Genomic DNA, 55,546 nt, shown 5'->3' on the forward strand with positions numbered 1-55,546 from the left:
AGGTCGGCCTCGACCCGCGGCAGGCGGTGCTGCTCCCCGCCGGGAGCGACGTCGCGCTGGCCCGGCTGGCCGAGGGCGCGCCGCTCGAGCCCGTGCTGCTCCCGCTCGTCGACGCGGGGCTACTGGTGGAGCGGCGCACGGTGACCGCGCTGGTGCACGGCGTCGCGGAGACGAAAGCACCCGCCGTCGCTGCGCTGGTCCGCGCGCACGGTGCCGACGCGGCGACCGCGTGGGCGGGACGCTCCGCCGCGGAGGTCAGGGTGGTGGCGCACGGCGCCGGCGGGGAGGCGCTGGCGGACCGGGCGGAGCTCCTGCTGACCGAGGTCGGGCTGGCGAGCACGACCGACGTCGCCGGGCCGCCCTCGCGCGACGGGCCGGCGCTGCTGGTCGGCGTGGGGCAGCCCGACCGGGAGCTGGTCGACGACTGGATGCGTCGCGGCGTGCCGCACCTGGTGGTGCGGATGGCCGAGGGGCACGCGGTCGTCGGGCCGTTCGTCGATCCGGGCCGGTCCGCGTGCCTGCGCTGCGTGGATGCGCACCACACGGACGTCGACCCGACGTGGCCGCTGCTCGTCCGGCAGCACGCCGCCGCGACGCGACCCGGTCGGACCGGTGTCGACCCGTTGGCGCCTCCGGAGCCGGTCGACCCGCTGCTCGCCACGCTCGCGCTCGCCTGGGCGGTCCGCGACCTGACCAGCTGGGTCGAGGGCGTCGCGCCGTCGCTGCTGTCGAGCACGCTGACCCTCGACCCGGTGCTCGCCGACGTGGACGTGCGCACCTGGACCCGCCACCCGGGCTGTGGCTGCAGCTGGCAGGCGGTGAGCGCCTGACCCACCCGTCCCACCCGACTCTCCTGTCAACCTCAGGCGGACATCACCACCCATCGGGGATGATGGGCGGCATGACCGAGTTGCCCCGGAAGGCGGTCGCGCGCACCGCGCGGCTGGCCGCGTTGCCGCTCGGGTACGCCGGCCGCACCGCGATGGGCATGGGTCGCCGCATCGGGGGCGCCCCGGCCGAGGCCGTGCTGACCGAGGTGCAGCAGCGCACCGCCGAGCAGCTGTTCCGGACGCTCGGCGAGCTCAAGGGTGGCGCCATGAAGATGGGCCAGGCGCTGTCGATCCTCGAGTCGGCCTTGCCCGAGGAGGTCGCGGCGCCGTACCGGGAGCAGCTGACGCGGCTGCAGGACTCCGCTCCCCCGATGTCGGCCGCGACCGTGCGTGCGGTGCTGTCCGCCGAGCTCGGCCGGCACTGGCGCGACGAGCTGGTCGAGTTCGACGAGGACCCGGCAGCGGCGGCCTCGATCGGTCAGGTCCACCGCGGACGGTGGAAGGACGGCCGCGAGGTCGCGGTGAAGCTGCAGTACCCGGGCGCCGGCGAGGCGCTGATGTCCGACCTGCGCCAGCTCGCCCGGGTGGCCCGCACGTTCGGCAGCCTGGTGCCCGGCGTCGACGTCAAGCCGTTGATCGCCGAGATGCAGGAGCGCGTCGCCGAGGAGCTCGACTACACCCTCGAGGCCGAGGCCCAGGCGCAGTTCGCCGCGGAGTTCGAGGGCGACCCCGACGTCCTCGTGCCGCACGTGGTCACCCACACCAGCAGGGTGCTGGTCAGCGAGTGGGTGGAGAGCCCGGCGTCGCTGGCGCGGCTGATCGCGGAGGGCACGCAGGAGCAGCGCGACCACTACGGCGAGCGGTACATCCGCTTCCTGTTCGCCGGGCCCGCCCGGGTCGGGCTGCTGCACGCCGACCCGCACCCCGGAAACTTCCGGGTGCTGCCGACGGAGGACGGCTCGCTCGGTGGGCTCGGCGTCGTCGACTTCGGCGCGGTCGCACGGCTGCCCGAGCGCAGCCTCCCGCACTCGATCGGCGCGCTGCTGCGGATCGCCAGCTACGACGACTACGACGACGTGCTCACCGGCCTGCGTGACGAAGGCTTCGTGAAGCCGAACATCCGGGTCGACCCCGCCGAGCTGCGGGCCTACCTCGGGCCGTTCGTCGAGCCGGCCCGGACCGAGACGTTCCGCTTCTCGCGCGAGTGGATGCGGGCGCAGTTCCAGCGCATCCAGGACCCCAAGCAGCCCGGCTCGACCCTCGTGCTGAAGCTGAACCTGCCGCCGTCGTACCTGCTGATCCACCGGGTCTGGGTCGGCAGCATCGGCGTGCTGTCGCAGCTCGGGGCGGAGCTGCCGTTCCGGGCGATCCTCGAGGAGTCGCTGCCCGGGTTCGCCGAGCGGGCCTGACCTACCACCACTCGCTGTCGAGCTTGGACTCGATGGCGCGCAGGTGCTCCCGCGAGCACCGGTCGCAGAACGTCCGCTGCCGCCCGTTCTCCACCGCCGTCGTCCAGGTCAGCGGCAGGGTGTCGCCCTCGGCAGTCGCACCGCAGAAGTCGCAGGTGGCGGGCATGTCCCCGACCCTACGCCGGGACGTGCCGGGAAACGCCGGAGCCGGCCCCTCCCCCGACTGCGGGGGCGGGACCGGCTCCGGTCTCGGATTACCTGTGGTGACCCGTCGGGGCGGGTCGTGCTGCGATCACCGGCTCGCGCCGGCCGCGTTCGCTCCGGGTGTGTGACCTCGGATCAGAGCGAGCGGGCCAGGGCGAGGCGCGCCTGCTGGGCGGCACGCTCGGCTCGGCGGGACAGTCGGCGGTGCATCGCCATCTGGTGTCCACGTCGCAGTTCGTGCGCCTCTCCCAGGCGCGCGTGCATCTGTGCTCGCGCCAGGTCTTCGTTCATAAGCTGCATCTCGTTGCTCCGGTTCGTGAAAGTGATGGTCATCGAAGTAGTTCCGTTTCTTTCTGTTGGCTGCGTCTGCCTACGGCAGGGTCACAGCGAGCGGGCGAGGACGAGGCGGGCCTGGAGGGCGGCTCGCTCCGCGCGGCGCGACTTGCGCCGGGCGACGACGAGCTGGTGACCCCGACGGAGCTGCTCGGCCTCACTCAGGCGACGGGTGTGGTCCACCCGGGCCAGAGACTCGTTGATGTACGACATCGCTTTCTCCTTTGAAAACGATCGGTGCTGCTGATGGATGGTGGTCCTGCTGGTGCTGCGGTCCTGCTGGTGCTGCTCACTCTGCTGGATGGTGCTGGGGTACTTCTGGTGCTCCGCTGGGACGCCGCTGGGAGCGGGTCCTGCCGTGTGTGCCGGCCTGGTGTCCCCTGGGACTCAGGCAGCCACCTCGTTCTTGCGGGGACGTCCGCGGGGGCGCTTGCGCGGGATGACCACACCCTGCGCGAACAGCTCGCCGCCCCAGACTCCCCAGGGCTCACGCCGCTCGAGGGCCCCGTTCAGGCACTCGATCCGGAGCGGGCAGTCCAGGCACATGGCCTTCGCAACCTCCACGTCCTGGGGGGTCTCCGCGAAGAACAGCTCCGGGTCCTCACGTCGGCACGGCAGCTGCTCCTCGTCGACCTCGTTCGCACTGGCGAACGTGTCGAGGACGCTGATACTCATCTCTTCACCTCCTGGTGAGCTTGTCGTTCTGTGGGCCGGTCCCCGGTCGGGGAAGGGCTTGGGAAAACAAAGAGGCCGCGGATCCCGGGTTTCGGGTTCCGCGGCCTGGAGGCTGCCGATCGTGAGTGGACTCACTAGATCGGCGGACTCCAGGCGGAGGTACCCGGGAAGGCTCCCTTGACGACGGCGGCGTCATCGATGTGGGCGTAACCGCACACACGGGTGCCCTCGACGCGCTGCATGCCAGCCGCAAGAGACACCACACCCGTGGTCACCGGGAGAGCGCGCACGGACAGGACGCGGTCGCGGGAGATCGTGGGCATGCTGATGCCAGCCGGCTGGCTGATCGTCCAGGTGAACTCGTTCATGTCGTGCACCTCCTTCGGTTCCTCGGGCGCGGGCCCTGGCGGGGCCCATGGCGCTGCTGTGGTGAGTGGAAGAAACGTACCGTCCGGGGCGTGTAAGCGGCAAACTATTTTCTGGGTATTTCCGCGAAAAATTTCGGCCCGCATCAACGGGTGGCTCGAACGGGCTACGGCGAAGCGGGCATTCCGCCGCCAAACCGGCGTCCGCACGGCCCCGGCGACGCCGCGGCACGCCCCTGGGGGCGTGGCCCGGCCGTCAGTCGCCCGGCGCGGCGGCCACGACCGCGAGGACGTCGTCGGCGTACTTGCTCATCTTCGACTCCCCGACGCCGTTGATCCGCCGGAGCGCGACCGGGTCGGCGGGCTTGACCTCTGCGATGGCCTGGAGCGTGAGGTCGGTGAAGACGACGTAGGCCGGCACCTTCTCCTCCTGGGCCCGCTCGATCCGCCAGGCGCGCAGGCGCTCGAACAGCTCCTCGTCGTAGGTCGCCGGGCAGTCCTCGCACCTCCCGACCTTGCGCTCGGTGGTCGAGGCGAGCGGCTTGCCGCAGGTGCGGCACTGCGCGACACCCTTCCGCTTGCGGCTCGGGCGCTCCGGAGCGGAGTCGGAGGCGACCTGCGGGCGGAGCCCGGTGAGGAACCGGGAGGGCTTGCGGCTGGCCCGGGAGCCGGGGTTGCGGGCGAGCGCCCAGGAGACCTGCAGCCTCCGTCGGGCGCGGGTCATCCCGACGTACAGCAGGCGCCGCTCCTCCTCGACCGCAGCGGGCCCTTCGGCGTAGACGATCGGCATGGTGCCTTCCTGCATGCCGACCAGGAACACGTTGTCCCACTCCAGCCCCTTGGCGGCGTGCAGGGTGGCGAGCGTGACGCCCTCGGCGACCGGGGCGTGCTGCTCCTGGGCGCGGCGGTCGAGGTCGTCGACGAAGCCGGCGAGCGTCGCGGTCGCGCTGCCCCCGTCGGCCTGACCGGTGGTCGTGGTCGCGGCGGCCGCGAAGTCCGCGGCCTGGGACACGATCGCCTGCAGCGACTCCCACCGGTCGCGGACGTTGCCGCGGCCGGTCGGCGCCTCGGGGGTCCAGCCCATGCCGGACAGCACCGCCCGGACGTCGTCGACGAGGCCGCCGCCGCTGCCGCTGTCAGTGCCGGACTCACCGGAGCGGGCGTTGCCGCGGAGCAGGGTCACCGCCTGCTTGACCTCCGGCCGGTCGAAGAACCGGGCGGCGCCGCGGATGACGTAGGGGACGCCCCGGGCGGCCAGCGCCTCCTCGTAGGCCTCGGACTGGGCGTTGATCCGGAACAGCACGGCGATCTCTCGCGGGGGCGTCCCGCTGCGGGTCAGGTCCAGGATGTCGGCCGCCACCCGCTCGGCCTCGGCGACCTCGTCGGGGTGCTCGGCGTAGGCGACCTCGGGGCCACCGTCGCGCTGGGCCCGGAGCTGGACGCCGGCCGAGGGCGTGCCGCCGAGCAGCCGGTTGGCCGCCGCGACGACCTGGGGCGTGGAGCGGTAGTTGCGGACCAGCTCGATCGAGGTGGTGCGGGCGAAGCGGCGAGGGAAGTCGGTGAGGTACGACGCGTTGGCGCCGGCGAAGGAGTAGATCGTCTGGGCGGGGTCGCCGACCACGCACAGGTCGTCGCGCCCGCCGAGCCAGAGGTCGAGCAGCGCGGACTGGATCGGGCTGACGTCCTGGAACTCGTCGACGACGAACCACTTGTACTGCCGGCGCACCTCGGCGGCGACGCGCTCGTCCTCGGCGAGGAGGGCGGCGGCGCAGAGCAGGACGTCCTCCATGTCCATCCGGCCCTGGTCGCGCTTGACGTCCTCGTAGGTCGCGAAGACGCGCGCGACGGTGGCGGCGTCCTGACCGGTGACGGATCGGCCGCGCTGGGCGGCGACCTGGACGTAGTCGTCGGGCCGGACGTTGCTGACCTTGGCCCACTCGACCTCGCCCGCGAGGTCGCGCAGCGTGGCCTGGTCGGTCTCGACCCGGTTGCGCCGCGCGGCGTTGCCGATCAGGCCGAGCTTGGACTCGGTGAGCTGCGGGAGCTCGCCGCCGTAGACCCGCGGCCAGAAGTACCGCGCCTGCCGCAGGGCCGCCGAGTGGAACGTGCGGGCCTGGACACCGCCCGCCCCGAGCGCCCGGAGCCGGCCCCGCATCTCGCCGGCCGCCCGCGTGGTGAAGGTGACCGCGAGCACCTCCATCGGGTTGTAGACGCCGCTGGCGACGCCGTACGCGATCCGGTGGGTGATCGCCCGGGTCTTCCCGGTGCCGGCGCCGGCGAGGACGCGGACCGGCCCCTGGAGCGCGGTCGCGACCTGGCGCTGCTCGGGGTCGAGCGCGGCGAGGAGGTCGTCGGCGGACGGCGCCGCGGGGGGTGCCGAGGGCACAGGGGGCATACGGGAACAAACTCCTCGCAGACAGGCGTTGACCAGTCAACAGTAGACGTGAGGAAGGACAACGATGACCGCCGTGACGATGTACTCCACCCAGTGGTGTGGCTACTGCCACCGGCTGAAGAGCCAGCTGGACCGCGAGGGCATCAGCTACGAGGTCGTCGACATCGAGCGAGTGCCCGAGGCGGCCGGGGTCGTCGAGCAGGTGAACCACGGCAACCAGACCGTGCCCACCCTCGTGTACGCCGACGGCTCGGCGCAGACCAACCCCTCCGTCGCGCAGGTGAAGGCCAAGCTCGCCGAGCTCAACTGACCCACCTGACTCGACCGAGTCGTCACCACTGGCCGGGCAGCGGCCCGCCGTACCACGTCTCCACGAGGCTGCGGCTGATCGAGATGCCGCCGGGCAGGATCAGCGTGCCGGCCTCGGCCTCGGCCCGCATCTCCTCGCGGGTGAACCAGCGGGCGTCGCTGATCTCGGCGCCGTCGACGCTGATCTCGGTCGTGCGGGCGCGGGCGAAGAAGCCGATCATCAGGCTGGCGGGGAACGGCCAGGGCTGGTTGCCGAAGTAGGAGACCTCCCCCACCTCGACGCCGACCTCCTCCTCGACCTCACGGGCGACGGCGTGCTCGAGCGACTCCCCCGGCTCGACGAAGCCGGCGAGCGTCGAGTAGCGGCCCTCCGGCCACCGCGCCTGCCGTCCGAGCAGGCAGCGGTCCTCGTCGTCGGTGACGACCATGATCACGGCCGGGTCGGTGCGCGGGAACTGCTGCCGGCCGCAGTCGACGCACACGCGCAGGTGCCCCGACTCACGCACCTCCAGCCGGCCGCCGCAGCGCGGACAGTGCCGGTTGGCGCGGTGCCACTCCCCCAGCGCCACGGCGTGCAGCACCAGCGCCGCCTCGTCCGCGCCGAGGTCCTGCACGAACGTGCGGAGGATCTCTCCGCGCATCCCGGCCGGGACCTCGTCCACGAGAACCGCGAACCGCACGGCGTCCGTCTCCGCGTCCTCACCCAGCAGGATCCGGGTCCCCGTCGGCGCCTCCGACGGCGTGACCCAGGTGGGTGCGGGCTCACCCGCGTCTCCGTCGAATGCGTCGCCGGCACCGTTCGTCCCTCCCGCGTCGCGGACCAGCAGCCGGCCGCCGTCGAGCAGCAGCACCCGGGTCGCCGGGTCCGCCCACGCCCGGTCGAGCCAGGCCTCGTCGGTCCGGTGCAGCGCGACCCGGTTGTGCGCGTGCGGGGAGAGGGCGATCGGGGCCTGGTGGGAGTACTGGGACAGCAGGTCGGCTCGGTCGAGCCCAGGCGTTCCGGTCACGCCCCGACCCTACGGCGGCGACCCTCGCCGCCCGCCGCCTAGGGTGTCCGCCGTGAGCACCCACATCGGCGCGGCCGCCGGCCAGATCGCCCCGCACGTCCTGATGCCCGGCGACCCGCTGCGCGCCAAGTGGATTGCCGAGACGTTCCTCGACGACGTCGAGTGCTACTCGCAGGTGCGCGGCATGCTGGGCTTCACCGGCACCTACCGCGGCGAGCGCGTCTCGGTGCAGGGCTCGGGCATGGGCCTGCCGTCGCTGTCGATCTACTGCAACGAGCTCCTCCGCGAGTACGGCGTACGCACGATCGTGCGCGTTGGCTCCTGCGGCGCGCTCACCGACAAGCTCAGGCTGCGCGACATCGTCATCGCGCAGGGCGCGTGCACGGACTCGTCGATGAACCGGATCCGCTTCGAGGGCTACGACTACGCGCCGATCGCCGACTACGGGCTGCTCCGGGCCGCCCACGACGCCACGGTCGCGCGCGACCTCCCGGTCGCCACGCACGTCGGGCTGATCTTCTCGGCCGACTCCTTCTACCACCCCCGGCCGGAGCTGACCGCCCGGTTGGTCGACTACGGCGTGCTGGCCGTCGAGATGGAGGCCAGCGCGCTCTACACGCTCGCCGCCCAGCACCGCGCCCGCGCGCTCGCGATCTGCACGGTCTCCGACCACATCGTCACCGGCGAGGAGACGAGCGCCCAGGAGCGCGAGCAGACGTTCGGCCACATGGTGGAGATCGCGCTCGACGCGATGCTCGGCTGACCGACAGCTCCCGGTCGCGCGCCGCGCAGCGACAGGCCACTTCGCGCACGACACGCCGACCAAGGCGGTGGGAAAGTGGCCTGTCGCGGCTAAGGCTGGAACAGCCGCTCCAGGGCGGCGCGGTCGGGCAGGGCGTCGTCGGGCGGGGTGACGAGGCTGTCGGAGCGGACGTAGTAGAACGCGACCTTCACGTCGGCCGGGTCGACGCCGCGGAGCTCGGCCCAGGCGACGCGGTACACCGCCAGCTGGAGCGGGTCGGCGGTCTCGTGGCGGTTGGTCTTCCAGTCGACGACGAGGTAGGAGCCGTCGGGCTCGCGGTACACGGCGTCGATCCGGCCGCGCACCACCTGGCCGGCCAGCACGAGCGCGAAGGGCGGCTCGATGGCCTCGGGCACCCGGTCGGCGAACCGGCCGCCCTCGAACCTCTGGATGAGCGCGGCGAGATCGGCGTCGTCGTCGATCTCGGCGTCGCCACGGCCGGGCAGCTCGTCGGGGTCGAGCAGCAGCTGCTGGCCGAACCGAGCCTCCACCCAGGCGTGGAAGCGGGTGCCGAAGCGGGCGGCCGACGACGGCTGGCGTGGCATCGGTCGAGCGAGCGCGGCGGCGAACTGGGCGGGGTCGTCGCGCAGCCGCGCGAGCGCGGTGGCGGAGAGGCTGGACGGCAGCGGCACCTTGACGAGGTCGCTGCGGTCCCGGTGGGCCTCCTCGAGCAGCCGCGCCATCTCGGTGTCCCACTCCTGGACGCGCTGCAGCTCGAGCATGTCGAGACCCTCGTCGTCGAGCACGTCGGGGTCGGCCGGGTCGGCGCCGGCCGGCAGCGCGTCGAGCTCGGCGAGCGCGGCCTCGACACGGGTGGCGGCCTCCCGGCGGCGCGCGGCCTCGGGCGTCTGGTGGGTGATCGGCCAGGGCAGGTCGGCGACGCGCTCGGCGTAGGGGCTGAGGGTGCCCTTGGCCGGCTTCTCGGCCCACAGCTCGGGCTCGGCGTCCCAGGTGGCGAGGGCCTCGCGGGTGCGGACCTGGTACTCCGACGGCCCCGCGGGCGTCTTGTTGGTCGGCGTCCAGAGGTAGGAGGAGACCGCGAGCTCGTGGCGGGCGCGGGTCCAGGCGACGTACGCGAGCCGCCGCTCCTCGACCGCCTCGTGCGCCTTGGCGTCCTCGTTGAGACGCAGCAGGTCGGCGGGCGTGTGGCCGGCGAGCTGGGGCAGGTCGTCGCGGTCGCCGCGCAGCTCGGTCGGCAGCACGGCCGGGCTGGTGACCCACTTGGTGCGGGACTGGGTGGAGGGGAACTTCCGCTCCGCGACCCCAACGAGGAAGACCACGTCCCACTCCAGACCCTTGGCGCGGTGGACCGTCAGCAGCTTGACCGAGTCGGCCTCGGTCGGCGTCGCCACGTCCAGGCCGTTGCCGAACTCGTCCTCGGCCTCCAGCCACGCGAGCAGCGCCGGCAGCGTCACCGAGCCGTCGACGGCCTGGAACTCCGCGACGGCCTTGACGAACAGGTCGAGGTTGTCGCGCCGGGCGGCCGCCGCCGGGCTCACCGAGGAGGCCAGCTCGACGTCGATGCCGGTGGTGTCGATGATCCGGCGGACCAGGTCGAGCAGCGGCTCGCCGACCGCCCCGCGCAGCCGGCGCAGCTCGCCGGCCAGGAGGTCGAACCGCTCGCGCGCCTCGGTGGAGTAGGGCAGGTCGCCGGGGTCGTCGAGCGCGTCGGACAGCGACGCCACCTCGGTCGGGTCGGCGCCGGTGACGGCGGCCTCGAGCTCCTCGGTCAGGGTCGTCGGGCCGTCGGGACGCCCGGTGGCGCCGCCCGTCTCGGCGGCGATGTCGCGGGCGCGGCGGCCGAGCAGCGCCAGGTCGCGCGGGCCGACCGCCCAGCGCGGGCCGGTGAGCAGGGTGAGCAGCGCGGCGTTGGCGGTGACGTCCTGGAGCAGGGTGAGCATGGCGACGACCTCGGCCACCTCGGGCAGCCGGAGCAGGCCCTTGAGGCCCACGATCTCGACCGGGATCTCACGAGCGGTGAGCGCGTCGAAGACGGAGGCGGCGTGCGCGTTGTCGCGGGTGAGGACGCCGATCTCCTTCCACGCCGGCTCGGCCATCCGCGCGTGCGCGGCGAGCACCTGGTCGGCGAGCCAGGCGAGCTCCTCGTCGTAGGTCTCGTGGACCGCGAGCCGGACCGTGCCGTCGGCGGCGTCGGGCTTGGGCTCGAGCGGGTGCAGCTCGGGGTGGCTGTCGTAGAGCTCCTGGGCGAGGTGGTTGGCGACGGCGAGGATGCGGCGGTCGGAGCGCCGGTTGACGGTGAGCGGGTAGGCCGGGGCGTCGCCGTCGACGGTCGGGAACTCCGAGGCGAAGTTGAGGATGTTGGACACCGAGGCGCCACGCCAGCCGTAGATCGCCTGGTTGGGGTCGCCGACCGCGGTCACCGGGTGGCCGAGTCCGTGGTCGGGGTCGGGTCCGGAGAACAGCCGGCGCAGCATCAGGGCCTGGGCGACGGAGGTGTCCTGGTACTCGTCGAGGAGCACCACCTTGAACTTGTCGCGCTCGGCCTCCCCCACCTCGGGGCAGTCGCGGGCGAGCCGCGCAGCGAGCGCGATCTGGTCAGCGAAGTCCATCAGCCCGAGGTGGTCCTTGAGACCGCGGTAGGCCTCGATGAGCGAGAGCAGCTCGGCGCGACGGTCGATCGCGCTGATCGCCTTCTCGTTGCGCTCGCGGTAGGTCTTGCGGTGCTCGGTCGCCATCCCCTCCACGAACAGCGGCCGCTGCTTGGCGTCGTAGGCGCGGACGTCGTCGGGCGACACCAGGTGCTCGGTCATGGCCGCGTCGAGCGCGAGCAGGTTGTTGATCGCGGTCTCGGGGTGGTCGGTGAGCAGCGCGACCGGCTGGGTGAACCGGGCGATCGCGCGGGCGGCGAGCTGGAACCGCGAGGCGTCGGCGACGAGCCGGGTGTCGGGCTCGTGGCCGATGCGCAGGCCGTAGTCGGTGAGGAGGGAGGCGGCGTAGGAGTGGTACGTCGCCACGGTGGGCTCCTCGACCTCGCCCTCGTCGCCCGGCTGGGAGACGAGCCCGGCACGGCGGAGCGACTCGCGGATCCGGCCGGCGAGCTCGCTGGTGGCCTTGGTCGTGAAGGTCAGGCCGAGCACCTGGTCGGAGCGGACCTGTCCGGTGGCGACCAGCCAGACCACCCGGGCGGCCATGACGGCGGTCTTGCCCGACCCCGCGCCGGCGATGACGACGGCGGGCGAGAGCGGCGCGGTGATGGCGGCGAACTGGGCGTCGCTGTAGGTGAAGTCGAGCCGCATCACCTCGCGCAGCTGCTCGGGGGTGTCGATGCGCAGCGGGTCGCTCATGACAGGACCGTCCCGGAGGTCTTGGTCGGGCAGATCGCGTGGAACGAGCAGTAGTCGCAGTGCTTGCCGGAGCGCGCGACGAACTCCTCGGCGCGTACGGCGGCGGCGGCCTGCATGAGCTGCCGCTCGACGAGCCGGGCCGGCGGCCCGTCGCCGTCGCCTGTCGCCTCCTCGGGCGACTGCGGCGGCTGTGGCTGCACCTTGGGCATGCCCTCGCCGACGCGGAGCTGGACCAGCTCGGCGCCGCCGCTGGTGGCGGGCCGGCCGACCACCGCATCGGCGGCGCCGTGGTCGACGGCGAGCTGGTAGAGCCCGAGCTGGGCGTGCTCGGCGACCTCGGCGGCGCTCGGGGGGTACTTGCCGGTCTTGAGGTCGACGACCACGACCCGGCCGTCCTCGTCGAGCTCGAGCCGGTCGGCGTAACCGTTGAGGCGGACGACCTGCCCGTCGGGCAGCGTCACCTCGGCCTCGAGGTGCTCCTCGGTGCCGACGGTGGTGCGAGCACCGGGCCGGTTGTGCCAGGCGACGAACCGGTCGAGCGCGGCCTGCACCTGGGTGCGTTCGCGGCCCTCGGCCCACGGGGTGCGGAACACCATCTGGCCCCAGACCGTGTCGACGTAGGGCATCAGGTCGTCACCGGAGTCGAGGTCGCCGCTGGCGATCCGGTTGGCGATCGCGTGGACGACGGACCCGAAGCCCTGCTTGGCGGTGGAGACCTCGGCTCCCCCGGCCTCGCGCTGGAGGAACCAGCGGGCCGGGCAGGCGAGCAGGCCTTCGAGCGCGCTGGCCGAGAGCCGCAGCGGCGCGTCGTCGGGGCGCACCGGCGTGGCCGCGCGGCTCGGCGCCCGCAGTCCCCACCAGGTGACCGGATCGGCCTCGGGCGCGACGGGGTGGGCGGCGCCGCGGTCGGCGGCGACCAGCCGCGCGAGCCGGCGGGCGGCGGCGAGCCGCAGCGGCTCGGAGGTCGCGGGGTCGGCGACGGTGCGGCGGAGCTCGGCGACCAGGCCGGGCAGCGACAGCGGCCGGACGGGACGCCCCTGCTTCGCCTCGATCTGCACGCCGAGCTCGTCGAGGAAGCGCGAGGGCTGCTCGCCGTCGTCCTCGGGCGACTTCACCGCGGTGACCAGGAGCCGCTGGCGGGCGCGGGTGCAGGCGACGTAGAAGAGCCGCCGCTCCTCGGCGAGCAGGGTCGCGGTGGTGACGGGTGGGAGCAGCCCGTCGCGGGAGATCCGGTCGGCCTGGAGCAGCGAGCCGCGGCGGCGCAGGTCGGGCCAGCCGCCCTCCTGCACGCGGGCGACGACGACGAAGCGCCACTCGAGGCCCTTGGACCGGTGCGCCGTCAGCAGGCGTACGGCGTCCCCGCGGACGCCCCGCTCGGCGAGCGTGTCGGCGGGGATCTGCTGCGCGCGGAGCGTGGCCAGGAAGTTGCCGACGCTGGTGTGCCCACGCTGCTCCTCGGCGCGGGCGGCCACGTCGAACAGCGCGCAGATCGCGTCGAGGTCGCGGTGGGAGCGCCGGGCGGCCGCGCCCCCGGCCTCGACGCCGGCCCGCAGCCGGCGCGGCCAGTCGCTGCCGGACCACAGCACCCACAGCACCTCCTCGGCCGTGGCGCCCTCGTCGAGCGCGGTCCGGGCCGAGTCGATCAGGCGCCCGAGCCGGGCGACACGGTCGGCGGCGCGGCGCGCGGTGCCCTCGATGCCGGCGAGCCGGTCGGGCTGCAGCAGGGCGAGACGGAGCAGCTCGGGCGAGGGCAGCGGCTGGTCGGAGGTCGCCTTGTCGCGTGCCCGCAGCGCCCGGGCCAGCGCGCGGACGTCGGTGGCGTCGAGCGCGGCGAGCGGGGAGGTGAGCAGCGCCCGGGCCCGGTCGACACCGACGTGGTCGGGGTGCTCGGGGTCGTCGATGCCGGCGTGCGCGACGACGGACAGCGCGTCGACGAGCGGGAGCACGGCCGGCTCCTGCACGAGCGGGGTGTCGTCGCTGGCCACCTCGACCGGCACGCCCGCCGCCCCGAGCGAGCGCCGCAGCGGCGGGATCGACTGGCGGCCGGAGCGGACGAGCACCGCCATCTCCGACCACGGGATGCCGTCCTCGAGGTGGGCGCGGCGCAGCGCGTCGGCGACGTGCTCGGTCTCGGCGCGGGCGGTGTCGTAGGTGCGGACCTCGACCACGCCGACGCCGTGCTCGGTCGCGACGGAGGTGGGCTCGCGGAACGCCTGGAACCGCTCGACCGGGATCGACCCGGTGAGGGCGATGGAGGAGGCGATCCGGCGTGAGGCCGCGAGCAGCCGGGGTCCGAACCGCCGGGTCGTGCTGAGCGCGATGACGTCGGCCGGGGCGCCGTCGTCGCGCGGGAAGTCGCGGGGGAAGTCGAGGATGCCGCGCACCTCGGCGCCGCGGAAGCCGTAGATCGACTGGTCGGGGTCGCCGACCACGACCAGGTCGCGACCGCCCCCGGCGAGCGCCTGGAGGAGCCGGACCTGAGCGGGGTCGGTGTCCTGGTACTCGTCGACGAAGACGTGCCGGAACTGTCCGCGCAGCTCGTCGCGGTGCCGCTCGGCCTCGATCACCGCGCGGGAGATCAGGTCGGCGTAGTCGAGGGCGGACTGGTCGCCGAGGTTGGCGAGGTACTGCTCCATGAACTCGCCGGCCGCGACGTACGCCTCGATGCCCTCGGCCCGGCCGAGCGCGACGAGGTCCTGGGGGTCGAGACCGCGCTCGCGAGCACGGGAGAGCACCGCGTGCACCTCGCGGGCGAAGCCGCGGGTGCCGACGGCGGCGCGCAGGCTGTCGGGCCAGCGCACCGACTCGGGGTTGTCGGTGAGGAGCTCGGCGAGCACGACGTCCTGCTCGGGCGCGGACAGCAGGTGGAGCGGGTCGCGGTAGAGCTCGGCCGGGGCGTAGCGGCGGACCACGCCGTAGGCGAAGGAGTGGAACGTCGAGGACAGCGTGGTCGCCATGGTGCGCCCGAGCCGGGCGGTGACCCGGTCGCGGAGCTGCTCGGCGGCCTTGCGGCTGAAGGTCAGGGCGAGCACTGAGTCGGGCGCCGCGCCGCGGGTCTCGATGCGGTCGACGATCGCCTCGACGAGGGTCGTGGTCTTGCCGGTGCCGGGCCCGGCGAGCACGAGCAGCGGCCCGCCCGGGTGGTCGACGACCGACTGCTGGAACTCGTCGAGGACAGGCGCGGCGACCCGGCCGGAGGTCGGGCGGCTGAGGCGGTAGTCGACGGTCACGGGAGAAGTGGACCAGGCTCCGCCGACAGCACGTCGGGCCACCACATGGCCTGCTTCATGTCGACCTTGCCGGACGGGCGGAAGGGTGTGCCCTCGCCGAGGTGGTGCTGGCGGGCGGCGTCGTCGTCCTCCTCGTGGGCGAGCCGGCCGTCGGCGTGCACGACCCGCCACCACGGGACGGGCCCGCCGTAGGTGGCCATCACGGTGCCGACCTGGCGCGGGCCGCCGACCCCGACCGCCTCGGCGAGCGCGCCGTACGTCGTCACCCGGCCGGCCGGGATCCGCTCGACGAGGGACAGCACCCGCTCGACGTACTCCTCGCGATCCACGACGCCGACCCTAGGACACGGCTAGCGCGTCAGCAGCCGCCGGCCGAGGTACGCCGTCCACCCGAGCGCGACGGCGAGGCCGGCGACCATCGGGACGGGCCCGGCGGGCAGGTCGAGGCCGGCGAGGAGCAGCGTGCCGAGCCACACGACCGCGGTTGCCGAGGCCATCAGGAGCCCCCGCGTCGCCCACGCCGAGAGCGTCGCGCGGTCGAGCGCCAGCGCGGGCGGCCCGTACCCGCAGAGCGTGCAGGCGAGGTGGATCGCGAGCAGCAGGAGGGCGGCCACCAGCGTCCACCACGACAGCGTCTGCGGCACCTGCAACGCCCAGGTCGCGGCGAGCGTGAGCACCAGGAACAGCGGCACCGACGAGTCGGGCAGCAGCGCCGACCCGACCGCGAGCAGGACCAGGAGCGCCGTCAGCAGCGGGTGGAACGGGGAGCCGAGCACGACGGTGAGCCAGACGAACAGCGGCGTCGCCAGCGGGGGTACGGCGCGCAGCAGCACCTGCTGGCGCGAGGCCAGCGACAGGCGGTCGAGGTGGCGCGTGACGGCGAGCGTGCTCACGGAGTGGGTCATCGACGTACCGCCCGCGGCTGTCGCGCCCGGCGGCCGAGGCCGCGCAGCACCTCGTCGAGGGTGCCGGGGCCGGACCACGCGGCGACCGGGACACCCGCCCGGCGCACCCGGTCGAGCACCGCGGCGCGCTCGAGCAGCCGCATCCGCCAGGCGATCCGGTCGCGGTCGGTGGCCGCGCGGGCGACGACGTCGTCGGGCATCGTGTCGACGACGACGAGGTCGAGGCCGCGCTGGGCGAGGGTCGTGACCAGCAGGACGGACTGGTCGGACAGCAGCGGGGTCAGCACGATCACGACCGCGCCCGGCGGGACCCGGAGCCGTTGCGGGTCGAGCTCCTGGCGCTGGCCCGGCACCGTCCGGGCCAGCTCGTCGAGCACCCGGCGCAGGTGCCGACGGCCGGAGCTGAGCGGCACCACGCCCCGGCGCACGGCGCCGAGCACCCGCAGCCCGACCCGGTCGCCGCGGTGCAGGTAGTGCTCGGCCAGGGCACCGGCCGCGCGGACGGAGACGTCCAGGGACGACACCGTGCCCGCGACGGGGTCGCTGGTGCCGACCTCGGTGCCGCAGTCGACGACGAGCATGATGCTGCTGTCCTGCTCGGCGACGGTGCTGGTCACGTGCAGCTCCCCCGAGCGCAGCGAGGTCCGCCACTCGATCCGCCGGAGCCGGTCACCGGGGTGGAAGGGCCGAACCGACGCCAGCTCGGTCCCGTCACCGGTGACCCGCGCGGGGTGGGTGCCGACCAGGCCGATCGGGTGCGGCACCGGTGCCCGCGAGTCGTAGGCGCCGGGCAGCGGGAGGGTGGTCAGGGGCTGCCCGCGCACCGGGTGCGGCCCCCACACGTGCGCGGCCCAGGGACCGGTCGCCGCCACGACGCCCGCCCCGAGGATCCGGTGCCCCCAGCGCAGCGAGGACACCACGACGTCGACCCCCAGGTCCGGGCTGCCGTCGCCGGCGGCGCCGACCACCCCGGCGGCCGGGCGCGCGGCGACCGTCGGTACCCGTTCGAGCGCCACGACGGCGTGCTCGACCTGCTCCGCCCCGCCGACCCGGACGTGCAGCGTGGTCGCCTCCCGCTCCCGGACGGCGGTGTGCGCGAGCCGGGTCGTGGCGGTCGGCGTCGTGGACGGCCGGCGCAGCAGCCCGGCCGCGGCGTGCACCACGAACGGGGTCGCCAGCACGAGCAGGTCGGGCCGGCCGAATCCGACCGCCACCGCCGCGAGGCCGGCCGACACCAGTCCGGCCCGGACCAGGGCCGGGGTCGGCCGCCAGCCGGCCGAGACGGCCCGGACACCGGGAGGCAGGTCGGGAGCGCTCATCGTCGGCTGCTCAGCTGCGGACGCCCGGCGTGGGGACCTGGTTGAGCACGCTGCGCACGATGCCGGCGCCGGTGACGTCGCTCATCCACAGCTCCGGCCGGACCGTGACCCGGTGCGCGAGCACCGCCCCGGCGACGGCCTTGACGTCCTCGGGCACGACGTAGTCGCGTCCGTGGATGACGGCGTGCGACCGTGCGGTCAGCATCAGCGCGAGCGCACCGCGCGGGGACGCCCCCATCAGCACCTGCGGGTGGTCGCGCGTGCTGGCGGCGAGCGCGACGCAGTAGCGGCCGACACTCTCCTCGACCGTCACGGTCTCGATGGCCGCCTGCATCGCCCGCAGCCCGGCGCCGTCGGTCACCGGCTCGAGCACCTGCTCCTCGCGCTGCCGGGCGAGCCGGCGCTCCAGGACGCCCCACTCCTCGTCGGCGGTCGGGTAGCCGAACGTGACGCGCAGCAGGAACCGGTCGAGCTGCGCCTCGGGCAGCGGGTAGGTGCCTTCGTACTCGACCGGGTTGGCGGTCGCGACGACGTGGAACGGCGCCTCCAACGGGAAGGTCTGCCCCTCGACGGTGACCTGCCGCTCCTGCATCGCCTCCAGCAGCGCCGCCTGGGTCTTGGGCGGGGTGCGGTTGATCTCGTCGGCGAGCAGCAGGCCCGTGAACAGGGGACCGGGACGGAAGGAGAACTCGCCCTCCTTCTGGTCGTAGATGAACGAGCCGGTGAGGTCGGCGGGCAGCAGGTCGGGGGTGAACTGGGCACGGGTGAACTCCAGGCCGAGCGTCTGCGCGAACGACCGCGCCGCCAGGGTCTTGCCCAGCCCCGGCAGGTCCTCGATCAGCACGTGCCCGCCGGCCAGGATGCCGGCCAGCACGAGCTCGAGCGCGTCACGCTTGCCGACCACCGCCCGGCCGACCGCGTCGAGGACGGCGTGAGCGCGGCGGCAGACCTCGGGGAGGTCGAGGTGGTCGGGGTCGCTCATAGGTCCTCGATCCGTTGCAGGAGCTGTTCGATCCGGGCCGCGGTCAGGCGGGGGTACGGCGGACGCGACGGTAGCGCCGACGTGAGCTCGGGGCCCATCAACGCGGCGGCGCGTCCGGGATCGGCTTCGCGGGTGATGCCGTAGCGGGCGACGAGGCGCTGGTCGGCCAGCTCGCCGAGCCGTCGGTGCAGGGCGTCGCCGACCTCGCGGCCGTCGAGGTGGTGGGCGACCAGGCGGCGGAGCCGGTCGAGCCGCGGGTCCTCGCCGGGGACGCGCACCGGGTCCTCGCGCGCCATCGGCCACGACGACGGCTCGCTGTCGGCGCTGACGTCGAGGAAGAGCCAGACCACGGCGGCGCCGACCCCGACATACAGGGCGAGCAGGCCGGGCTGCGGGCGGTTGCCGAGGATCCAGGCCGCGACCGCGATGCCCAGCCAGAGCACGAAGGTGAGCGCGATCCGGCCCGGCCAGCGGCTGGTCACGGCGCCCTCATCGGACGCTCCGCGCGGCGGCGAGGTCGTCCTGCAGGCGGGTCAGCGCGTCACGGGCGGCGGTCCGGGCGTCCTCGGTGAGGGGGTGCTCGGAGAAGCGGGCCTCGCGGTAGAGCCCGGCGAGCTCACCGATCGCGTGCGGGTCGAGGTCGAGCACGTGCAGCACGCGCACGGTGAACTCCACCGACGTCTCGTGCGCCTTGCGGGGCAGGCCGGCGTCGGCGACCGACTCCTCCAGCCGCATCCAGCACCGCACGATGCCGTTGCGCGGGTCGCCCTCCTGCAGCGCTGCCATCCGCTGCTGGGCGTCCTCGACGAGGGCGGCGGCCGCCCGCACCTCCGGCAGCGGCTCGGCGTCGAACGTGAGCGGCGGTGGCGGTCGGCGCCACCGGTGCAGCACGGCGTACCGGAGACCCCAGAGCGCGAGGGCGAGCACCCCGAGCACGAGGGCCCAGGCGATCAGGTCGCCGAGCCAGCTCAGGTCGTGCGCCGGCGGGATCCCGCGGGCGAGCTCTTGCGGGCTGGTGCCGCCCATCGTGGGCTCGGACGCGGAGGTGGTGGTCGGCGCCGGCGCGAACGAGCGGGTCCGCCCGGACGGCGACATGACGGCCACGGGTCCGGTGGTGGCCGCCCAGGCGACCACGACGACGCCGGCGCAGACCGCCGACGCGACCAGCGCCGCGCGCCGCTGCTGCCCGCCGCCCGTCATGGGCTGAGCATAGGAGGACGAGCGGCCGTCGAACGGCAGGCAGCAGGCAGGTCAGAGGGCCGGGTCGAACGGCTCGGTGCCCGGGACGAGCCGCAACCCCGGGATGCCCGCGTGCTTGCGGGCGAACGCGAGCTCGCGCGGCAGGTCGCCGACGCCGTTCGACGCGGGCACCGGCGCGACGGCGAGGGTCGACAGGGTGCCGAGGGCGCGCCCCTGCGCGTCGAGGAAACCGGACCCGGAGTCGCCGGGCACGCCGGGGGTCACGGTGAGCACGTCGTGGGACCAGCCGCGCCCCTGCCGGCCGATCACCATGCCGCGCTTGGGACCGAGCGGGGCGGCGCCCGCGCGCACGCTGGAGGCGCCGTAGGAGTACACCGCGTCGTCGGTGGCCGGGGTCGTGCCGGCGAGCGCGGTGGGCCCACCCCAGAACGGCACGCTCGGGTTCACGTGCGCCACCGAGGGGCGCGCCACCCGGACCAGGGCGAAGTCGTTGTAGGCGCAGCGGGGGGCGGACCGCGTGCCGCGCTGCTGCATCGTCAGCCAGGAGCTGTACACGAGGCGCCCGCGGCCCACGGTGGTGCCGTCGGTGGCGAGGTTGCCGCCCTCGGCGAACCTCACGCGGGTGCCGAGCGGCAGCGACCCGGCCTTGCACCCGTCGGTGTCGGTGGCCTCGCCGGTGCCGGCGCAGTGGGCGGCGTACCCGACGTACACGCGGGAGCGACGGTCGGTGAACACGAAGTTGCCGGTGCACTGCGCGCCGTCGGTGTACATCTGCACGCCGGGGTGGATGGTCGCCCGGTCGGCCGGCGCCCAGCCGGCGGCGGACGAGGGCACCCCCGCCCCGGCCACCGTGAGGGTGGCCAGGACGAGGGCACAGGTCGTGCTGGGGAGCAGGCGCATCGGGCGCTGTCCTTCGCGGGTCAGAGGACCGGCGAGAACGGCTCCGTGCCCGGCTCGAGCGCCAGACCGGCGATGCCGCCGTTGGCCTGGGCATAGGCGAGCTCACGGCCGACGTCGCCGACGCCGTTGGAGCCGGCGAGCGGCGCGATCGCGAGCGTGGACAGCGTGCCGAGCGCGTTGCCCTCGGCGTCGAGGAACGCGCTGCCCGAGTCACCGGGGACACCCGGGCTCACGGTGTAGACGGGGTGGCTCCAGCCGTCGCCCTCGGCGCCCAGGCTGACACCGGTCTTGGGCGAGAGCTCCTCGACGCCGCCGCGGAGGCTGGAGTTGCCGTAGGAGTAGACCCGGTCGCCGGCGGCGCTGCCGTCGGTGTTGACCGCCACCGGGCCGCCCCAGAACGGGACGCTCGGGTTGACCTTGGAGACGTCGGCGGCGTCGACCTTGACCAGGGCGAGGTCGTTGTAGGCGCAGGTGTTCTCGTCGTTCTCGCCCCGCTTCTGCATGGTCAGCCAGGAGCTGTAGGCGAGCGTGCCGGAGCCGACCTTGGTGCCCTCGGTGACGAGCGAGCCGCCCTCGACGAAGTCGACCTTGGTGCCCAGCGGCAGGGAGGCCGCGTCGCAGCCGTTGGTGTCGGTAGCCGCGCCGGTGCCGGCGCAGTGCGCGGCGTAGCCGACGTAGGTGTTGCCGGCGCCGTCGGTGAACACGAAGTTCGCGGTGCACTGAGCGCCCTCGGTGTACATCTGCACACCGGGGTGGATGGTGGCGGTGTCGGCCGGGGCCCACGTGGGGGCGGCGGACGAGGCGCCGGCGGTGGCGGCGACGGACGCGGCGGTCAGGAGGCTGGTGGCCCCGACAGCCAGCAGGGCGCGAGCCCGAGATACCTGCATGACGTTCCTTCCCAGGATTGGTCGTTGTGGGTCCAACGACCGTTTCCAGAGAAGGTCACGCCGAAACGGGCGGAGCGTCCGGACAGGACAGTTTTCGGTCGATTCCGACTCTTAACAATCGAAGCCTTCTCAAATGTCCGCTTTCTGAGCAGAATCGCCGCTGGCGCCGGGCTCGAACCGCAGATCCCGCGCCGGAGCCGCGCGACCGCGCGGCCGTCCCAGCAGCGGGTCCCCGGGGGCGGGGACCGCTCTGCTCAGAAGGGAAGTCCCATCCCGTGAAGAAGGTGACCACAGGAGTGCTCGCGGGCACTCTCGCGGCCGCCGTCGCCGCCGGCCTGTCCCAGGCTCCGGCGACCGCGGCCATCCGTCAGGACGCGCCCAGCCAGGCCGACCGGGCGCCGGCCAACCGGCCCGACGTCCGCCCCGGCCCGCTCACCGCGCGCCAGAACAAGCTGCGTGCCGCCGCCGTCAAGGCGCTGATCGACGGCACCGCCACCAAGTCGGCCAAGGCCGGCGGCGGCTCGGTCGTGAAGCTCGGCAAGGACAAGGCCGTCGAGTTCTTCGACAACAACAAGCAGGCGCGGGTGCTGTCGATCCTCGCGGACTTCGGCGACACGACCGTCGGCAAGTACGGCGGCACGGCCGGTCCGGTGCACAACGCGATCCCCCAGCCCGACCGCACCCAGGACAACTCCACGACGTGGGAGCCCGACTTCGGGAAGTCCTACTACGAGACCCTGTTCAACGGGTCGGGCGAGTCGATGAAGTCCTACTACCAGCAGGTCTCCGGCGGCCGCTACACGGTCGACAACACGGTGCAGGGCTGGACCAAGGTCCCCTACAACGGCGCCTACTACGGCGCGAACCCCCGCGAGGACGAGGGTGGCTCGTGGGACTTCATCAACGACACCGGTGACTCCTGGTACGCCGGCAAGCTGGCCGAGCTCGGCAGCAAGGCCGCCGTGGACCAGTACCTCGCCCAGTTCGACCAGTGGGACCGCTACGACTTCGACGGCGACGGCAACTTCAACGAGGCCGACGGCTACATCGACCACTTCCAGGCGATCCACGCCGGCGAGGGCGAGGAGGCCGGGGCGTCGCCCGACGCGATCTGGTCGCACCGCTGGTACGTCAACGCGACGTCGTTCGGGTCGACCGGCCCGACCGTCGGCGGCACCGCGAACCTCCTCGGCGGGGCGCAGATCGGTGACTCGAAGTACTTCATCGGCGACTACACCGTGGAGCCGGAGAACGGCGGCCTCGGCGTGTTCGTGCACGAGTACGGCCACGACCTGGGCCTGCCCGACTTCTACGACACCGCCGGCGGCGACAACGGCACGTCCTTCTGGACGACCATGTCCTCCGGCTCGTGGCTCGGTCACGGCGGCACCGACGGCATCGGCACCATGCCGAACTCCTTCGGCCCCGACGAGAAGCTCTTCCTGGGCTGGCTCGACCACGCCGTCGTGCAGCCCGGCCAGAGCGGCACCTACAAGCTCAGCGCGGCGGGCCTGAAGACCGCGGCCAGGGGCACCACCCAGGCCGTCGTCGTCAACCTGCCCGACAAGAGCACGACGACGACGTACACGACGCCGCCCGAGGGCACCCACGCCTGGTGGAGCGGTCGCGCCGACGGCCTCAACAACAAGCTCACGCGTCCGGTCCCGGCCGCGTCGAGCGTGAAGGTCACCGCGTCCGGCTGGTACCAGATCGAGGCCGGCTACGACTACCTGTACGGCGAGTACTCCCTCGACAACGGCGCGACCTGGCAGTCGGCCGGCGCGCCGCTCGACGGAGCGTCGAAGGGCTGGGCGAACCTGTCCTGGAGCTACCGTCCGGGGGGCCAGCCGTCGCTGTTCCGGTTCCGCTACCAGACCGACGGCGGCGTCAACGAGGCCGGCGCGTTCCTCGACTCGATCGTCGTGACCGCCGACCGCAGCACCGTGGTCAGCGACGGCGCCGAGTCCGGCGACAACGGTTGGACCGCGCAGGGCTGGACGGTCTCCACCGGCACGGACACGCAGCAGACCGACCAGTACTACCTGCTGGAGAACCGTCAGTACACGGCGTACGACGCGACCCTCAAGACGGGTCCGTACAACTTCTCCGAAGGCATCACGCGGCCCAACTGGGTGGAGTTCTTCCCCTACCAGGACGGCCTGCTCGCGTGGTTCGCCGACAAGGCGTACGCCGACAACAACACCAGCGCGCACCCGGGCCACGGCCAGGCGCTGCCGGTGGACGCGCGTCCCAAGCCGTTCACCTACCCCGACGGCACCAAGCCCGGCAACCGCCGGCAGCCGTTCGACGCCACCTTCGGGCTGCAGGCGACGGACTCGGTCTGCCTGCACAAGCAGGTGCTCGGCGGCACGAAGCAGGCGCCGCAGGTGCAGACGCTCGCGGCCTGCGCCGAGTCGAACCCGGGCATCGCGACGTTCGACGACACCAACCCCGACGCCTACTGGTCCTCCGCCAACCCGTGGAGCTCCACCAAGGTGGCCGGCCACGGTGCAAAGGCGACCGTCACCGCCGAGAGCGGCGGCGTCCTCACGGTGAACGTGACCAACCCTGCCGCGCGCTGACCTGCACGGGTCGCGGCACCACGAAAACAGCAGCGCCCCCGGCCTTCGGGCCGGGGGCGCTGTCTGCGTGGAACGCGGAGCGTCGTGCGTCAGTAGGACGGCTGCGACGGGTCGATCTGGTTCACCCAGGCCACCACACCGCCGCCGACGTGCACCGCGTCGGCGTACCCGGCGCCCTTGACGATCGCCAGGGTCTCGGCGGACCGGACGCCGGTCTTGCAGTGCATGACGATCTGCTTGTCGTGCGGGAGCTTCTCCAGGGCGGTGCCGTTGAGGAAGTCACCCTTGGGGATCAGCACGGCGCCCGGAATCTTGTTGATCTCGTACTCGTTGGGCTCGCGCACGTCGACGAGGACGAAGTCGCGGGTGCCCTCCTCGCGCTCCTTGAGCATGTGCTCGAGCTGCACGACGGAGATCGTCGAGTCGGCCGCGGCGTCGGCCGCCTCCTCGGAGATCGCACCGCAGAAGGTGTCGTAGTCGATCAGGCCGGTGACGGTGGGGTTGTCCCCGCACAGCGCGCAGCTCGGGTCCTTGCGGACCTTGAGCTTGCGGTACTCCATCTCCAGCGCGTCGTAGATCATGAGCTTGCCGACCAGCGGGTCACCGATGCCGGTGAGCAGCTTGATGGCCTCGTTGACCTGGATCGAGCCGATGCTCGCGCAGAGCACGCCGAGCACCCCGCCCTCGGCGCAGGACGGGACCATGCCCGGCGGCGGGGGCTCGGGGTAGAGGCAGCGGTAGCAGGGCGCGTCGTCGACGAGGGTCGGCGCGAACACCGACGCCTGGCCGTCGAAGCGGTAGATCGAGCCCCAGACGTACGGGATCTTCAGGAAGTACGCCGCGTCGTTGACCATGTAGCGCGTCGCGAAGTTGTCGGTGCCGTCGACGATCAGGTCGTAGCCCTCGAAGATCTGCAGGACGTTGTCGTTGTCGAGGCGCTCGCCGTGGACGACGACGTTGACGTACGGGTTGGTCTCGGCGATCGACTCCTTGGCGGACTGGGCCTTGGGCTTCCCGACGTCGCTCTGGCCGTGGATGACCTGGCGCTGCAGGTTGGACTCGTCGACCTCGTCGAACTCCGCGATGCCGATGGTGCCGACGCCGGCCGCGGCCAGGTAGAGCAGGGCCGGGCTGCCGAGGCCGCCGGCGCCGATCACGAGGACCTTGGCGTTCTTGAGCCGCTTCTGCCCGTCCATCCCGACGTCGGGGATGATCAGGTGACGGCTGTACCGCCGGACCTCGTCGTTGGTCAGCTCGGAGGCCGGTTCGACCAGGGGTGGCAGGGACACGAAGGCTCCTCGGTGCGAAGGGTGCGTCTTTGCTTTCCGGGTGAACACCACCCGTCCCGTCCATGTTCCCCGAGGACGCGCGGGCGACCCTCCGTGTCTCAGCGGCCGGGAACCGCCGGCGCGGACTGCGCGGACGGTGCGGGTACGGCGGACGCGGGCCCGGACGGTGCACTCGGGGCCGGCTCGTGATCGGTGTTCACAGCGCCCACGCCCACGACCACGAGCCCCAGCGTGAGCAGCAGCGCGACGAGCAGCTCGTCGGCACCGAGCGCGACCTCGCGGGCGCGCGCCAGCCTGCCGAGTCGAGTTCGCTGCACCGCCACGGGCGCACCCTCCCGCCAGTCGTCCGCCGTGCTGACGACGATGGACGCCGGACGGCCCGGCCGCAAGGCCCGGGTGGGCCACCCCGGCCGGGCCGCTCGGTCAGTACTGGTGCGACCCGCGCCGTCGTCGCGCGGCCACGCCGACCGCCGTACCGACGAGGAGGAGGCCGGCGGTGACCAGGACCGCGCCGGCCGGCGAGGTCGCCTTCGCGTGCACCGCCTGGAGCATCCCCGGGAGGCCGGCGGCGACGGCCGTCGGGGCGGTGACGCCCGGCTGGGCCTGGGCGTGCGCCTCGACGCCGAGCACGGTCGGCTGGTCGCTCGGGGAACCGCCACCGGCGGCCGGGGCGACCGCCTCGGTGCCGAGGACCGTCGGGGTGCCGGAGGCGCGGGTGGCCGCGGACTCCGACGGCAGGATCGTCGCCGGGACGTCGGACGCGGCGGTGGTCGGGCTGGACTCCGTCGTGGTGGGCGTCTCGGCGGCGTCGCTCGACGGCACGTCGGCGGACGGCGCGGCCGGGGAGGTCGGGGTCTCCGCGTCGTCCTCTGCGCACGGGCCGACCCAGAACACCTTCGACTTGGTGGTGCTGCCCTTCGAGTGGGGCGTGTCGACGGTGACCTTCACGTGGTAGCCCTGCTCGGGGTGCGGGTCGCCGGTGAACGACAACGTGTACCACTCCAGGTGGTCGCGGCCGTCGCCCGCACCGGGCTGCCCGCCGTTGCCGGTGAACGTCGGCGCCTGGTCACCCTCGACCGTCATGGTCACGCCGGCGGCCTCGTCGGTCGGCGCGTGCAGCGCCAGGTCGACCTGCGAGGTGAGCTCGCCCCAGCCGGAGTCGTAGTTGAACCACTGCACGTTGAACGTGCACGGCAGGTGCGGGTCGTTCTCCGGGACCTCCTCGTCGAGGTCGGTCTCGTCACCCACCTTGACGGTGCCGTTGTTGCCGGGAGCGCCGGGGTGCGTGGTCGGGCTCGGCTCGACGCTGCCGGACGGGGACGTCGTCGCGGTCTCGTCGGCCTGGGCCGGGACGGCACCGAGCAGCAGCAGGGTGGCTGCTCCGGCGACCAGCAGACGGGCGGAGTGAGGCACGAGCGGCTCCTGAGGTCGGGGGCCGCGCAGGGGTGCGAGCGGCCGAAGGCTTTACCTCAACGAGCCGCGCGTCCGGGGGTTACGTCCGTTTCAGGCCGAAATGCGTTCGGCGAACACGATCGCGTTGGAGTCGTACCCGGAGCCGTTCCAGTCCTCGCACGTGATCAGCACCAGCCGGCCCGGCACGGTCTGGCTGAACACCTTCTCGGCGTCGCGGGCGAGGCTCTGCTTGCGGTAGACGGTGACGCCGGTGACGGCGTACCGGATCAGGCCGCGCGCCGTACGGACGGCGACCTGGTCGCCCTTGCGCAGCGTCTCGAGGTTGTCGAACGCGCCACCGCCGGTGTGCACGGTGTGGCCGGTGATCAGGGCGCCGCCGCGCACCGCGCCGGGCCGGGCCCCGGCGGACCACCAGCCGAGTGTCTGCGGGTCGGACGGCGGCAGCAGCACGCCGTCGACGACACCGATGTCGATGACCGGGGCGTCCACGCCGAGGCTGGGCACGATCAGCCGGGTCGGCCGGCCGGTCGCCTTCGCGGGCCGTGGCTTCGCCTGCCGGTCGAGGCTGACCTCGGGCTCGACGACGAACGGGTCGCGCGCACCGTCCACCGACGGCTGGTCGGTGGCCACCGCGGTCGCGTCGTCGCCACCGTCGAACCAGGACGACACGACGGGGCCGGTCCAGGGCAGCGTGACCCCGACGAGCACGAGGACCACGCCGGCGACCGCCAGCAGCCACGCCCGGCCGGCGCCGCTCCCCCGCCTGCTCCCGGGCACCCCGTCCTCCATGTGCGTCACGGTACTGCCGCCGAGGCGGCCGGTGAGACGAGCGTGGCGGCCACCTCCGAGGTGGCCGCCACGTCCCGTCGTTGCTGTCTTGTCAGGCCGGTCAGGCCTCGCGGGCTCCGACCTTGCGGCGACCCGCGGTCATCAGCCAGCCGGCGGCCAGCATCAGCGCGACTCCCGCCCCGGCGAGCAGCTGACCGAGCAGGCTGCCCGGCGCCGGCGCCGCGGCCGGCAGGCTGCCGAGACCGGCGTCGACGGCGGTCGGGACGGCGGCCTCGGTGCCGAGGACCTGCGGCTCGCTGGTCTTGGTCGGCTTGACCTCCGGCTTCTTCGACGGCTTCGGGGCCGCCGACTCGGTGCCGAGCACCTCACCCGGCTCGTCGCAGGCCACGTTGGAGTCGACGGGCTTCGCGAACGTCAGGACCTGGCTGTTGCCGGTGAAGACGACGCCCGGGGCCGGGACCACCTGCGCGTCACCGTTGGGGAGCGTCGACCAGACGACCTTAGGGTCGCCCGTCGGGAGCACCCAGACCGCGTTGTTCGGACCGCACGGGTCGTTGACCTGCGGGGCCGGCGGCGGCGTCGCGCAGTTGGTCGGGAGCGCCGCGAACGACTTCTCCAGGTCGACCTCCTGCTTACCGTTCGAGAACTCGTAGCCGTTCTCCGCGATCGCGGTCACCACGATCGTCTGGCCCGCCGCGACCGTGCCGGACGTCAGGTCGAAGTCGACGTGGTCGTCGGCGTTGTCCACCGCACCGTCGACCTTGCCGACCCACGTGACCGCCGTGTTGTTGCAGTCGGGGGCCGTGACGTCGATGGTCGGGTTGAGCACCTTCGAGGCCGGCGGGGTCGACGGCGTCTCCGAGTCGTAGCAGTCGGACGGCGGGTTTTCGTCGCCCGGCGTGCCGATGATGTCCGGCTTCGGCTGATCCGCGGTGTGCGAGGCACCCGCCCAGGTGCCATCGGTCTTCCAGCGCTTGTTCGGCGTCGCCTTGTGCGCCTCGTGCGCTTCGAGCTTGGTGGACGCCACGTCAACCTCGATGATCGTGTACGGGTTCGTGTCGGAGGAGGTGGCGTGGCACACCCACACCTTGTGCTCCCCGTCGTCACCAGGCGCGGTCGCCTGGGCGCTGGTCGCGGTCGCCATGAGGACGAGCCCGCTCGACGTGATGAGTGCGCCGACGGCTGCCAGCGCTGCTGCTGATCGGGCGCGCCATCTGCGCGCACGCGTGTGATCGGTGTTGCCCACCTTGTGCCACCCCTTATGAGATCCCTGGTCGAGGACCGCGTGCCCCCACGCGGCGCCACCGGCGAGGAGTAGGTGACGTTTGTTCCTGATACGTCCCGCTCCGGACGGGCCGGACAGCCCGGCCCCGCCAGCGGCGTACACGGGATCGGAATCCCATGTCTCCAACACGCACGATCCCGAACGAACAGGTATCCCAACAAGGTCCGAACGGGCCATTTCCGGGCTATATGGGGCTGCTTCCGACCTGTCGCCCGTGTCGCCCGATTCGGATTCGCCCGTCCGGCGGCGCGACACCTACCGGGCTGCACCATTACCCCGGAGTAGGCTGCGACGGTGACCACGACGCACGAGCAGAAGCCGCGGGGCGGGCGCATGCCGCGCAACGCCCGGCGTGCCCAGCTGCTGGAGTCGGCGCTCGAGGTGTTCGTCGCGCAGGGCTACCACGCCGCTGCCATGGACGACATCGCCGAGCGGGCCGGCGTGTCCAAGCCGGTGCTCTACCAGCACTTCCCCGGCAAGCTCGAGCTCTACCTGGCGCTGCTCGACCAGTCGTGCGACACCATCGTCGAGCGCTGCCGCGAGGCCCTGGACTCCACCGAGGACAACAAGCAGCGCGTGGCCGCCACGATGAACGTCTTCTACGACTACGTCGCCAACGCGCACGGCGCGTTCCGGCTGGTGTTCGAGTCCGACCTGACCAACGAGCCCGCCGTCCGCGAGCGGGTCGACCGGGTCACCCGCGACTGCGCCGAGGCGATCACCGAGGTGATCCACACCGACACAGGGCTCCCCGCGGAACAGTCCCGGCTGCTCTCGGTGTCCCTGGTGGGAATGGCCCAGGTGTCCGCGCGGTTCTGGCTGGACGACCGGGGCGACGTCGACCAGCGCGAGGCGGCCGGTCTCATCGCCGGCCTCGCGTGGCGCGGCATCCGCGGGTTCCCGCGCACTGACGAGCAGCACTGACCGCCACGCATCCTGAACCACGAAGCACGAACCCACGAACCACGAGGAGGCCCTCCGCATGGAGGTCAAGATCGGTGTCCAGCAGGCCAGCCGCGAGCTCGTCGTCGACACGGACCTGTCGGCCGGCGACGTCGAGAAGGCGGTGGCCACGTCCCGCGAGTCCGGGCTGCTGACCCTCACCGACTCCAAGGGACGCACGGTGATCGTGCCGTCCGACAAGCTCGCGTACGTCGAGATCGGCTCGCCGTCGGCCGGCCAGGTGGGCTTCCGCTCCTGAGCCGCGTGGCCGGGGAGCTTCCCGGCCAAGTCCTGCACTTCCAGGGCGTTGCGTTGCCCTGGGAGTGCCGGAGTCCCTGGTGAACCAGGTACTCCTGCACGTCAGGCCGCCAGGCCGAGCTTCTCCATCCTCGCCGAGTGGTTTTCGGTCAGGCGCGTGAACAGCCGCCCGATCGCGGCCAGGTCCATGCCCGGCCGGTCGACGCCGCCGGAGAGCAGCGCGGAGAGCGCGTCACGCTCGGCGGCCACCCGCTGGGCCTGCGAGAGCGCCTCCCCCATCAGTCGCCGGCCCCACAGGGCGAGCCGGCCGCCGACCCGGTGGTCGTCCTCGATCGCCCCGCGGACCCGGTCCACGACGAACTGCGACTGGCCCGCGTCGGCGAGGCTCTCGATGATCAGGTCGCGCGTCCCGGCGTCGAGGAAGGCCGCGATCTCGCGGTAGAAGTCGGCGGCCAGGCCGTCCCCGACGTACGCCTTGACGAGACCCTCGAGCCAGTCCGACGGCGCGGTGCGGGCGTGGAAGGCGTCGAAGGGCTTCTCGAACGGCGCCATGGCCTCGAACGGGTCCGCGCCGAGGTCGGCGAGCCGCTGCCGCAGCCCCTCGAAGTGCCCGAACTCCGTCGACGCCATCCGGGCCAGCTCGGCCTTGTCGGCCAGCGTCGGAGACATCTTGGCGTCCTCGGCGAGCCGCTCGAACGCCGACATCTCGCCGTACGCGATCGCGCCCAGCAGGTCGACCACGGCCGCGAGGTACGACGGGTCCTGGAACGCGACGGGGACGTCGGCGGCCGCACCCGAGGGGGCCTGGCCCTGCGGCGATTCAGTCATAGCCGGAGCGTAGCGATAAGATCGACGGCGAGCCGTCCTGCACGCGCAGGGAGCACGACGCCCGGCCGCCCCTTCGGCGGGCCGAGCGGGAGCCCCGGATCCGAGTTGCGCAGCGGCGGCGCACAGACCCAGATGTCAAGAGAACAGGCAAGATCCTGACCACCTTCAGAGAGCTCGGGGTGCTCCCCGAGATCGCCGACGCCCTCGAGCGCGCCGGCATCACCACTCCCTTCCCGATCCAGGAGATGACGCTGTCGGTCGCCCTGATGGGCACCGACCTCATCGGCCAGGCGCGCACCGGCACCGGCAAGACCCTGGCGTTCGGCATCCCCGTGCTGCAGCGCACGGTCGCCGTGCACGACCCCGACTACGCCGAGCTCGTCGCTCCCGGCAAGCCGCAGGCCCTGATCGTCGCCCCGACCCGCGAGCTCGCGCTCCAGGTGTCCGGTGACCTCGCCCTCGCCGGTGCCGACCGCGGCACCCGCGTGCTCACCGTGTACGGCGGTGTCTCCTACGAGCCGCAGCTCGAGGCCCTCGACTCCGGCGTCGACGTCGTCGTCGGCACGCCCGGCCGCCTCCTCGACCTGGCCAACCGCCGCGCCCTCGACCTCTCCCACGTGAAGTCGCTCGTCCTCGACGAGGCCGACGAGATGCTGGACCTCGGCTTCCTCCCCGACGTGGAGCGGATCATCGCGAAGACGCCGGAGACCCGGCAGACGATGCTGTTCTCGGCCACCATGCCGGGCGCGATCGTCTCGCTGGCCCGCATGCACATGCGGCACCCGATGAACATCCGGGCCGAGTCCTCCGAGGCCCAGCAGACGGTGCCGGCGACGGCGCAGTTCATCTACCAGGTCCACGACCTCGACAAGCCCGAGATGCTGGCCCGGATCCTCCAGGCGGAGAACTCCGGTCTGACGATCGTGTTCACGCGCACCAAGCGCGCCGCCCAGCGGGTCGCCGACGACATGGCGGAGCGCGGATTCGACGCGCTCCCCCTGCACGGAGACATGCAGCAGGTCTCGCGGGAGAAGGCGCTGAAGAAGTTCCGCGAGGGCAAGACCAAGCTCCTGGTCGCGACCGACGTCGCGGCCCGCGGCATCGACGTCTCCAACGTCACGCACGTGATCAACTACAGCTGCCCCGAGGACGACAAGACCTACGTCCACCGGATCGGTCGCACCGGTCGCGCCGGCGCGACCGGCATCGCGATCACGTTCGTCGACTGGGCCGACGTGACCCGGTGGAAGATCATCAACAAGACCCTCGACCTGCCGTTCGACGACCCGGCCGAGACCTACTCCAACTCCGAGCACTTCCTCCACGACCAGGGCATCCCCCCGGGCACCAAGGGGCGGATCGTCCCGGAGAAGCCGCGCGAGGAGAAGCAGTCCGACGACAAGGCACGCGGCGAGCGCTCCGAGCGCTCCGACCGGCCGCGCCGCAACCGCAGCCGGTCGCGCACCCGCGGCGGCGAGCCGGTCGACGGCTCCGCGGCCGCGGGCAACGGCGACAAGCCGGCAGGGGGCCAGCGCGGCCAGTCCGACCAGAGCGGCGAGGGTGGCGAGGGCTCCGGCCGCTCGCGCAACCGCCGTCGCCGCCGTCGCCCGGGCTCCGGTTCGTCGTCCGCTTCCTCGGCGGCGACCCAGCCGGCCACCACCGCCGGCGAGTAGCTCACGACCGATATACCGATATCGGTAGTCCGACCGTGACCCCTGGGTCACTGCTGGACTACCGATATCGGTATCAGGTCGCGACGACGACGACCTTCGTGCCCTCGGGCGCGAAGCCCCAGAGCGCCTTGGCGTCCTGACGCCACTGCCGGATGCAGCCGGACGACTTCGCGGTGCCGAGCTCGGCCCGGCTCTGCAGCAGCTCGCCGTCCTCGTAGGGGATGTCGTGGAAGCCGATCGCGGCGTTCTTGCCGTGCGCGAACCGGACCATGAACTTCATGGTGCCGCCGTCGATCCCCCAGGCCCGCTTGGACTTGGAGTAGACCTCGTAGCTGCCGGGGTCGAGGTTGTCCTCGAGGCTGCCGGACACGAGGTAGGTGCGTTGCGCCTTCCCGTCGTCGCCGACGAGCCACACGCGCTGCGCGGTCTGGTCGAAGACGATGCGGCGTCCGTCGCCGCTGTCGGCGGGTACGGCGAGCGCCGTACGCGCGACGCGGCGGCCCTCGTCGTCGGCGCGGCCGAACTTCGCCCCGTCGACCTCGACCGGCTCGTCGGCCGGGACCTCGGTCGCGCTGCCCTTGCCGGCGTCGGGCTTGGACGCGGCGGCCGGCTTGTCGGCAGCAGCGGGCCGGGCGGGCTCGGCGTTGGCCACGGGGAGCAGCCCGATCCCGCCGAGCACCGACACCAGCGTGACACCGGCCGCCCCGACGAGGGCGCTCACCCGGTCGTAGCGCACCCGCTGGACGGGACGTCTCGCGTGCCTGGCTCGGGGAAGGGCCATGGCCGCCACTGTAGGAGAGTCAGCCGCTTCTCTTGAGGAGGTTGGCCGCGACATCCCGATAGGCGTCCGCGCCGCGGTGCCGGCGGCTGGTGCCGAGGATCGAGCGCCCGGCCGCGGGCGCCTCCGCGAACCGGATCGACTTCGGGATCGGCGGCTCGATCACGTCGAGGTCGTAGGTCTCCGAGATCGTCTCCAGCACCGTGCGCGCGTGGTTGGTGCGGCCGTCGTACAGCGTCGGCAGCACGCCCCACACCTCCAGCCCCCGGTTGGTGAAACGGCGCACGTCGTGCACGGTGTCGAGCAGCTGCCCGACGCCGCGGTGCGACAGCGTCTCGCACTGCAGCGGCACCAGCACGCCGTCGGCGGCGGTCAGCGCCGCGACGGTCAGCACGCCGAGGGAGGGCGGGCAGTCCAGCAGGATCCAGTCGTACGGCGCGTCGGCAGGCAGCTCGTCGACGGCCATCCGCACCACGTGCTCGCGGCCGGTGCGGGTGAGCAGGTCGGCCTCCGCCCGCGCGAGCTCGATCGTGGCCGGCAGCAGGTCGACCCCGTCGTCGGTCTCGATGATCACCTCGGCCGGCGGCAGCCCCTTGGTCAGCACGTGGTGCACCGACAGCTCGAGGTCCTCGGGATCGATGCCCAGGGAGAAGGTCAGGCAGGCCTGCGGGTCGAGGTCGACCAGCAGCACGCGCTGGCCCAGCTCGGCGAGCGCCGCCCCGAGCGACGCGACGGTCGTCGTCTTGGCGACCCCGCCCTTCTGGTTGGCGATCGCGAGGGTGGTCGTCACGCTCGTCATTCTGCCCGAGGGTGCCGGGGCCGGCCCCGGCGCGTCCATGGAATCCTGCCGCCATGTCGTCGACGGCCGCCCCCACCTCCCGAACCGCCCTCGTGACCGGCCCGACCGCCGGTATCGGGGCGTCGTTCGCCCGCCAGCTCGCCGCGCGCGGCGACGACCTCGTTCTCGTCGCCCGGGACTCCCAGCGGCTGGAGCAGCTCGCCGCGGAGCTGCGCGCCGCGCACGGCGTCGAGGTGGAGGTGCTCGTCGCCGACCTCGCCGACCGGGAGCAGCTGGCCCGGGTCGAGCGACGCGTCGCGGATTCGGACCGGCCGGTGCACCTGCTCGTCAACAACGCCGGCTTCGGCCACAAGCGGCCGTTCCTCGAGAACTCGGTCGAGGACGAGCAGCAGATGCTCGACGTGCTCGTCACCGCCGTGCTGCGGCTGACGCACGCCGCGCTCGGCGCGATGGTCGCCCGGGGCGAGGGCCAGGTGGTCAACGTGTCGAGCGTCGCCGGGTACCTGCCGCGCGGCACCTACAGCGCCGCCAAGGCCTACGTGACGTCGCTGAGCCGCTGGGCCGACGCGACGTACCGCCCGCAGGGCGTGCAGGTGATGGCGCTGCTGCCCGGGTTCACCAAGACCGAGTTCCACGCCCGGATGGACGTCTCGCGCGGGTCGGCGCCGCGCTGGATGTGGCTCGACGCCGACCGGCTGGTGCGCGACGCCCTGGCCGACCTCGATGCCGGGAAGCAGCTGTCGATCCCGAGCAAACGCTACAAGGTGCTCGCCGGTCTCAGCCGGGTCGTTCCGGTCGGCGTGCTGTCCCGTTTCCAGCGTCTCGGCCGGCGCTGACCTGGTCCTCCCACACGCTGAGCCGGCTACCGCACGGACTGCTGCACCAGCGAGCGCACCTTCTTCTCCACGGCCGGCGTCCAGTCGAGAACCGCGAACGAGGTGGCCCAGAAGTCGCCGTCGTCGAGCGCGGCCGGGTCGTTGAAGCCCAGCGTGGCGTAGCGCGCCTTGAACTTGTCGGCGGGCTGGAAGAAGCAGACGATCTTGCCGTCCTTGGCGTAGGCCGGCATGCCGTACCAGGTCTTCGCGGCGAGCCCGACCGCCTCGTCCGTGGCGATCGCGTGGATGCCCTCGGCGATGGCGCGGTCGTCGTCGGGCAGCTCGGCGATCTTGTCGAGGCAGACTTGGGCCTCCTGCGCGGCCTTGTCGGCCTTGCCCTTGCCCCTCGTGCCCTTCTCGGCCTTGATCTCGGCGGCGCGCTCCTTCATGGCGGCGCGCTCCTCGGCGGTGAACTTGCCGTCCTCGGACTCGGTGGCGCGGCTGCGGGTGCTGGTGGTCTTCTTAGTGGTGGCCATCGTGGTCTCCTCTGCTCTGGTCTCGCGGGCGATGACCTCATTCTTGGCCGGTTCGGGCGCTCGGCGCTTCTCCAAAACTGCTGATCCGGCCGCCGTCAGGCGAGCCCGTCCCACGGACGGTGCGCGGGGACGCTGCGACCCGGGCCGCAGGTCGACCGGAACTCGCACCAGCCGCACCGCGGTGCGACCAGCGGCGGGAAGGCCGCGTCGGCCTCGTCCGGGGTCATCCCGGCCCGGAAGGCCGCGTCAAGGGTCGCCATCGCGGCGGCCTGAGCGTCGGCCCCGCTGAGGTGCTCGTCGATCGACGCGGGCGTGTGGTCCCAGCCGACCACGGTGCCCGTGGGCAGGTGGTGCAGCTCGACGCGGGTCACCTCCCGCCGGAGCGTGCGAGCGGCGCCGGCGGCGTAGACCGCGAGCGCGAGTGACTCCCGCGCGTCGTCGACGGTGAGGACCGACCGACCGGTCTTGTAGTCGACCACCACGACGCCCTCCCCCGGCCGGTCGTCGATCCGGTCGGCCCGGCCCCACAGCGACGCCCGCTCGGTGCGGACGGAGACCGTGCGCTCGACACCGAGCGGCAGCACCGCGGGGTCGACCGTGGCGAGGTAGCGCTCGACGTACCCCCGGGCGCGGTCGCGGTGCTCGCGGGACTGCCGCTCGTCGCGGAAGCCCTCGCTCGACCAGCCGGTCACGACCAGCTCGCCGCCCGCGGCCGGGGTGCGGCGTGGCAGCGGCAGCTCCCACCACCGCGCGAGCGCGACGTGCACGGCCGCCCCGACGGTGTGGTGCGCCCAGGCGCCGCCGCGCGGCGGGGTGGGCTGGTCGAGGTAGCCCATCCGGTAGCGGCGCGGGCAGTCGGCGTACGTCGCCAGCCGGGACGGCGCCGCCGGGTAGAGCCGCGTCGGCATCCCGTCGAGCAGCAGCTGGTCCCCGACGTCGGGGGTGCTCATCCTCCGACGACCTCCGGAGTGCCGCGACCGGACGCGGCGGAGGCCGCGGCGGCCAGGGCGAGCAGCCGCTCGAGCTGCTCGGGGGCGGTGGTGTTGCAGCCGAGGTCGTGGGCGTGCTTGCCGTCGCCGTGGTAGTCGCTCGAACCGGTCGCGACGAGGTCGAGCTCGCGCGCGATCTGCCGCAGCTGCTCGCGCGTCTCGGGAGGGTGGTCCTGGTGGTCGACCTCGAGGCCGGCGAGCCCGGCCTCGCGCAGCGCGGCGAGACCGTCACGGTCGAGGCCGTGGTGGGTGTAGCGGCGTGCCCACGGGTGCGCGATGACGGTCACCCCGCCGGCGTCGGTCACCAGTCCGATCATCGTGGTGAGGTCGGCGGCGTAGCGGTCGACGTAGGCCGGGCCGCGCGGTCCGAGGAAGCGAGCGAACGCCTCGTCGCGGTCGGCGACCACGCCCTTCTCGACGAGCGCGTCGGCGACGTGCGGGCGACCCAGCGCGGCCGCCTCCCCGGCGAGCCGGCGTACGTCGTCGGCGTCGATGTCGATGCCGAGCCCGCGGAGCTTGTCGAGGACTGCGGGCAGCCGGCTGTTGCGGCCGTCCAGCACCCGGTCGAGCTCGGCGACGAGTCCGGGGTGGGTGGGGTCCGGGAGGTAGGCCAGCAGGTGCACGGACTCGCCGCGGTGGCGGGCGCTGATCTCGAGGCCGCGCACGAGCGTGACGCCGGACCGCTCGGCGACGTCGGCGGCCTCCTGCCAGCCCTCGGTGGTGTCGTGGTCGGTGAGGCCGAGCACGTCGATGCCGCTCGTGAGGGCGTGCCGCACCAGCTCCGCGGGGCTGTCGGTGCCGTCGGAGCGGTCGGAGTGCGTGTGGAGGTCGATCCGCACGCCTTCACGCTAGCGGGCGGCGGGGACAGTGCTCACCAGGCATCACCAGGCGTCACCAGGCGGGGGGCGACCCCCCGAAGGGCAGGTCGATGAGCTCCGGGCCGAGCCCCGCCACGTCGTGCAGCACCCACTCGTCCTTGAGCAGCAGCACCGCGGAGGCGGGCCGCAGCACGATCCAGAGCCAACGCCCGTGGGCCTCGCCGGCGAGCACGGACCGGTCGAAGTCGACGTCGCTGTCGCTCGTCGAGACCGCCCACAGGGAGATGGGGTGGCCGTCGATGCGCACCTTGGCGTGCGGCGGTCCCTCGCCGAGGTCCGCCCCCGGGTCGGTGCGCGAGGCGCCGGCGCAGCGGGCGCCGAGGCCGACCCCCGGCTCCTCCGAGATCACCGTCAGCTCGACGACGCCGTCGAGCTCGCTCGGCCCGGCGCAGGACACGAAGCTCGCCCGGGCGTCGACCTTGCCGTCCGGGTCGCCGCCGACGCAGCCGAAGTCGGTGATCGACCAGCCCGGCGTCAGCGGCCACGGCATCAGGCTCGGCATCGCGCCGGCGCGCACCAGGTGCTCGGCGAACACCTCGTAGCCCGCCACCGACGAACGCCACAACGGGTCGATCCTGCCGTGGTCCATGCAGCTCCAGGTGCCGGCGCTCTCGGTCACGGGGGCGGAGCAGCGCGGGCAGCCGGCGGCGAGGGTCACCGGTTCACGGTCGTGCCCCGCGAGGACCGGCGTCAAGGCCTACGCTCGTCGGCGTGGCCGGCCCGCCAGTCCCCTGCGTCGGCGCGGTCGTGACCGACGGCGCCGGGCGCTTCCTGCTCGTCCTTCGTGGACGCGAGCCGGCGCGGGGTCTCTGGTCGATCCCGGGCGGCAAGGTCGAGCCGGGCGAGAGCGACGCCGAGGCCACCGCCCGCGAGGTCCTCGAGGAGACCGGGCTGGTGGTGGAGGTGCTCGACCTCGTCGGGTACGTCGAGCGGCCGGCGCCGGGAGGTGCGACGTACGCGATCAACGACTACCGCTGCAGGCTCGCGCCGGGGACCGACCCGGCGTCGGCCCGGGCCGGCGACGACGCCGACGACGTCGGCTGGTTCGACGAGGCCGCCCTGCGATCCCTCCCGACGTCGCCCGGGCTGGTCGACGCGCTCGAGGAGTGGGGCGTGCTCAGGCGTTCCACCGCAGGATGACCGGGTTCTCCCGCTCGTAGCCCAGGACGCTGATCGTCGCGGTGTCGAGCCGGAGGAACCGGCCCTCGTCGACCGGCTGCTCGATCCACCGGGCCGCCAGGGCGCGCAGCGCGTGGCCGTGGCTGAACAGCAGCACCCGCCGGTCCTCGGCGAGCGCCGCGCTGACGCGGGCCACCACCCGGTCGAGCCGTGCGGTGACCTCGGGGGCCGTCTCGCCGCCGGGCGCCGGGTGCGTCCAGATCGTCCAGCCGGGCTCGCGCTCGCGGATCTCCGCGGTGGTGATCCCTTCGTAGTCGCCGTACGCCCACTCGACCAGGTCCTCGTCGACCTCGGCCTCGGGGAAGCCCGCCAGCTCGGCGGTGCGGCGAGCCCGGCTGCGCGGGCTGGTGAGGACCAGCCCGAAGTCGTGGTCCGCCAGCCGCTCGGCGAGGTCGTGGGCGACCTCGACGCCGACCTCGGTGAGGGGGATGTCGGTGACCGAGGTGTGCCGGCCGTCGCGGCTCCACTCGGTCTCGCCGTGCCGGACCAGCCACACCTGGGCGTTCGCAGAGGCACTCATGTCCGGAATCGTGGCACGATCGCGCCTGATCGAACGTAAAGTCACGATCAGGCAACGCAATATCCTCGTGCGACACGGCGTGGCACACTTGACACTTGTGTCCCACAAGTCACTTAGGTTTCTCAAGTCGACGCGCGTCCCTGCCGATAGCAGGAGGGTGAAGCGCTCCTCCCTCGCCCTGATCTGCACGGCCGTGCTGACCGCGTTCGCCACCGCGATCTCCCTGGCCTGGGTGCCGGCGGGCGCGCAGACGCTCGCCACTGACGGCGTACCACGCCTCGCCCGCGGCACGCTGCCGACGACCTTCACACTCAGCTCGTTCAACGTCCTGGGCAGCACGCACACGACCTCGGGGCGCAAGAAGAAGATGGGCTCGGGCGTCGTCCGGATCCGCAAGGTCGCGGCCCTGCTGGACCAGCACAGCGTCGACGTGGTCGGGCTGCAGGAGTTCCAGATCGACCAGTGGGCCGAGTTCATGCGGGTCGCCGGTGACCGCTACTCCGTCTACCCGGGCGGCGTCAACCGCAAGACCGTGCAGAACACCATCGCGTGGCGCACGACCGACTGGTCGCTGGTCGCCGGCTACACGGTGCAGATCCCGTACTTCAAGGGCGAGCAGTGGATGATGCCCGTCGTCCTGCTGCGCAACAACTACACCGGCGTGACCGCGTTCTTCGCGAACTTCCACAACCCCGCGACGAACAAGCGGCACCACGGCAACCAGAAGCACCGCACCGAGGCCACCACCCGGCAGGCGGCGCTGGCCCGCTCCCTCGTCTTCGAGTCCGGTCTCCCGGTGTTCTTCACCGGCGACATGAACGAGCGCGAGGAGTACTTCTGCCGGCTCACCGCCGAGGCGCCGATGAAGGCCGCGAACGGCGGGCGCAACAAGGGCGGGCGCTGCACGCCTCCGACCACGATGCCGGTCGACTGGATCTTCGGCTCGCGCGGCCGGGCGAAGTTCACCGACTACGTCCGTGACTTCAGCAAGGCGGTCACGAGGGTCACCGACCACCCGATGGTCCGCACCACGGTGTCGATCAAGTCGACGACGACGCCGACGCCGCTGACGCCGGTGATCCCGTCCTACCCGCTGTGGCCGACCGTGGGCGTGCCGTTCCCGGTGGTGCCGACTCCGACCCCGACGCCGCCCCCGCCGGCTCCCACGCCGACCCCGACGCCGACTCCTACGCCGAGCCCGAGTCCCACCCCGAGCTCGTCGCCGACGGCGACCCCGACCGGGAGCCCTACCGCGTCACCGACGGCCGGGCGCACGCTCTGAGCGCCCTGGTGGGCGGCGTCAGTGGACGCCGCCCATCAGCCGGCGGATCGGCTTGGTGACCAGCAGGAGCACCACGCCGACGGCGATCGCGACCGCGCCGAGGACACCGAAGTAGGGCACCTCGCTGTTCGGGTCGTAGTAGCCGCTCAGCAGACCCGACATCGCGGTGCCGAGCGCGATCGACAGGAAGAACAGCGCCACCATCTGCGTGTGGAACTTCCGCGGCGCGAGCTTGGTCGACAGCGACAGGCCCACGGGCGAGAGCAGCAGCTCCGAGATCGTGAAGAACAGCAGGACGCCGACGAGGCCGAGCAGCGGCGCGGAGTTCTGACCGCCTCCGGCCATCGGGATGAACAGCAGGAACGAGACCCCGATGCTCATCGTGCCGAGGGCGAACTTCACCGGGGTCGACGGCTGCCGGTCCCCCAGCTTGGTCCACATCGCCGCGAACACGCCGGCCAGCACGATGATGAAGATCGGGTTGATCGACTGCACCCACGACACCGGCATCTCCCAGCCGAACAGGTCGCGGTTCAGGCGCTCGTCGGAGTAGATCGTGACGACGGTGAACTGCTGCTGGTACAGCGACCAGAACACCGCGCTGGCGATGAACATCGGGATGAACGCCAGCACGCGGCGGCGCTCGACGCCGGTGATGTCCTTGCTGGACAGGATCACCACGAAGTAGACGACCGCGGCCGCGGCGCTGGTCCACACCACGATGTCGGCGAGCCGGGCGGCCGTGATCACGTCGATCGCGACGAGCGTGACGATCAGCCCCACGACGCCGACCGCCGCCACGCCGTACCCGATGCGTCCGCGGGTGTGCAGCGGGTTCGGCACGTGGTGGGTCTCCTCGGGGAGGCGCTTGCGGCCCAGGGAGTACTGGAGCAGGCCGAGCGCCATGCCGACCGCGGCGAGGCCGAAGCCGACGTGGAAGCCCCACTCCTTCTGCAGCAGGCCGGTCAACAGCGGGCCGACGAGGGCGCCGAGGTTGATGCCCATGTAGAAGATCGAGAAGCCCGCGTCGCGACGGTCGTCGTCCTCGGCGTACAGCGAACCGACCAGTGACGTCGCGGTCGCCTTGAGCCCGCCCGAGCCGAGCGCGACGAGGATCAGGCCGACGCCGACCCCGGGAAGCCCGGGGATCAGCGACAGCGCGATGTGACCGGCCATGACGACGATCGCGCTGGAGAACAGCGTCCGCTCCGCGCCCATCACCCGGTCCGCCAGCCAGGCTCCGAGGATGGTCGAGAGGTAGACGCCGCCGCCGTACGCGCCGACGATGCCCGACGCGACCGCCTTGTCCACCCCGAGGCCGCCTTCGGCCGCGGAGTAGTACAGGTAGATCAGCAGGATCCCCTGCATGCCGTAGAACGAGAACCGCTCCCACATCTCGACGCCGAAGAGGTTGGCGAGGACGCGGGGCTGGCCGAAGAAGGTCTTCTCGGACTGGCCGGCTGGGTCAAGTCGTGTCGTGCTGGTTTCCGTCACGTATTTCCACGTTGCCAGTCGTTGCGTGGGCCAAACAAATCGAGGGGCTGTGTCGATCGACACAGCCCCTCGAGGTTCAGTGGGTCGCGCTACTTGAGCGCGATCTTCACCGAGTGCTGCTGCCCGTCACCGAGGTCGACGATCAGCTGGTACGTGCCCACGCTCAACCCCTTGGTGCCGAGGTTGAAGATGTACAGCTGACCATCGGGATCCCACCGGAACAGGTTTCCCGTCGTGGCGTTCGAGGTCGAGACAGCCTCGGTGACCGCACCCGCCGACGTCCCGGTCCTCTGGTAGGACAGCTTCGCCGAGAGTCCGTTGACGTTGGCGGCGGTGCCGGTGAGCCTGAACTTCACCGGGATCGTGCTGCCCTGCTTGAAGACGGACGAGCCATCTGTGTTGACCGGCTGGAGGATCCCCGACCACGGCACCGCGACCGTCACCGTGAAGGACTTCCTGGCCTCGTTGCCGGCGGCGTCCGCCGCCGAGCACTGCACCTCGGTGGTCCCCAGCGCGAACGTCGAGCCGCGCGCACGGTCGCAGCTGACCGGAACGTTGCCGTCGACGATGTCGGTCGCCGACGCCCCCGCCCACGTCACCGCTGCACCCGACGCCGACGCCGCCGTCGCGGTGACGTGTGCGGGGACGGTGATCACCGGGGCGGTCGTGTCCTGGACGGTCACCTCGAACTTGCTGTCGCCGACGTTGCCGGCCGCGTCCGAGGCCGAGCAGACCACCTCGGTGGTTCCGAGGGCGAAGGTCGAGCCCGACAGCGGGACGCAGGTCGTCGGCACGATCCCGCTGACGTCGTCAACGGCCGACGCGCTGAACTCGACCTGCGCACCGTTCGGACCCGTCGCCTCCTCGGTCAGGTCCTGCGGCACGGAGACCGCCGGCTTGTTGCGATCCTGCACCTCGACGGTGAAGGAGCCATGTCCGACGTTGCCGGCCTCGTCGGCCGCCGAGCACTCGACCGTGTGCAGGCCCATCCCGAAGGCGCTCCCCGACTCCGGCGTGCACGTCGCGGCGACGTCGCCGTCCACGATGTCCAAGGCCGTCACCTCGAACGGCACCGAACTCGCCCCGTCGGCGCCGAGGTCGTTACCGACTACGATGTTGGCGGGCACCGCGACCTTGGGCGCCGTGGTGTCGACGACCTCGACGGTGAATGTCTTGTGGCTGGAGTTGCCGGCGGCGTCGGTGGCCGTGCAGGTCACCTCGGTCTCCCGGAGCGCGAACGTCGAGCCGCTCGCCGGGACGCAGTTAACACCCGGGTTCGGGTCCACCGCGTCGCTCGCATCCGGTGCGTCGTAGCGGACGACCGCTCCGTCCGGCCCGGTCGCCTCGACGGCCCTGATGTCGTCGACGTCGCCGAGCGACGGGGCGGTCGTGTCGTGGACGCTCACCGTGAAGTCGTCCGTCGCCTCGTTGCCGGCGGCGTCTCTTGCCGTGCAGGTCACGGTCGTGGTGGTGAGGGCGAACACGGAGCCGGCCTCGGGGTCGCACGTCACGTCGACCTTGCCGTCGACGACGTCCGTCGCGGACGCGGTCCACGTCACCGCCGCGCCGGCAGCCGAGGTGGCCTCCTCGGTGATGTCCGCGGGCAGGTCGATCTCGGGAGCCGTCGTGTCCTCGACCGTCACGGTGAAGGTGTTGGTGCCGACGTTGCCGGCCGCGTCCGTCGCCGCACACTCGACAGTGGTCACGTCGAGCGGGAACGTCGAACCGGAGACCGGGTCACACGTCACGTCAAGGTCGCCGTCGACGTCGTCCTCCGCGGTGACGGCGAAGTCCACCTCGGCACCGTCGGGACCGGTTGCCTCCGCGGTGATCGGCTCCGGCACGGTGACGACCGGCTTCGTCGTGTCCTGGATCGTGACCGTGAAGCTGTCCGTGCCCTCGTTTCCCGCAGCGTCCGTGGCAGTGCACGTGACGGTGGTTTCACCCAGCGTGAACGTCGCACCCGAAGCAGGCAGGCAGGTAGCCGGAATCTCGCCGTCGACCAGGTCGGTGGCCGTCACGTCGCCGTAGTCGACGACGTAGCTGTCGTTGCCCTGCACGACGTTGGCCGGCACCTCGATGTCCGGAGCGGTCGTGTCCTCGACCACCACGTCGAACGTCTCGTCCGCGGCGTGGTTGCCGGCGACGTCGACGGTCGAGCACGTGACAGTCGTGGAGCCCACCGGGAACGCGTCACCGGACGAGACGGTGCGGGTGCCGGCGACGCAGGTCACCGGTCGATCCCCGTCCACGGCGTCGGAGGCCGTGGCGGACCATGTGACCGGGGTTGTCGGGCCGGTCGCCTCGACCGGGGCCGGCCCCGCCACGGTGAGGACCGGCGCGGTGGTGTCGCGGATCGTGTACGTCACGCTGTCGGACCGGGTCGCGCCACCGGAGTCGGTGTAGGTGCAGGTCGCGGTCCGGCTGCCGAGCCCGGCCGCGGCGCGATCGCCCGCGATCGGGGAGAGGCTCGGCGTCACGACCTTCGTGCCGTCCTCAGCGTCCGAGACGGAGCACGCCGCGGTCGGGACGTTGCCGAACTCGTAGCTCGTCGCGGACACGCCGGTCACAGCGACGTTCGGCGGCGTGTTCGCGGGCGGGGCGACGTTGACCGTGAAGGCGGCTGGCGCGAGGTTGAACGAGCCGCCGCTGTTGTTCGACGTCTGGGCCAGGGAGACGGTGGACGAGCCGGGTGCCTTGGGCGTGACGGTCACGATCCGGGTCGCGCCACAGCTGTCGAAGGTGAGCGAGGTCGGGCTGACCGTGGCGACCGTGGGGTTCGAGCTGCTCACCGAGACGACCAGCGTCGTGCTGCCGGTCAGGTTGCAGCCGTTCTTGCCGTCGTCGCTCGTCGTGATGACCCGCAGCACGGTCGTCCCGTTGGCGCCGTTCGGCAGGAGCGCCATCGTCTCCTGGGCGGCGTCGACGGTCGCGTCGACGTTGTTGGAGATGTCGTCGGCGAGGGCGGCGGATGCCGGCCCGACGACCAGGGCGAGTGCTGCCCACACAGAGAGGAATGGTCGAAGTCGCACTGGGCCCCCCACAGGATCCCGGCCACGGTCCGGCACCTTCGGGCCGGTACACCGCGGCATCCGCGCCGTGCGGATTGAGGTCAGTGTGTTCCCGGCCCACGGTCGGGGCGACCCAAGCGGGCAAAACGACCTCATAGGGCCATTTAGGACGATTCCGAGACCGTCAAGATCCTGTCAACACCAGCCCGTGCGGGCTACTCGCCGGTGGCTCACCGGCGTCATTCGTCTCGCTTTCGCGACGACCTTCAGCTCGTGGCCGGCCCCGACCAGTTCTTGTCCGGCTGCGGAACCGGCCGCCCCGGCTGCTCGCCACCGCGCGCGTCGAGGTAGCTCTGCTTCGGCACCATCACCTTGCGCCGGAAGATGCACACGACCTTGCCGTCCTGGTTGTAGCCGATCGTCTCGACGTGCACGACGCCGCGGTCGTCCTTGGAGGTCGACTCGCGCTTGTCGAGGACGGTGGTCTCGCCGTACAGCGTGTCGCCGTGGAACGTCGGGGCGACGTGGCGCAGCGACTCGATCTCGAGGTTGGCGATCGCCTTGCCGCTGATGTCGGGGACGCTCATGCCGAGCAGGATCGAGTAGACGTAGTTGCCGACCACGACGTTCTTCCCGAACTGCGTGGTCTCCTCGGCGTAGTGCGTGTCGAGGTGCAGCGGGTGGTGGTTCATCGTGAGCAGGCAGAACAGGTGGTCGTCGTACTCCGTGACCGTCTTGCCGGGCCAGTGCTTGTACGTCGCACCGACCTCGAACTCCTCGTAGCTCCGGCCGAACTGCATGGGCACTCCTCGCGCGGTGGGGTGGGCTCATCCTGCCCAACCCCGCGGGCGGGCGGGAGGTCACGCCTAGGTGGGAAACCTCACCCGGGACCTCCGCCTCTGCCCCCGGACGAGCGGCGGCGAGAGCGTGGAGGTGACCAGGAGGACCGCCATGAGCGCCACCACCTCTCCGCGGAAGGACCGCACACATCGGGTCACGCCGGCACCGCCCCACGAGGCGTTTCCGCACTCGTTCGTCGTCCTCACGCTCGGGCTCGCCGCGCTGCTGACCCTCAACACGGTGCTGGGCCCGCTCGGCTTCGGGCTGATCGACTACGACCTGAGCACCAGCCTCGACAACCAGCTCGCCGGGCTCGAGCTGGTCACCGTCGGCCTCGTCGTCCCCGGGCTGGTCCTGGGTGCGGTCCTGACCGTGCGCGGACGCCCGGCAGCGCCGCTCATCGTCGTGGCGCCGGCGGCCTACGCGGCGTACATGTTCGTCCAGTACGTCCTCGGCCCGGAGTACGCCCACTACTCCGTCACCGCCCTCTTCCACCTCGTCATCACGGGGGCCGCGGGCGTCCTGGGCGTGTGGGCGTGTGGGCTGTCAGGACGGACGGCGCCGGTCACCGGGGCGACGCGGCGCAGCGACCGACTGCGCGCGCTGCTGCTGGTCGGGTACGCCGGCTTCGTGCTGCTCCGGTACGCCGGGTCGGTCGTCGGCGCGTTCGAGAACGCGCCGATCGGCGCGGAGTTCGAGGACGCCCGCACGTTCTTCTGGTCGATCTACCTGCTCGACCTCGGTGTGGTCGTCCCGGCCACGCTGGCGGCGGCGCTCGGGTCGTGGCGCGGTACCGACGCCGGCCGGCGCGGCGTGGCCGCGGTCGTGGGCTGGTTCGCCCTCGTGCCGCCGTCGGTCGCCGCGATGGCGCTCGTCATGCTCGCGCGCGACGACCCGAACGCGTCGGTCGGCACGGTCGTGCTGCTGACCGCGGCGTCGGTGGTGTTCGCCGCCGTGGCCGTGCGCGTCCTGGCGCCGCTGGTGCGTGCCCGCCCTCGCTGACTAGGCCCCGCCGCCCCCGGCCTTGCGGCGGTGCACCTTGGGCGCGGCGCCACCGGCCACTTCGGGACCGTGCGCCTTCGACCTCGAGTCGGCCGAGTCGTCGGGGTGGTGGTTCGCCTGCTTGCGCTCCAGGGCCTCCCGCATCTTCGCCTTGAGGTCCTCGTTGCCGTTCTGCTCAGCCATGGGGTGCTCCTCCGCGGTGCGTGTCGGTCGGTTCCCCCAACCCTGGCACGACGCTGGTGACGCGGTCGAGTGGTTTGCGGCCCGAGGCACTACATTGTCTATATGATCAGTCGACTTTCACCCGGGTACGGCGGGGTGGACGCGAGCCGCCGCGGCCTGCGCCTGGCGCCGGGCTGGACCGGGCGGCACGGGCTGCGCGACGACGCCGTCGACGTGCGCCTCGACGGGCACCGGGTGTGGTCGTTCCGGCCGCGTTCCGACGCGCTGCGCACGCCGCTGGGCCGGTTCGTGGCGTGGCCCGAGCGGCTGGTCCCCCACCTGGTCGGCCGGACGACGCTGAGCCTCGTGGCGCACGCCGACGGCCGGGTGCTGCACGAGGCCGAGGTGGCCTTCACCGACGCGGATCGGCGCACGCACGTGGCCGACGCGGCAGGACACCTGCTCACGGTCGACAAGGGCGGCCGGCTGCAGCGGATGTTCGACCGCACCGACGACGCCGTCCGCGGCCACGTCGTCGACGCCGTTACGGTGATCGTCGACCAGCTCCGCGACGAGGCCGGGCTCGAGGCCTTCCTGGCGTTCGGCTGCCTGCTGGGCGCGGTCCGCGACGGCCGGATGATCGGCCACGACGCAGACGCCGACATCGCCTACCTCAGCCGGCACGACCACCCGCTCGACGTGATCCGCGAGAACCGCCGCGCCTGCCGCGTCATGCAGGACCTCGGCCATCGCGTCGTGCGGATGTCCGACGCCGACTTCAAGATCTGGGTCCCCCTGCCGGACGGGCGCCGCTGCGGGGTCGACGTGTTCGCCGGGTACCACCTCGGCGGAGCGTTCCACCTGCTGCCGACCGTCCGCGGCGAGGTCCGCCGCGAGGACCTGCTGCCGACTGGCACGGTGCGGCTCGAGGGACGCGAGGTTGTCGCCCCCGCGCGCCCCGAGGTCCTCCTGGCGGCGACGTACGGCGAGTCGTGGCGCACGCCCGACCCGTCGTTCCGGTTCACGCAGCCGGCCGACCTCGACCGGCACATGGACGGCTACTGGCGCGGGGCGCGACAGGGCCTGAACCGCTGGACGGAGTTCTACGACAGCCCGCGGGCGGGCGAGGTGCCGACCGGACCGTCCGACTTCGCCCGTTGGGTGCACCGGCGGCTGCGGCGAGCCGGCGACACGACCGGCGGCGTCGCCGACATCGGCGCGGGCACCGGCCGGGACGCGATCTGGTTCGCCCGCCGCGGACGGCCGGCGGTGGCGCTCGACGCCGCCCACCGGGCGCGCGTGCTGACCCGTCGCGCCGCCCGGCGCGCCGGGCAGACGGTCGACGTACGCCGGCTCAACCTCAACGACGCCGCCACCGTGCTCGCCGAGGGCGCGCGGATCGCGCACGAGGGACGGGTCCGGCACGCGTACGCCCGCCTGCTCGCCGACGAGCTCGAGGACGCCGCCCGCGGGGAGCTGCTCCGGTTCAGCCGGATGGTCACTCGCCGTGGAGGCCGCCTCTTCCTGGAGGTACGGCGGGACGGCCCCCGCCTCGCCCGGGCCGTCGCGGCGCAGGGCGGGCGGGTCGTGCACGAGGAGCCGGGGCCGGGCACCCGGCGCTACGTCGCGGAGTGGCGCTAGCCGAGCCGCTCCAGCGCGGCCCGCACCCGGGCGTCCTCGCGGTCGAGGGCGGGCACGAGCAGCTCCTCGACCACGTCGAGCACGTCGGCGAGGCGCCGGCTGAGCTGACGCAGCTCGTCGACCTCACGCTCCAGGTCCCGCACGCGCCGTCGCAGCCGGAGCCCGCCCGGGGATCCCCGGCCGACACGGCTGCGGCGGAGGTCGTCGGCCAGGTCGGGCGCGACCCGGCCCAGGGTCGCGCCCGCCAGCCGTGCGGCCGGGCCGGCGCTCATGCCGCGAACGTGGCGACCAGCCGCGCCACGTGCGGGTCCTCCGACCGGTACACCGCGAGGCCGCGACCCTCCTCGCGCGCGACGACCTCGCCGCCCAGCGCCTCGATCTCCGCGACGACGACGTCGGGGTCGAGGTAGGCCCGGAAGTGGTCGTCGCCGAACAGGTGGTGCCCGCCCACGTCGAGCCCGGTGCGGAACTCCAGCAGCAGCTCACCCCCGTCGAGCAGCAACCGTCGCGCCAGCCCGAGGAAGTGGGCGCGCCCCTCCCCCTCCAGCGAGTGCAGCAGGAACCGGCCGTAGACCGCCCGCGGACCGCGCACCCGCACCAGCCGCCGCGTCGCCGCACGGACGGCGGCGGCGTCACCCAGGTCGAGCAGGTCGAACAGCGCCGGGACCGCGCGACGGCGGGCCGTGTCGTTCGCGTGCGCGACGGCGTTCTCCGAGAAGTCCAGGCCGAGTACGGGGTGCCCGCGCCCGGCGAGCCACAGCGCGTCCCTGGCGGTGCCGAACCCCGCCTCGACGATCGGCTGGTGCGCCGGCAGCCGCCGGGCCACCCAGGTCGCGAAGTCCGAGGGCTCCTCGGGGACGTCGGCGCTGACCGCGCCGGCGTAGAAGTGGTCCCAGTAGTCGTGGTGCGCGCGGTCGGACACCGGGCGGACGGGCGTCGCCGTCGGGCGGGTGCGTACGGCGGCGGGTGCGATGGTGTTCACGTTCCTCCTCGGCGTCCGGATGACGTGAACAAATGTTAGCCGACTGTTTTACTAGACATTAGTCCGACACCAGGATTCCGCCCTCCTGAAGGCAGCGCCTACTCCCAGGTGCTGGGCAGGCCGTGCCCCACGCTCGTGCCGAGGATCCGGCGCTCCCCCGCCGGCCAGCTCTCCAGGACGACGAGGAACTCGTGCTCCGCCCCCGGGGTACGGCGGGTCGGCTCGAGGAACAGGTGGGCGAACGGCGCGTCGTCGGAGGCGGCCGCGCCGAGCGCGTCGATCCGGGCCCGCACGCGGTCCTGCTCGGCAGAGTCGAGGTACTGCCACATCACGCTGTGCCAGAGCACGGTCGTCGTGTCGGGGCGCAGCTCGATCCGCTCGACGAACTCTCCGGCCCCGGCGCGCTCCACGGCGACGGGGTACCGCTCGGCGAGGTAGAGCGCGCCGCGAAGCCGCTCGTGCCGGGCGGTCTGGTCGGGCCAGACGTAGGCGGTCAGCGCGAGCCGCCCCTCGGTCGTCGTCACGTCGAGCGGGCTGACGTCGCTGCCGCGCCGCTCGACGACCGTGAGGTCCGGCCAGGGCTCGAGCGGCTCCCCCTGCCACGCCGGGTCGAGCACGACCGGTGAGGCCGGGTCGCCGTGCACGGCGCCGGTGGCCGGCTCGACGTACCGGAAGCGGTCGGCGAGCAGGTTCAGCCCGCCCGAGGAGCCGATCTCCAGCAGCCGCACGGGCAGCCGGTGTGCCTCCGGGAGGCGGAGCAGGCCGCCCATCAGGGCGCTCGCGCGGCCGACCTCGTTGGTCTGCGGCGGCCGGTCGAGCCACTCCCGCACGGCGTCGGGCTGCTCGGCGAGCAGCGCGCGGAACGCCGCCCAGCCGCCCTCGGGCTCCCAGGCGCCCCCGACGGACGGGTAGTAGGTGGCGAGCCCGCCGGCCCGCCGTTCGAGCACCAGCCGGTGCACGCTGCCGGCCAGCCGGAGCGCGAGCGCCGCGGGTCCGGGGTCGTCCTCGTGGCCGGCGAGCACCTCCGCGGCCGGTCCACCGTCGAGCAGGTCGTCGGCGACCCGCTCGAGGAGGTCGCCGTACATCGGGGAGCCCAGCCGGCGGCACGCCTGCGCCTGCCAGCGGGTCAGCTCGGCCTGCTTCTGCACGCCGTCAGACTCCCAGACCGGCGTCCCGGGCTCGCGCGACGGCCTCGGCGCGGCCGGCGACGTGCAGCTTGGCGAAGACGTTGGAGACGTGGTTGCGCACGGTCTTGTCGCTCACCACGAGCCGGCGGGCGATCTCGGCGTTGGTGAGACCGCGGGCGACGAGGTCCAGCACCTCGCGCTCGCGGTCGGTCAGCTCGGGGAAGGGTGTGGCGCCGGCGGCTCGGCCGCCGGCGAAGAAGGCCAGCACCCGCTGGGCGATCGACGAGGAGAAGACGACCTCCCCGTGGGCGACGGCGTCGAGCGCGCGGCCGATCTCGGCACGGTCGGCACCCTTGAGCAGGTAGCCCTTGGCTCCCGCCCGGACGGCGGCGAACACCGAGTCGTCGCCCTCCAGCATCGTGAGCACCAGGACCGCCACGTCCGGGTGCGACGCCGTGATCGCGCGCGTGGCGTCCACGCCGTTGAGCTCGGGCATGTGCAGGTCCATCACGACGACGTCGGGGGCGAGCTCGGCCGTCCGGCGCACCGCCTCGGCGCCGTCGGCGGCCTCACCGACCACCTCCTTGCCGGGCATGGTGTCGATCGCGCCGACGAGCCCCTCGCGGTACAGCGGGTGGTCGTCGACGACGAGCACGCGGATGGTCTCCCCGCTCATGACGTCACGTCCTGCCGCACTGTCTCCCCCGTCACGGCGAACGGGAGCCGGGCACGCAGCGTCGTGCCGCTCTCGTCGCTCACGAGCGAGAAGGTACCGCCCAGCTCCTCGCTGCGGGTGCGCATCGACGCGAGACCGACCCCGTCCCGGGCTCCGTCCGCCAGCCCGGTGCCGCCGTCGGACACGATCAGGCTGAGCGCGTCGGCGTCCCGGCAGATGTCGACGCGCACCGTCCGCGCACCGGAGTGGCGCACGGCGTTGGCCACCGCTTCTCCGGCGATCCGGTACGCCGCCACCTCCACGGCCGCGGGCAGCTCGCCGAGGTCGCCGGCCGCCACCTCGACCGTGGCGGTCCCACTGAGCCGGGCGCCGAGCTCGCGCACCGCGGCGGCCAGGCCGAGCTCGTCGAGGGTCGGCGGGCGGAGCTCGTGCACCAGCGCCCGGACGTCTGCCACCACGGCGTTGATCCGGGGGGCGAGCCGGTCGAGGATCGCGGAGGCCGCGGCCGGGTCGGCCTGGGCCAGGTCACGCGCGGTCTCGACCTGCAGCGCCAGCGCGGCCACCGAGGGCCCGACCCCGTCGTGCAGGTCGCGGCGCAGCCGGCGCCGCTCCTCCTCACGGGCGACGACCACCAGCTCGCGCGACCGCCGCGACTCCCGGGAGAGCAGGACGGTGTGCACCGCGACGGCGGCCTGGGTGGCCAGGTGCTGCAGGTGTTCCCGCTCGGGGCCGGCGAAGCCTCCGGTCCGGGTCACCTCCAGCTGGCCGAGCCGCTCGCCGCCGTACTCCAGGGGAAGCACCTCCCCGCCCTCGGGCTCGACGCCGTCGACGAGGACGGTGCCGTCCACGAGCCGCAGACGGGCCCCGCCGGCGCGCTGGGTCCGGCGCACCCGGGCCAGCACCGAGGGCAGCACCCGCTCGGCCAGGTCGTCCGGGTCGGCCGCGGCGGCGAGCCGCTCGCCGAGCCGCGCCAGCTCCTCCCAGGGCTCGTCGTCGCCCCCGTGCACCCATCGGTTGACCCGGCGCTGGAGGTGGCTGTGGACCGGCAGCAGCAGCGGCGCGAGGAGCGCGACGGCGAGCAGCGAGACGTCGCCGTCGCCGTCGCCGAGGAGGCCGACCAGCCCGACGACCCCCACGTAGCCCCCCACCGCGACCGCGGACACCAGCAGGTACACCAGCGAGCGCGACAGCACGACCTCGACGTCCCAGAGGCCGTGGCGCAGCACGGCGACCCCGACCGCGGCCGGCAGCGGCAGCATCGCCAGGGCGGCCACGCCCTCCTGCCAGTCCAGCGGCACCAGCCGGGCCGCCACGACCAGGAGCAGGGTGGCCCCGACGCCGAGGAGCACCCACTTGAGCTGCTGCCGGGCCACGCCCGCCGCGCCGCGCCAGCGCGCGACGAGCGAGGCGGCCGACGCCAGCACCGTGCCGACGACGAGCACTCCGACCACCACCGAGACGCCCGTGCCCGCGGCGAGGTCGAGCCCCACGGGGTTGCGCGCGCCGGCGAGGGTCTCGGGGAAGTCCTGGGCGTCGTACGGCGTGGTCGCCCAGGCCAGTCCGGTGAGGGCGACCGCCGCGACCCCGAACGCCGGCAGCAGCCGCCACCGGGGCGACAGCACCCGCCCGTCCGGCAGCAGCGCCGGCAGCAGCGTCAGGATCGCGACGAACCCCGGGGCCCACGACCACGACCCGAGCCACAGCGGCCAGGTGCCGGGCCACGCCAGCGCCCACTCGGACGCCAGCACCGACACACCCGCACCCACCGCGACGCCGGTCACGGTCCACCGCAGCGCGGGGGTGGCGGCGCGGCGGAGAGCGAGCGCGAGCACCCCGTAGGCGACGGCGACCGCCACCTGCATCAGCCAGAACGACGGCGACACCGTCCGCCCGGCCGCCGCGTTGACGGCGTGGAGAACGGCGGCGACAAGACCCAGGAGGATCGCGAGGAGACCACCAGCAGTGTGCACGACGCCATTCTCGGCGGCGCGCTGTCCCGTCGTCACGGGACGAGAAGTCCCGAGCGAGGTCGTGACCCGGGACCGTCGTGGCCGGGACAGGACCGGCGGCAGGGTCGTCCCCGTCACCACATCTCGACCACCTCGACCAAGGAGCCAGCATGACCAGCACGACCCTCAGCACCACGCGCCGCCCGGCCACCGTCGTCACCGCGACCGCCCTGACGACGCTGCTCGCCCTGGTGGGCGGCTACGGCGCGATCTTCTTCACCGGCCTCGACGGCTGGGACGCCGCGGGCATCACGTTCGTGACGACGTACGACGCGATCGCCCTGTTCGGGCTCGTCTCCGCCTGGGCGATGTTCCTCGGCAACGCCCACGGTCGCGTCGGCGTCGCCGCCTACGCGATCTTCATGATCGGCTTCACGGTCATGAAGGTGCTGACGATCCAGGAGCTGCAGGCGATCCCGTTCGGTGTCGTCGCGCTGGGCGTCCTGGCCGCCGCCCTGCACCCGCGCAGCCGCGCGTACACGGGCTGACGCCCGGAGCTACGCCTTGTAGTCCTGGAGGAGGCGCCGGCCGATGATCATCTTCTGGATCTCGGCCGTGCCCTCCCCGATCAGCAGGAACGCCGCCTCGCGGTAGAGGCGCTCGATCTCGTACTCCTTGGAGTAGCCGTAGCCGCCGTGGATCCGGAACGACGCCTCGACGACCTCGTTGCAGTACTCGGCGGCGAGGAACTTGGCCATCCCGGCCTCGACGTCGTTGCGCTCGCCCTTGTCCTTGAGGCGGGCGGCGCGGACCATCATCGCGTGCGCGGCCTCGACCTTGGTGGCCATCTCGGCGAGCTTGAACATGATCGCCTGGTGCTGCGCGATCGGCTTGCCGAACGTCTCGCGCTGCTGGGCGTAGGCGATGCCGAGCTCGAAGGCACGGTTGGAGACGCCGACCGCGCGGGCGGCGACGTTGACGCGGCCGACCTCGACGCCGTCCATCATCTGGTAGAAGCCCTTGCCGGGCTCGCCGCCGAGGACCTGGTCGGCGGAGATCGCGTGCTTCTCGAGGATGAGCTCGGTGGTGTCGACGCCCTTGTAGCCCATCTTGTCGATCTTGCCGGGGACCGTGACGCCCTGCGCGGTCTCGCCGAAACCGGGCTCCTTCTCCACGAGGAAGGTGGTCATGTTGCGGTAGACCGAGTCGGCGCCCTCGTCGGTCTTCACCAGTACGGCGACGAGGTTGGACGAGCCGCCGTTGGTCAGCCACATCTTCTGGCCGGTGATCTCGTAGCCGTCCCCGGCCTTGACCGCCTTGGTCTTGATCGCGGACACGTCGGAGCCGAGCCCGGGCTCGGACATCGAGAACGACCCGCGCACCTCGCCGGTGGCCATGCGGGGCAGGTACTTCTGCTTCTGCTCCTCGGTCCCGTGCTGCATCAGCATGTAGGCGACGATGAAGTGCGTGTTGATCACGCCCGAGACGCTCATCCAGCCGCGGGCGATCTCCTCCACGACCAGGGCGTAGGTCAGCAGCGACTCCCCCAGACCGCCGTACTCCTCGGGGATCATCAGCCCGAACAGCCCGAGCTCCTTGAGTCCCTCGACGATCTCTGTCGGGTACTCGTCGGCGTGCTCCAGCTCGGTCGCGACCGGGAGGATCTTCTCCTCCACGAACGACCGCACGGTCTTGAGGATCTCCTCCTGGATGTCGGTCAGACCCTCGGTGCTGCACAGCCGGCCCATGGTTCGTCCTCTCGGTCGCGTTACCCGGGAGTATGGCCGTCGCGGCGTCAGCGAGTCTGTGGTCGGCGCCACAATCGGCGCGCACGGCGTGCGGCCTTTTTCACAAGGGCCTTCGGCTGGTCGAGCCTGTCGAGACCACGACCGGGACTCCGCCGGGCCCGGTCGCGCTCCTGGGTGAGCTGCCGGACGTCGGTGAGCATCGCCGCGATCGTGGCGGAGGCGACGTCGACGAGCTCGGCGTCGGTGACGGAGGACGGGTGCCGCCGCTCCGGTACGGCGGTCGGGGTGCGCAGGTCCTCGAGGTCGCCGATCACGTCGTAGCCGCGCGCCGCGATCTCGTCGACGGCGCGGTCGCCGCGGGCGCGCAGCTCGTCGACGCGCTCCGGGGAGGGCCAGAACTTCTCGCCCCTGCGCGGCACGAGCTTGCCCTGGGCGAGGTAGCCGCGGATCCACACGCCGCGGTCGAGCGGCTTGGTGAAGCCGGTGAGGTCGGCGTTGACCCGGCGGAGCAGCTCGACCTCGACGACGCCGAGCGACTCGTTGGCCTCGGAGCCGCTGGCGTCGCACCGCTCGGTGTCGATGCCGAGCAGCGCAGCGAACCGCAGCCACAGCGTCTCGCGCGGTTCCGTGGGCTTGGGCAGGGTGAGGACGTGCACCCGCTCGGGCGGCACGGCGGTGCTCCACCGGCGCAGCACGTCGGCGACGTCGAGCGACCCCCAGTCCCAGGCGTCGCGCGGGTCGGTGTCCTCGCTGACCGGGTAGCCGTCGATCGGCACGGTCGAGCCGTTCTTCACGAACTCCTGCCAGCGCGCCGTGACCAGGCTCAGGGTGTCGCGGGCGGTGAGCACGACGTGCACCTCGGCGTCACGAAGCGCGGCGACGGCGCGCGCGGCCTGCTCGGCGGACGCGGCGGCGAAGAACTCGTGACTGACGACCGCCGTACCGGGGTGGGCGGTGGCCTCGTCGACGAGCACGTCCCACGCCTGCGGGGCGTCGGCGTGCCGCTTGGTCAGGTCGGGCTC

At 72.9% G+C, this 55,546-nt stretch carries 55 protein-coding genes (1 of these 55 cut by a window edge); 14 read left to right on the forward strand and 41 right to left on the reverse strand.

Annotated elements, in window-relative coordinates; all coding sequences use genetic code 11:
* Together ETU37_RS23060 and ETU37_RS03960 are read left to right on the forward strand one after the other, a co-directional pair.
* The coding region (locus tag ETU37_RS23060) for a hypothetical protein (protein ID WP_165372390.1) at positions 1–830 on the forward strand (830 nt) is incomplete at its 5' end.
* A 71-nt stretch (positions 831–901) separates the two neighbouring features.
* Positions 902–2,239 carry an ABC1 kinase family protein gene (locus tag ETU37_RS03960; RefSeq protein WP_129985587.1) on the forward strand — a complete coding sequence of 446 codons (1,338 nt, stop codon included), beginning with the start codon at positions 902–904 and terminating at the stop codon, positions 2,237–2,239.
* 1 nt (position 2,240) lies between these two features.
* Here ETU37_RS03960 and ETU37_RS23065 read toward each other — a convergent pair whose 3' ends face one another.
* The 6 genes from ETU37_RS23065 to ETU37_RS03980 all read right to left on the reverse strand — a co-directional run bounded on the left by ETU37_RS23065 (position 2,241) and on the right by ETU37_RS03980 (position 6,211).
* On the reverse strand, positions 2,241–2,405 hold the full coding sequence (locus ETU37_RS23065) for a hypothetical protein (protein ID WP_165372391.1): 165 nt from the start codon (positions 2,403–2,405) through the stop codon (positions 2,241–2,243).
* A gap of 173 nt (positions 2,406–2,578) precedes the next feature.
* Complete coding sequence (locus ETU37_RS03965) at positions 2,579–2,776, reverse strand: hypothetical protein (protein ID WP_129985588.1); 198 nt, start codon at positions 2,774–2,776, stop codon at positions 2,579–2,581.
* Positions 2,777–2,824: 48 nt separating this feature from the next.
* Positions 2,825–2,989 carry a hypothetical protein gene (locus tag ETU37_RS23070; RefSeq protein ID WP_165372392.1) on the reverse strand — a complete coding sequence of 55 codons (165 nt, stop codon included), beginning with the start codon at positions 2,987–2,989 and terminating at the stop codon, positions 2,825–2,827.
* Between the two features lie 174 nt (positions 2,990–3,163).
* A complete protein-coding gene (locus ETU37_RS03970; protein WP_129985589.1) occupies positions 3,164–3,451 on the reverse strand; it encodes a WhiB family transcriptional regulator in 288 nt (95 codons plus the stop codon).
* A 134-nt stretch (positions 3,452–3,585) separates the two neighbouring features.
* On the reverse strand, positions 3,586–3,819 hold the full coding sequence (locus ETU37_RS03975; protein ID WP_129985590.1) for a hypothetical protein: 234 nt from the start codon (positions 3,817–3,819) through the stop codon (positions 3,586–3,588).
* Positions 3,820–4,072: 253 nt separating this feature from the next.
* Positions 4,073–6,211: a UvrD-helicase domain-containing protein gene (locus ETU37_RS03980; RefSeq protein WP_129985591.1), complete on the reverse strand. Its 2,139-nt coding sequence runs from the start codon at positions 6,209–6,211 to the stop codon at positions 4,073–4,075.
* A gap of 64 nt (positions 6,212–6,275) precedes the next feature.
* Here ETU37_RS03980 and ETU37_RS03985 point away from each other — a divergent pair, with 64 nt between their 5' ends.
* On the forward strand, positions 6,276–6,521 hold the full coding sequence (locus ETU37_RS03985; protein WP_129985592.1) for a mycoredoxin: 246 nt from the start codon (positions 6,276–6,278) through the stop codon (positions 6,519–6,521).
* Between the two features lie 22 nt (positions 6,522–6,543).
* Here ETU37_RS03985 and nudC read toward each other — a convergent pair whose 3' ends face one another.
* The gene (gene nudC / locus ETU37_RS03990; protein WP_240755539.1) at positions 6,544–7,527 is read right to left on the reverse strand and encodes an NAD(+) diphosphatase; all 984 of its coding nucleotides are present in this window, start codon (positions 7,525–7,527) and stop codon (positions 6,544–6,546) included.
* Between the two features lie 52 nt (positions 7,528–7,579).
* Here nudC and deoD point away from each other — a divergent pair, with 52 nt between their 5' ends.
* Positions 7,580–8,290, forward strand: a complete 711-nt coding sequence (gene deoD / locus ETU37_RS03995; RefSeq protein ID WP_129985593.1) for a purine-nucleoside phosphorylase — start codon at positions 7,580–7,582, stop codon at positions 8,288–8,290.
* 89 nt (positions 8,291–8,379) lie between these two features.
* On the opposite strand, the gene ETU37_RS04000 is transcribed toward deoD, so the two are convergent.
* Genes ETU37_RS04000 through ETU37_RS04045 form a run of 10 tightly spaced genes read right to left on the reverse strand, consistent with a single transcriptional unit; the run spans position 8,380 to position 21,057 of the window.
* Positions 8,380–11,634, reverse strand: a complete 3,255-nt coding sequence (locus tag ETU37_RS04000; protein ID WP_129985594.1) for an ATP-dependent helicase — start codon at positions 11,632–11,634, stop codon at positions 8,380–8,382.
* Positions 11,631–14,864 carry an ATP-dependent helicase gene (locus ETU37_RS04005; protein WP_129985595.1) on the reverse strand — a complete coding sequence of 1,078 codons (3,234 nt, stop codon included), beginning with the start codon at positions 14,862–14,864 and terminating at the stop codon, positions 11,631–11,633. The genes ETU37_RS04000 and ETU37_RS04005 overlap by 4 nt, the downstream gene beginning before the upstream one ends.
* Positions 14,861–15,193, reverse strand: a complete 333-nt coding sequence (locus ETU37_RS04010) for an MGMT family protein (RefSeq protein WP_129985596.1) — start codon at positions 15,191–15,193, stop codon at positions 14,861–14,863. Before ETU37_RS04010 ends, ETU37_RS04005 begins: the two co-directional genes overlap by 4 nt.
* A gap of 21 nt (positions 15,194–15,214) precedes the next feature.
* On the reverse strand, positions 15,215–15,757 hold the full coding sequence (locus ETU37_RS04015) for a hypothetical protein (RefSeq protein WP_129985597.1): 543 nt from the start codon (positions 15,755–15,757) through the stop codon (positions 15,215–15,217).
* Between the two features lie 8 nt (positions 15,758–15,765).
* Positions 15,766–17,088: a DUF58 domain-containing protein gene (locus ETU37_RS04020; RefSeq protein WP_129985598.1), complete on the reverse strand. Its 1,323-nt coding sequence runs from the start codon at positions 17,086–17,088 to the stop codon at positions 15,766–15,768.
* 10 nt (positions 17,089–17,098) lie between these two features.
* Positions 17,099–18,070 carry an AAA family ATPase gene (locus ETU37_RS04025; protein ID WP_129985599.1) on the reverse strand — a complete coding sequence of 324 codons (972 nt, stop codon included), beginning with the start codon at positions 18,068–18,070 and terminating at the stop codon, positions 17,099–17,101.
* On the reverse strand, positions 18,067–18,552 hold the full coding sequence (locus tag ETU37_RS04030) for a hypothetical protein (protein WP_129985600.1): 486 nt from the start codon (positions 18,550–18,552) through the stop codon (positions 18,067–18,069). The genes ETU37_RS04025 and ETU37_RS04030 overlap by 4 nt, the downstream gene beginning before the upstream one ends.
* Before the next feature lie 7 nt (positions 18,553–18,559).
* Positions 18,560–19,270, reverse strand: coding sequence for a DUF4129 domain-containing protein (locus ETU37_RS04035; protein ID WP_129985601.1), 711 nt, complete (start codon positions 19,268–19,270; stop codon positions 18,560–18,562).
* Positions 19,271–19,321: 51 nt separating this feature from the next.
* Entirely contained in the window at positions 19,322–20,170 is an 849-nt protein-coding gene (locus tag ETU37_RS04040; protein WP_129985602.1) for a hypothetical protein, read from the reverse strand.
* A 20-nt stretch (positions 20,171–20,190) separates the two neighbouring features.
* Entirely contained in the window at positions 20,191–21,057 is an 867-nt protein-coding gene (locus tag ETU37_RS04045; RefSeq protein ID WP_129985603.1) for a hypothetical protein, read from the reverse strand.
* Between the two features lie 284 nt (positions 21,058–21,341).
* Here ETU37_RS04045 and ETU37_RS04050 point away from each other — a divergent pair, with 284 nt between their 5' ends.
* Positions 21,342–23,639: an immune inhibitor A domain-containing protein gene (locus ETU37_RS04050; protein WP_240755540.1), complete on the forward strand. Its 2,298-nt coding sequence runs from the start codon at positions 21,342–21,344 to the stop codon at positions 23,637–23,639.
* 89 nt (positions 23,640–23,728) lie between these two features.
* On the opposite strand, the gene moeZ is transcribed toward ETU37_RS04050, so the two are convergent.
* From moeZ to ETU37_RS04075, 5 genes are all read right to left on the reverse strand, one after another.
* Positions 23,729–24,928, reverse strand: a complete 1,200-nt coding sequence (gene moeZ, locus ETU37_RS04055; protein ID WP_129985605.1) for an adenylyltransferase/sulfurtransferase MoeZ — start codon at positions 24,926–24,928, stop codon at positions 23,729–23,731.
* Between the two features lie 98 nt (positions 24,929–25,026).
* The gene (locus tag ETU37_RS04060) at positions 25,027–25,251 is read right to left on the reverse strand and encodes a hypothetical protein (protein WP_129985606.1); all 225 of its coding nucleotides are present in this window, start codon (positions 25,249–25,251) and stop codon (positions 25,027–25,029) included.
* 100 nt (positions 25,252–25,351) lie between these two features.
* On the reverse strand, positions 25,352–26,341 hold the full coding sequence (locus tag ETU37_RS04065) for a hypothetical protein (RefSeq protein WP_129985607.1): 990 nt from the start codon (positions 26,339–26,341) through the stop codon (positions 25,352–25,354).
* A gap of 90 nt (positions 26,342–26,431) precedes the next feature.
* The gene (locus ETU37_RS04070) at positions 26,432–27,130 is read right to left on the reverse strand and encodes a class F sortase (protein ID WP_129985608.1); all 699 of its coding nucleotides are present in this window, start codon (positions 27,128–27,130) and stop codon (positions 26,432–26,434) included.
* Between the two features lie 100 nt (positions 27,131–27,230).
* Positions 27,231–28,274 carry a hypothetical protein gene (locus ETU37_RS04075; protein WP_129985609.1) on the reverse strand — a complete coding sequence of 348 codons (1,044 nt, stop codon included), beginning with the start codon at positions 28,272–28,274 and terminating at the stop codon, positions 27,231–27,233.
* A gap of 435 nt (positions 28,275–28,709) precedes the next feature.
* On the opposite strand from ETU37_RS04075, the gene ETU37_RS04080 reads away from it, so the two are divergent.
* Together ETU37_RS04080 and ETU37_RS04085 are read left to right on the forward strand one after the other, a co-directional pair.
* The gene (locus ETU37_RS04080; protein WP_129985610.1) at positions 28,710–29,339 is read left to right on the forward strand and encodes a TetR/AcrR family transcriptional regulator; all 630 of its coding nucleotides are present in this window, start codon (positions 28,710–28,712) and stop codon (positions 29,337–29,339) included.
* A 58-nt stretch (positions 29,340–29,397) separates the two neighbouring features.
* A complete protein-coding gene (locus ETU37_RS04085) occupies positions 29,398–29,616 on the forward strand; it encodes a DUF3107 domain-containing protein (RefSeq protein ID WP_129985611.1) in 219 nt (72 codons plus the stop codon).
* A gap of 101 nt (positions 29,617–29,717) precedes the next feature.
* Here the strand turns inward: ETU37_RS04085 and ETU37_RS04090 are convergent, their stop codons facing one another.
* Positions 29,718–30,443, reverse strand: coding sequence for a ferritin-like fold-containing protein (locus tag ETU37_RS04090; RefSeq protein WP_129985612.1), 726 nt, complete (start codon positions 30,441–30,443; stop codon positions 29,718–29,720).
* Positions 30,444–30,622: 179 nt separating this feature from the next.
* On the opposite strand from ETU37_RS04090, the gene ETU37_RS04095 reads away from it, so the two are divergent.
* Entirely contained in the window at positions 30,623–32,116 is a 1,494-nt protein-coding gene (locus ETU37_RS04095) for a DEAD/DEAH box helicase (RefSeq protein WP_206053712.1), read from the forward strand.
* A 73-nt stretch (positions 32,117–32,189) separates the two neighbouring features.
* On the opposite strand, the gene ETU37_RS04100 is transcribed toward ETU37_RS04095, so the two are convergent.
* Both ETU37_RS04100 and ETU37_RS04105 read right to left on the reverse strand, forming a co-directional pair.
* Positions 32,190–32,897: a L,D-transpeptidase gene (locus tag ETU37_RS04100; RefSeq protein WP_165372393.1), complete on the reverse strand. Its 708-nt coding sequence runs from the start codon at positions 32,895–32,897 to the stop codon at positions 32,190–32,192.
* Between the two features lie 19 nt (positions 32,898–32,916).
* Positions 32,917–33,684, reverse strand: a complete 768-nt coding sequence (locus ETU37_RS04105; RefSeq protein ID WP_129985614.1) for a ParA family protein — start codon at positions 33,682–33,684, stop codon at positions 32,917–32,919.
* Positions 33,685–33,746: 62 nt separating this feature from the next.
* On the opposite strand from ETU37_RS04105, the gene ETU37_RS04110 reads away from it, so the two are divergent.
* On the forward strand, positions 33,747–34,529 hold the full coding sequence (locus ETU37_RS04110) for an SDR family NAD(P)-dependent oxidoreductase (protein ID WP_129985615.1): 783 nt from the start codon (positions 33,747–33,749) through the stop codon (positions 34,527–34,529).
* 26 nt (positions 34,530–34,555) lie between these two features.
* Here ETU37_RS04110 and ETU37_RS04115 read toward each other — a convergent pair whose 3' ends face one another.
* The 4 genes from ETU37_RS04115 to ETU37_RS04130 form a co-directional block, all read right to left on the reverse strand.
* Positions 34,556–35,044: an iron chaperone gene (locus ETU37_RS04115; protein ID WP_129985616.1), complete on the reverse strand. Its 489-nt coding sequence runs from the start codon at positions 35,042–35,044 to the stop codon at positions 34,556–34,558.
* A gap of 95 nt (positions 35,045–35,139) precedes the next feature.
* Positions 35,140–35,994, reverse strand: coding sequence for a RecB family exonuclease (locus ETU37_RS04120; protein WP_206053713.1), 855 nt, complete (start codon positions 35,992–35,994; stop codon positions 35,140–35,142).
* Entirely contained in the window at positions 35,991–36,872 is an 882-nt protein-coding gene (locus ETU37_RS04125; protein ID WP_129985617.1) for a PHP domain-containing protein, read from the reverse strand. Before ETU37_RS04125 ends, ETU37_RS04120 begins: the two co-directional genes overlap by 4 nt.
* 52 nt (positions 36,873–36,924) lie before the next feature.
* The gene (locus tag ETU37_RS04130; RefSeq protein ID WP_240755541.1) at positions 36,925–37,569 is read right to left on the reverse strand and encodes a DUF6758 family protein; all 645 of its coding nucleotides are present in this window, start codon (positions 37,567–37,569) and stop codon (positions 36,925–36,927) included.
* A 53-nt stretch (positions 37,570–37,622) separates the two neighbouring features.
* Here ETU37_RS04130 and ETU37_RS04135 point away from each other — a divergent pair, with 53 nt between their 5' ends.
* Entirely contained in the window at positions 37,623–38,051 is a 429-nt protein-coding gene (locus tag ETU37_RS04135) for an NUDIX hydrolase (RefSeq protein ID WP_129985618.1), read from the forward strand.
* Here ETU37_RS04135 and ETU37_RS04140 read toward each other — a convergent pair.
* Positions 38,029–38,610 (reverse strand): histidine phosphatase family protein, encoded by a 582-nt coding sequence (locus ETU37_RS04140; RefSeq protein WP_129985619.1) that lies wholly within the window; start codon positions 38,608–38,610, stop codon positions 38,029–38,031. The genes ETU37_RS04135 and ETU37_RS04140 overlap by 23 nt on opposite strands.
* A gap of 157 nt (positions 38,611–38,767) precedes the next feature.
* On the opposite strand from ETU37_RS04140, the gene ETU37_RS04145 reads away from it, so the two are divergent.
* Entirely contained in the window at positions 38,768–39,892 is a 1,125-nt protein-coding gene (locus tag ETU37_RS04145; protein ID WP_165372394.1) for an endonuclease/exonuclease/phosphatase family protein, read from the forward strand.
* An 18-nt stretch (positions 39,893–39,910) separates the two neighbouring features.
* Here ETU37_RS04145 and ETU37_RS04150 read toward each other — a convergent pair whose 3' ends face one another.
* The 3 genes from ETU37_RS04150 to ETU37_RS04160 all read right to left on the reverse strand — a co-directional run bounded on the left by ETU37_RS04150 (position 39,911) and on the right by ETU37_RS04160 (position 45,197).
* Complete coding sequence (locus ETU37_RS04150; RefSeq protein ID WP_129985621.1) at positions 39,911–41,386, reverse strand: peptide MFS transporter; 1,476 nt, start codon at positions 41,384–41,386, stop codon at positions 39,911–39,913.
* 89 nt (positions 41,387–41,475) lie between these two features.
* Complete coding sequence (locus ETU37_RS04155) at positions 41,476–44,394, reverse strand: HYR domain-containing protein (RefSeq protein WP_129985622.1); 2,919 nt, start codon at positions 44,392–44,394, stop codon at positions 41,476–41,478.
* Positions 44,395–44,663: 269 nt separating this feature from the next.
* Complete coding sequence (locus ETU37_RS04160; protein ID WP_129985623.1) at positions 44,664–45,197, reverse strand: MaoC family dehydratase; 534 nt, start codon at positions 45,195–45,197, stop codon at positions 44,664–44,666.
* A 151-nt stretch (positions 45,198–45,348) separates the two neighbouring features.
* Here ETU37_RS04160 and ETU37_RS04165 point away from each other — a divergent pair, with 151 nt between their 5' ends.
* Positions 45,349–46,239 (forward strand): hypothetical protein, encoded by an 891-nt coding sequence (locus ETU37_RS04165; RefSeq protein ID WP_129985624.1) that lies wholly within the window; start codon positions 45,349–45,351, stop codon positions 46,237–46,239.
* Here ETU37_RS04165 and ETU37_RS04170 read toward each other — a convergent pair whose 3' ends face one another.
* Positions 46,240–46,422, reverse strand: coding sequence for a DUF5302 domain-containing protein (locus ETU37_RS04170; RefSeq protein WP_129985625.1), 183 nt, complete (start codon positions 46,420–46,422; stop codon positions 46,240–46,242).
* A gap of 102 nt (positions 46,423–46,524) precedes the next feature.
* On the opposite strand from ETU37_RS04170, the gene ETU37_RS04175 reads away from it, so the two are divergent.
* Positions 46,525–48,042 carry a class I SAM-dependent methyltransferase gene (locus ETU37_RS04175; protein ID WP_129985626.1) on the forward strand — a complete coding sequence of 506 codons (1,518 nt, stop codon included), beginning with the start codon at positions 46,525–46,527 and terminating at the stop codon, positions 48,040–48,042.
* On the opposite strand, the gene ETU37_RS04180 is transcribed toward ETU37_RS04175, so the two are convergent.
* From ETU37_RS04180 to ETU37_RS04200, 5 genes are all read right to left on the reverse strand, one after another.
* Positions 48,039–48,314: a DUF6752 domain-containing protein gene (locus ETU37_RS04180; RefSeq protein WP_129985627.1), complete on the reverse strand. Its 276-nt coding sequence runs from the start codon at positions 48,312–48,314 to the stop codon at positions 48,039–48,041. The genes ETU37_RS04175 and ETU37_RS04180 overlap by 4 nt on opposite strands.
* Positions 48,311–49,024 (reverse strand): class I SAM-dependent methyltransferase, encoded by a 714-nt coding sequence (locus ETU37_RS04185; protein ID WP_165372395.1) that lies wholly within the window; start codon positions 49,022–49,024, stop codon positions 48,311–48,313. The genes ETU37_RS04180 and ETU37_RS04185 overlap by 4 nt, the downstream gene beginning before the upstream one ends.
* A 98-nt stretch (positions 49,025–49,122) precedes the next feature.
* Complete coding sequence (locus ETU37_RS04190) at positions 49,123–50,172, reverse strand: DUF2332 domain-containing protein (RefSeq protein ID WP_129985629.1); 1,050 nt, start codon at positions 50,170–50,172, stop codon at positions 49,123–49,125.
* A 4-nt stretch (positions 50,173–50,176) separates the two neighbouring features.
* Complete coding sequence (locus ETU37_RS04195; RefSeq protein ID WP_206053715.1) at positions 50,177–50,827, reverse strand: response regulator; 651 nt, start codon at positions 50,825–50,827, stop codon at positions 50,177–50,179.
* Entirely contained in the window at positions 50,824–52,797 is a 1,974-nt protein-coding gene (locus ETU37_RS04200; RefSeq protein WP_129985630.1) for a sensor histidine kinase, read from the reverse strand. Before ETU37_RS04200 ends, ETU37_RS04195 begins: the two co-directional genes overlap by 4 nt.
* 149 nt (positions 52,798–52,946) lie before the next feature.
* On the opposite strand from ETU37_RS04200, the gene ETU37_RS04205 reads away from it, so the two are divergent.
* Positions 52,947–53,324, forward strand: coding sequence for a hypothetical protein (locus tag ETU37_RS04205; RefSeq protein ID WP_129985632.1), 378 nt, complete (start codon positions 52,947–52,949; stop codon positions 53,322–53,324).
* A 9-nt stretch (positions 53,325–53,333) separates the two neighbouring features.
* Here the strand turns inward: ETU37_RS04205 and ETU37_RS04210 are convergent, their stop codons facing one another.
* Together ETU37_RS04210 and ETU37_RS04215 are read right to left on the reverse strand one after the other, a co-directional pair.
* Positions 53,334–54,524, reverse strand: coding sequence for an acyl-CoA dehydrogenase family protein (locus tag ETU37_RS04210; protein ID WP_129985634.1), 1,191 nt, complete (start codon positions 54,522–54,524; stop codon positions 53,334–53,336).
* Between the two features lie 47 nt (positions 54,525–54,571).
* Positions 54,572–55,546, reverse strand: the 3' portion of a protein-coding gene (locus ETU37_RS04215) for a hypothetical protein (RefSeq protein WP_129985636.1). The gene runs 162 nt beyond the window's last position; the window shows 975 of its 1,137 coding nt (coding positions 163–1,137); its start codon lies beyond the right edge, outside the window; it ends in the stop codon at positions 54,572–54,574.

Origin of the sequence: Nocardioides iriomotensis (assembly GCF_004168035.1) — a bacterium.
In the GTDB taxonomy this organism is placed as follows: domain Bacteria; phylum Actinomycetota; class Actinomycetes; order Propionibacteriales; family Nocardioidaceae; genus Nocardioides_B; species Nocardioides_B iriomotensis.

What these genes read in the sequence shown, in the direction of transcription:
- ETU37_RS04100 (WP_165372393.1), bottom strand. Translation starts at nt 32,897, where the DNA reads ATGGCCCTTCCCCGAGCCAGGCACGCGAGACGTCCCGTCCAGCGGGTG.
- ETU37_RS23065 (WP_165372391.1), bottom strand. Translation starts at nt 2,405, where the DNA reads ATGCCCGCCACCTGCGACTTCTGCGGTGCGACTGCCGAGGGCGACACC.
- ETU37_RS04035 (WP_129985601.1), bottom strand. Translation starts at nt 19,270, where the DNA reads ATGACGGGCGGCGGGCAGCAGCGGCGCGCGGCGCTGGTCGCGTCGGCG.
- ETU37_RS04195 (WP_206053715.1), bottom strand. Translation starts at nt 50,827, where the DNA reads ATGAGCGGGGAGACCATCCGCGTGCTCGTCGTCGACGACCACCCGCTG.
- ETU37_RS04110 (WP_129985615.1), top strand. Translation starts at nt 33,747, where the DNA reads ATGTCGTCGACGGCCGCCCCCACCTCCCGAACCGCCCTCGTGACCGGC.
- ETU37_RS04045 (WP_129985603.1), bottom strand. Translation starts at nt 21,057, where the DNA reads ATGCAGGTATCTCGGGCTCGCGCCCTGCTGGCTGTCGGGGCCACCAGC.
- ETU37_RS23070 (WP_165372392.1), bottom strand. Translation starts at nt 2,989, where the DNA reads ATGTCGTACATCAACGAGTCTCTGGCCCGGGTGGACCACACCCGTCGC.
- ETU37_RS03980 (WP_129985591.1), bottom strand. Translation starts at nt 6,211, where the DNA reads ATGCCCCCTGTGCCCTCGGCACCCCCCGCGGCGCCGTCCGCCGACGAC.
- ETU37_RS04070 (WP_129985608.1), bottom strand. Translation starts at nt 27,130, where the DNA reads ATGGAGGACGGGGTGCCCGGGAGCAGGCGGGGGAGCGGCGCCGGCCGG.
- ETU37_RS04170 (WP_129985625.1), bottom strand. Translation starts at nt 46,422, where the DNA reads ATGGCTGAGCAGAACGGCAACGAGGACCTCAAGGCGAAGATGCGGGAG.
- ETU37_RS04120 (WP_206053713.1), bottom strand. Translation starts at nt 35,994, where the DNA reads ATGAGCACCCCCGACGTCGGGGACCAGCTGCTGCTCGACGGGATGCCG.
- ETU37_RS04040 (WP_129985602.1), bottom strand. Translation starts at nt 20,170, where the DNA reads ATGCGCCTGCTCCCCAGCACGACCTGTGCCCTCGTCCTGGCCACCCTC.
- ETU37_RS04140 (WP_129985619.1), bottom strand. Translation starts at nt 38,610, where the DNA reads ATGAGTGCCTCTGCGAACGCCCAGGTGTGGCTGGTCCGGCACGGCGAG.
- ETU37_RS04025 (WP_129985599.1), bottom strand. Translation starts at nt 18,070, where the DNA reads ATGAGCGACCCCGACCACCTCGACCTCCCCGAGGTCTGCCGCCGCGCT.
- ETU37_RS03970 (WP_129985589.1), bottom strand. Translation starts at nt 3,451, where the DNA reads ATGAGTATCAGCGTCCTCGACACGTTCGCCAGTGCGAACGAGGTCGAC.
- ETU37_RS04165 (WP_129985624.1), top strand. Translation starts at nt 45,349, where the DNA reads ATGAGCGCCACCACCTCTCCGCGGAAGGACCGCACACATCGGGTCACG.
- ETU37_RS03965 (WP_129985588.1), bottom strand. Translation starts at nt 2,776, where the DNA reads ATGACCATCACTTTCACGAACCGGAGCAACGAGATGCAGCTTATGAAC.
- ETU37_RS04090 (WP_129985612.1), bottom strand. Translation starts at nt 30,443, where the DNA reads ATGACTGAATCGCCGCAGGGCCAGGCCCCCTCGGGTGCGGCCGCCGAC.
- ETU37_RS04075 (WP_129985609.1), bottom strand. Translation starts at nt 28,274, where the DNA reads ATGGCGACCGCGACCAGCGCCCAGGCGACCGCGCCTGGTGACGACGGG.
- ETU37_RS03985 (WP_129985592.1), top strand. Translation starts at nt 6,276, where the DNA reads ATGACCGCCGTGACGATGTACTCCACCCAGTGGTGTGGCTACTGCCAC.
- ETU37_RS04115 (WP_129985616.1), bottom strand. Translation starts at nt 35,044, where the DNA reads ATGGCCACCACTAAGAAGACCACCAGCACCCGCAGCCGCGCCACCGAG.
- ETU37_RS04160 (WP_129985623.1), bottom strand. Translation starts at nt 45,197, where the DNA reads ATGCAGTTCGGCCGGAGCTACGAGGAGTTCGAGGTCGGTGCGACGTAC.
- ETU37_RS04085 (WP_129985611.1), top strand. Translation starts at nt 29,398, where the DNA reads ATGGAGGTCAAGATCGGTGTCCAGCAGGCCAGCCGCGAGCTCGTCGTC.
- ETU37_RS04020 (WP_129985598.1), bottom strand. Translation starts at nt 17,088, where the DNA reads ATGAGCGCTCCCGACCTGCCTCCCGGTGTCCGGGCCGTCTCGGCCGGC.
- ETU37_RS03975 (WP_129985590.1), bottom strand. Translation starts at nt 3,819, where the DNA reads ATGAACGAGTTCACCTGGACGATCAGCCAGCCGGCTGGCATCAGCATG.
- ETU37_RS04210 (WP_129985634.1), bottom strand. Translation starts at nt 54,524, where the DNA reads ATGGGCCGGCTGTGCAGCACCGAGGGTCTGACCGACATCCAGGAGGAG.
- ETU37_RS04000 (WP_129985594.1), bottom strand. Translation starts at nt 11,634, where the DNA reads ATGAGCGACCCGCTGCGCATCGACACCCCCGAGCAGCTGCGCGAGGTG.
- ETU37_RS04180 (WP_129985627.1), bottom strand. Translation starts at nt 48,314, where the DNA reads ATGAGCGCCGGCCCGGCCGCACGGCTGGCGGGCGCGACCCTGGGCCGG.
- ETU37_RS04205 (WP_129985632.1), top strand. Translation starts at nt 52,947, where the DNA reads ATGACCAGCACGACCCTCAGCACCACGCGCCGCCCGGCCACCGTCGTC.
- ETU37_RS03960 (WP_129985587.1), top strand. Translation starts at nt 902, where the DNA reads ATGACCGAGTTGCCCCGGAAGGCGGTCGCGCGCACCGCGCGGCTGGCC.
- ETU37_RS04175 (WP_129985626.1), top strand. Translation starts at nt 46,525, where the DNA reads ATGATCAGTCGACTTTCACCCGGGTACGGCGGGGTGGACGCGAGCCGC.